The sequence below is a fragment of the Spinactinospora alkalitolerans genome, assembly GCF_013408795.1.
Lineage (GTDB): Bacteria > Actinomycetota > Actinomycetes > Streptosporangiales > Streptosporangiaceae > Spinactinospora > Spinactinospora alkalitolerans.
This window is the reverse complement of record NZ_JACCCC010000001.1, coordinates 1022489-1080159: the sequence shown is the minus strand read 5'-3', so window position 1 is coordinate 1080159 and position 57671 is coordinate 1022489. Positions and strand designations below refer to the sequence as shown.

Sequence of the window (57671 nt, the reverse complement as noted above, 5' to 3'; positions counted from 1 at the left end):
GGTCTTCACCGCCGTCTACGGCGTGCTGGCGGTCGTCGAAGCCGGGCTGCTGTGGCGCTACGTCAAGGCCGGGCCGTCGCACCTGGTCCCGCCGAAGGACGAGGACGCGCCCGATGACAGCGACGCCCCCGTCCCCGCGTTCGTCTACTAGGAGCGGCGATCATGGATCTCGTCACCGTCTGGTTCATCGCCATCGCGGTCCTCTGGATCGGCTACTTCGTCCTGGAGGGGTTCGACTTCGGGGTCGGCACGTTACTTCCGGTCCTGAGCAGGGACGACACCGACCGCAGGGTCATGATCAATTCGATCGGGCCGGTCTGGGACGGCAACGAGGTGTGGCTGATCACCGCCGTCGGCGCGATGTTCGCCGCCTTCCCCGCCTGGTACGCGTCGCTGCTGAGCGGCTTCTACCTGCCGCTGCTGGTGATCCTGCTCGCCCTGATCGCGCGCGGCGTGGCCTTCGAGTACCGGGCCAAGGTCGACACCGACCGGTGGCGGGCCGCCTGGGACCTGGCGATCTTCTGGGGCAGCACGCTGCCGGCGCTGCTGTGGGGCGTCGTGTTCGCCAACGTCGTGCGCGGCGTGGCCATGGGCCCCGACCAGGTCGTCACCGCGGGCCTGGCCGACCTGCTCAACCCCTATGCCCTGCTCGGCGGGCTCACCACGCTGTCGCTGTTCACCCTGCACGGCGCGGTGTTCCTCGGCCTCAAGACCGACGGCGAGGTGCGGGCGCGCGCCCGCCGGGCCGTTCCGGCGATCGCCCTCGTCGCGGCGCCGGCCGCGTCGACGTTCCTGGGCTGGACCCAACTCGCCCATGGCAACGCGTGGACGCTGCCGCTGGTCGCCGTCGCCGCAGCGGCGCTGGTCCTCGGCGTGGTCCTGGCCGTGCGGGGACGCGAGGGCTGGTCGTTCACCGCGACGGCGGTGACGGTCTGCGCGACCACGGTGGTAATGTTCGGGGCGCTGTTCCCCGACGTCCTGCCCTCCACGACCGATCCGGCCTTCAGCCTGACGGTCCACAACGCCGCCTCGGCCGAGTACACGCTTACGGTGGTGTCGTGGGTCGCGGCGGTGTTTCTGCCCGTGGTGATCGGCTACCAGGCGTGGAGCTACTGGGTGTTCCGCAAGCGGGTCACCCGGGCCCACATCGAGCCGGCGGCCGCGCTCGGCGTCCCCGCGGCCCGATCCGGCGCGGCCGAAGCCGAGCAGTAAGCAGTAGAGGACGTGAATCCGTGAAGCCCCTCGACCCGAGACTGGTGCGCACCACGCGGGCGGTACGGGTGCACCTGGCGGTGACCGCGGTCTGCGGCGCGGCCGTGACCTGCCTGGTGCTCGCCCAGGCGTGGCTGCTGGCCCACACCATCGCCGGGGCCGGTACGGGCGCGGGGCTCGATGAGCTCTCCTGGGCGATCGCGGCCGTGGCCGGGGTCGCGGTCGCCCGGGCGGCGCTGTCCTACGGCGCCGAGACGGCCGCCCTGCGGTCGGCGGCGCACGCGAAGTCCCAGCTTCGCCGCAGGCTGGTCGCGCACGTGACGGGCGGGGAGCAGGGAGCGGTCTGGCTGTCCGGGCAGGGCGCCCCCGGCGCCCCCGAGTTCGGCGACAAGCAGGAGGCGGACACTCCCCGCGCCGGTGAGCTGGTCACGCTCGCCACTCGCGGCCTTGATGCGCTGGACGACTACTTCGCCCGGTATCTCCCGCAACTGGTGCTGGCGGTGCTCGTCCCCGTGGCCGTCCTCGTCGTCGTCGCCGGGGCCGACTGGATCTCGGCCCTCGTCATCGCGGTGACGCTGCCGCTGATCCCGGTCTTCATGGCCCTGGTCGGCTGGCACACCCAGGCACGCACGCAGCGGCGGTGGCTGCTGCTGAACCGCCTGGGCGGGCACTTCCTCGACGTCGTCGAAGGACTGCCCACGCTCGCGATCTTCCGCAGGGCCAAGGCGCAGGCGGCGATCATCCGGCGCATCACCGACGAGCACCGGCGCGCCACCATGTCGACGCTGCGGGTGGCGTTCCTCTCGGCGTTCGTGCTGGAACTGCTGTCCACGCTCGCGGTCGCGCTGGTCGCGGTGGAGATCGGGCTGCGGCTGATGTACGGGCGGCTGGACTTCGAGACCGCGCTGCTGGTGCTGATCCTCGCCCCCGAGGCCTACCTGCCGCTGCGCGAGGTCGGCGCGCGGTTCCACGCGAGCATGGAGGGGGTGGCGGCGGCGGAGCAGACCTTCGACACACTGGACCGGGGTCCGTCCGCGCGGCGGGAGCCCGCTGCGGAGCCGGGCGGCGCGGCCGTGCCGCTGCTGCCGTGCGGCGACGGCCGGCCCGCACCGCGGGTGCGCCTGGACAAGGTCGGCCTCACCTACCCCGGGCGGGAGACGCCCGCGCTGCGCGATGTGGACCTGACCGTCGAACCCGGGCGCACCATCCTGCTGACCGGACCGAGCGGCTCGGGCAAAAGCTCGCTGCTGTCGCTGCTGCTGCGGTTCGCCGAACCGACGTCGGGGACGATCTGGGTCGAGCGGCCGAGCCCGCGGACGGGCGGAGCCGGCGGCGGCCCCGGCGATCCGGGCCGGGTCCGGCTGGAGCAGGTGCCCGCCGACGCCTGGCGCCGGATGATCGCCTGGGTGCCGCAGCACCCCTACCTCTTCGACGACACGGTCATCGGCAACATCCGGCTGGGTGCGCCGGAGGCGAGCGTCGCCGAGGTCCGGCGCGCCGCCGAGCTCGCCGAGGCCCACGACTTCATCTGCGCGCTGCCCGAGGGCTACGGCACCCGGCTGGGCGAGCGCAGCACCCGGCTGTCGGCCGGGCAGCGCCAGCGCATCGCCCTGGCCAGGGCGTTCCTGCGCGACGCACCGATCGTGCTGCTGGACGAGCCGACCGCCCACCTCGATCCGGACAACGCCGCCGCCGTGCGCACCGCCGTCACCAGGCTGCTTCAGGACCGGACGGGCGTCATCGTCGCGCACGACACCGGATGGTCCGACACCGTGGACGACACCGTGCGCGTCCGGGGCGGCCGCATCGGCGAGATCAGCGAAGGAGCCCCGTCGTGAGCGCGCGCGAACCGCTGTGGCGGATGATCGCACTGGCCCGGCCGCGCGGGACGAGGTTCGCGCTCGGAGTGCTGCTGGGCGCGGTGGCGACCGGCTCGGGCGTCGCCCTGCTGGGCGTGGCCGCCTGGCTGATCGCCACGGCCGCGCAGCACCCGCCCATCACCGCGCTGAGCGTCGCCGTGGTCGCCACGCGGGCGCTCGGCGTCACCAGGGGCGTGGCTCGCTACCTGGAGCGGCTGGTCACCCACGACGCCGCGTTCCGCACGCTCGCCGACGTACGGGTCCGGGTCTACGAACGGCTCGCCCGCACCGAGCCGATCCGCCGCTTCCGTTCGGGCGACCTGGTGTCGCGCCTGGTCAGCGACACCGACGCGACGCAGGACCTGCTCATCCGGGGGCTCACCCCGCCGCTGGTCGCCGTCGTCACCGGTGCCGCGACGGTCGCTGTGTGCACGGCCCTGCTGGTTCCCGGCGGGCTGCTGCTGGCCGCCGGGCTGCTGCTGGCCGGCCTGGCCGTGCCGCTGTGCGCGGCCGCTCTGGGCAAGGGGCCGGGCCGGCGCCAGGCCGCCGCCCGCGGGGAGCTGTCCACCTCGCTGGTCGACGCCCTTCACGGCGCACCCGACCTGATCGCCTACGGCGCCATGGATCAGGCCGTTCGGCGGGTCGAGAGGGCTGACGGGGAGCTCACCCGGGTCGCGCGCCGCGACGCCGCGCTGCTCGGCTTCGGCGCCGGAGCGACCACGCTGATCACCGGCCTGACCGTGTGGGGGACGCTGCTGCTGGGGGTCGCCGCCGTCGAGGACGCGACGCTGGGCGCGGTCCCGTTCGCGGTGCTGGTGCTGACCGCGCTCGCAGCGTTCGAGATCGTCGCCCCGCTGCCCGCGGTCGCCGCACGCCTGGGCGCGGTGCGGGCGAGCGGGGAGCGGCTGTTCGACGTGCTGGACCAGCCGAGCGCGCTGGCGAAGGAGCCGGAGACGCCCGGCGAGCCGCTCAGGGACGAGACCGCGCTGCGCGTGCGCGGTCTGCGGGTGCGCTACGGCCCCGACGAGCCGTGGGCCCTGGACGGCGTGGACATCGATGTGCCGCCGGGGCGCAAGGTGGCGGTGCTCGGCCCCAGCGGAGCGGGCAAGAGCACGCTCGCGGCGGTGCTGCTGCGGTTCCGCGACCCCGACTCGGGGACGGTCGAACTGGGCGGCGCCGACATCACCGACCGCCCGGCCGATGAGGTGCGGCGGATCGTCACCGGTGTGCCGCAGGACCCGCACGTCTTCGCCAGCACGCTGCGGGAGAACCTGCGCCTGGCCCGGCCGGAGGCCGACGGGACGGAACTGTGGGAGGCGCTGCGGCGGGCCCGGCTGGCCGAGGACGTCGAGGCGATGCCGCACGGGCTGGACACCGAGGTCGGCTCGCACGGCGCCCGGTTGAGCGGCGGCATGCGCCAGCGCCTGGCGCTGGCCCGGGCGCTGCTGGCGGCGCCGCGCGTCCTCGTGCTCGACGAGCCGACGGCCCACCTGGACCCCGACACCCGCGACGCGGTCGTCGCCGACCTGCTCGCGGCGGCCGAGGGGTACTCGACGCTGTTCATCACCCACGACCTCACCGGCATGGACCGGATGGACGAGATCTACGTGGTCGCCGACGGCAGGGTCCTCCAGCACGGCGGGCACGAGGAGCTGCTGGCGCGGGACGGCTGGTACCGCGAGGCCCACACCCGCAACGGCCCCGCGGCCCCGTCCGCGTCCGGCGCACGGTAGCCGGAAGATCCTGGAAGCTCACCTCAGGGGGTTTTGAAGGCCCGTCCAGGAGGGGGAGGTCTCCCTCACCCGAAGGGGTCTGTCACCTCAGCCCCAGGAGGAGGCTCGTACGGGTGCGGTTCTCTTGCGTGGCCGAAGGCCCATTGAGGTGGACCGCGCACCCGTGCGCGAAGCAGACCCGCCGCCTCGGGTACGGAGCGACACCATGGTTCCGGCCTGAACCGCACAGTGACCGGTGTACTTCGCGCGGAGCCGGGCACCCGAGGAAACGGGCCTCCGGCCACACGACGGGCCGCCCGTTCACCGCGAACCCCTATGGCCGAGGTTCAGAACCCCAGTGGCCGGGGCTGCGAACCTCCCTGCGGCCGGAGGAGGGAGCGCGAAATCCCCGACCGTTATAGGACCGGTTCGCGCACCGGATAGGGTCACGTCGTGACCAATCCCCTTCGAGAGATCTTCACCGGCATCGGCGTGCTGCTGCGCGGATTCGGCATGATCCTGCGCAGGCCCAGACTGTTCGTCCTCGGTGCGATCCCGCCCCTGTTCACCTCGATACTGTTCCTGGTCGCGCTCGTGGCACTGATCATGAGCGTCGACGACCTGGTCGCCTGGATGACGCCGTTCGCCGACGGCTGGGACGAGGTCTGGCGCACCACCGTGCGGATCGCGCTCGGGATCGCGCTGGTCGCCGGGACGGTCCTCGTCATGGTCATCGGGTTCAGCACGATCACGCTGGCCCTGGGTTTCCCCCTCTACGACAAGATCGCCGAGGAGGTCGAGCACGAACTCGGCGACGCGCCCGCGGAGGTCGACGAGCCGATCATGGGGTCGGTCGCCCGGTCCCTGCGGCAGTCGGTGGTCCTCATCGTCATCTCGATCGCGGTGGCGATCCCGCTGTTCGCCGCCGGATTCGTCCCCGTGGTGGGGCAGACGGTGGTGCCGGTGGTCTCGGCGCTGTTCGGCGGCTGGATGCTCTGCGTCGAACTGATCGGCGCCGCGTTCGACCGCCGCGGCCTGCGCCGGCTGGGCGACCGGCGGCGCGCCATGCAGCGGTACCGGCTGCGGGCGCTCGGGTTCTCGGTGCCGGCGTTCCTGCTGCTGTCGATCCCGTTCGTGGCCATCGTGGTCTTCCCCGCCGCGACGGCGGGCGGCACGATCCTGGCCCGGCAGCTGCTCCCTCCCGCTCCCCCGCCTTCTCCCGGCTTCCCTCCGCCCGGACCGGGACGGTCCACGCCGCACCCGCCGCAGGCGCCTCCCGGTCGGCCGACGGGATGATCACATAGCTTTGTACCCGGGGAAACGGTGACGGAGGTCGGTGGCGCAATGGCCGAGCCGACGGGCGAGCGGGACCGCGACGCGCAGGCCGCGGCATCGGCGGCCGGCTCCGGCACGAGTGAGCGCCCGGAGCTGTTCGGAGCCATCGAGACCGGTGGCCGCCGGACGAGCGTGGGGCTCATCCGGCTGGTGCACGCCATGGCGGGCAGGTTCGGAATGAACCCGACCGACATGCAGTGTTGGTCGCTGCTCCAGATCAGCGGCCCCATGACCCCCGGCCGGCTGGCCCGGCTCACCGGTCTGACCTCGGGCGCGATCACCGCGGTCATCGACCGCCTGGAGCGCGACGGCTACGTGCGCAGGGAGCGCCACCCCGAGGACCGCCGCAAGGTCATGGTCGCGGTGCGCCCTCGGGAGGACTCCGACATCTCCCGCTCCTTCCTCGGACTGCGAGAGGCGATGATCGACCTGCACGAGGGGTACTCCGACGACGAGCTGCGGCTGATCACGCGCTGGCTCGACGGCGTCAACGAGGTGCTGGAGCGGCTCGCCGAGCAGAACCGGCGGACCAGATGAGCGCCCCGGCTCAGCGCAGCCCCGTGCCGCGCCGCAGCGCGGTCTGGATCAGGCGGTCCACCAGGGCGGCGTAGTCCAGGCCGGTCGCGGCCCACATCTGCGGGAACGCCGAGGCCGGGGTGAAGCCGGGCAGGGTGTTGATCTCGTTGACGTAGACCTCGCCGTCGTCGCCGTAGAAGAAGTCGACCCTGGCCAGGCCCTCGCATCCCATGGCCTCGAAGGTCTCGGCGGCCAGCAGCCGGATCCGCTCGGTGACGTCGGTGGGCAGGTCGGCCGGGATGGTGAGGCTGCTGCTGGACAGGTACTTGGCCTCGAAGTCGTAGAAGTCGAACCCCTCGGCGACGTGGATCTCCGCCGGAAGCGAGACGTCGGGGGCCCCGCCGTCCAGCGACTCCAGCACGCCGCATTCGACCTCGCGGCCGCTGATGCCGGCCTCGACGATGACCTTCGGGTCGTGCTCGCGCGCCGCCTCGATCGCGGCGGTCACGGCGTCGGTGTCGGCCGCGTCGCGCACCTTGGTGATGCCGATGCTGGACCCGGCGCGAGCGGGCTTGACGAAGACGGCGCCGCCGAGTTCGGCGACGTCGTCGAGGATCCGCTTGCGCTCCCGCTGCCAGGCACGGTCACCGACCGCGACGTAGCGGCCGGTCTTCAGTCCCTGGCCGGCGAGCAGCGCCTTCATGAAGACCTTGTCCATCGACGCGGCGCTGGCGAAGACCCCCGCGCCGGCGTAGCGGGCGCCCATCATCTCGAACAGGCCCTGAATGGTGCCGTCCTCACCGAACGGGCCGTGCAGCAGCGGCAGGACGACGTCGACCCGGCCGAGCGCCTGCGGCGCCGCGCCCGGGTGGACCTCCAGGAAGGTGGAGTCGGTGTCGAAGGGCAGCGCGAGCGCCGAACCGGCCTCCTCCACCGCCGGCAGCCGGCCGTCGGTGATGGCGAGGCGCTCCGGCTCCGCCGAGGTCAGCATCCAGTTGCCAGCGCGGGTGATGCCGATGGGCACGATCTCGTAGCGGTCGGTGTCGATCACCGACAGCACGCTGCCCGCGGTGACGCAGGAGATCTCGTGCTCGGAGCTGCGCCCGCCGAATACGACGGCGACCCGTGTCTTCTGCTGCTCGGCCATGGTGCCTGACCCTATATCCCCATGGCGGGGAACCGGAAACAGGCGACGCCGACCCAAACCCGGTTGATCCTCACATCGGGGATGCCGACCCGTCCAGCGCATCCAGGGCGGCCAGCGCGTCGGCGACCAGGTCCTCGGGCTCCTCCAGACCGATGGAGAAGCGCACCGCGGCCGGGCCGATTCCCGCGGCCCGCAGGGCCTCATCCGACATCTGCCGGTGCGTGGTGGAGCCGACATGGCCGACCAGGGTGTGCGTGCCGCCCAGGGACGCGGCGATGGTGGCCACCCGGAGGCGGTCGGCGAAGGCCATGCCGGTCCCGCGGTCGCCGTGCGGGGTGACCGTGACGACGGCGCCGCAGCGCGCCCCCTCCGGACCGGAGTCGAACAGCTCGCGCGCGAGCCGGTGCCCCTGGTGCCCGGGCAGGCCGGGGTGGTCGACCCTGGCGACGGCCGGGTGGCGCTGAACGGCCGCGGCGAACTCCGCGGCCGTCGCGCACTGGCGGGCCACCCGCAGCGGCAGCGTCTCGAGGCCGCGGTGCAGCAGGAACGCCTCGTCGGCCGCCAGGCAGGGCCCCAGATCGATCCGGGCCGAGCGGATGGCCGCGATGAGCTCGGGCCGCCCGACGGCCACGCCCCCGGTCGCGTCGCTGTGGCCGCCGAGGTACTTGGTGGCCGAGTGCAGGACGAGGTCGGCGCCGTGCTCCAGCGGGCGGCACACGGCCGGGGAGGCGAACGTCGAGTCCACCGCGAGCAGAGCACCGGCCTCGTGGGCGATGGCGGCCAGGCCCGGGAGGTCGGACACCGTCATCGTCGGGTTGGACAGGGTCTCGGTGAAGACGATCCGGGTCTGCGGGCGGATCGCCGCGCGGACCGCGTCGAGGTCGGTGATGTCGACGAAGTCGGTGCTCACCCCGAAGCGGCGGAACAGCCCGTCCAGGAGGGAGTAGGTGTTGCCGTAGATCGACCGGGCGGCGACCACGTGCGCCCCGGCCTCGGTCAGCGCCAGGAGGGCGGTGCTGACGGCGGCCATGCCGGAGGCGAACGCCTGGCCGCGCACCTCGCGGTCGAGGCCGGCGCCCTCCAGCGCGGCGACGGCGTGCGCGAAGGCCTCGGTGGTGGGGTTGTCGATCCGCGCGTAGGAGTAGCCCTCCTGGACGCCGTCGAGGACGTCGGCGTACTCCTGGGAGCTGCCGAAGGCATAGGTGGTGCTGCGGTGGACGGGACCCCGCACCGACCGCCCGACCGGCGCGGACGGCGCGGGCAGCCGCACGGCACGGGTGTTCTCACCCGGGTGGTTTGTCATGGTTCCTCCCCGAACATCGTATGAGAACCGTGCCGATTTCCGAACGACCGGGGTTCACTGCGCGGCCTTGGCGGATTCCGCACGCGACCCGGCCGGACGGCGCTACATCCCGTAGCGCTCGGGCTTGGCGCTGCGGGACATGAAGGCCAGCAGCGCCTGCGCCGGGGGCAGGTCGTGGTGCATCATCGCCACCACGGCCTCGGTGATCGGCATGTCCACCCCGTTGGCCCTGGCCAGTGCCAGGATCGACTCCGAGGACTTCACCCCTTCGGCCGTCTGCCGGGTCTCGGCGATGACCTCCTCCAGCGTCATGCCAGAGCCCAGCTTCTCGCCGAACGTGCGGTTGCGCGACAGCGGCGAGCTGCACGTCGCCACCAGATCGCCCATCCCGGCCAGTCCGGCGAGCGTGTGCTCGTCGGCCCCCAGGCTCACGGCGAGCCGGACCGTCTCGGCCAGTCCGCGCGTGATCAGCGAGGCCTTGGCGTTGTCGCCGAACCCCATCCCGACGGCCACGCCCACGGCCAGCGCGATGACGTTCTTCACCGCGCCGCCCAGTTCGGCGCCCACGACGTCGGTGTTGGTGTAGGGCCGGAAGTAGGCGGACTTGCAGATGTGCTGCAGCCGCACCGCCGTCGGTTCGTGTGCGCACGCCACCACCGCCGTCGCCGGCTGGCGCTCGGCGATCTCGCGCGCCAGATTCGGCCCGGAGACCACAGCGACCTGCTCGGCGGGCAGCTCCAGCGCCTCGGCGATGACCTCGCTCATCCGGCGGGACGTGCCCAGCTCGATGCCCTTCATCAGGCTCACGATGACCGCGTCGCGGGGAACGGCGGCCCGCCACGCCTCGAGGTTGGCGCGCAGCGTCTGCGACGGCACCGCGATCACCACGAACTCCGCGGAGTCCAGCGCCTTGTCCGCGTCGGTCGTGGCCGAGAGCGCGGGGTTCAACCCGACGTCGGGGAAGTAGTCGGGGTTCTCGTGCCGCCGGCCGATCGCGTCGACCACCTCGGCGCGCCTGCCCCACAGCACCACCTCGGCGACACCGGCGTCGGCCACCACGTTCGCGAACGCGGTCCCCCATGAGCCGCTGCCCAGCACCGCCACCTTGGTCATGTCATTCCTCTCTGCCGCCGGCGGGAGGTCCGGGGCCGGCCGCGGCCGGACGCGCCCCGTTCCCGCCCGGCTGTCGTCGGTCGGGATCCGTTCAGGTCCGGGGGGCGCCGTCGTCGCCGTTGTTCGCGCCCTCCGCGGCGGCCGACTTCTGCTGCCGCGCCTTCTTGGGGTCGAAGGGCTGAGCGGGCGGCTCCTCCCCGCGCAGCTCGGCCTGGAGGCCGGTGACGGAGCGCATGATGTCGGCGGTGGCCTCGCGCAGCGTGGTCGCGGTCAGCGGCCGGTCGCGGTACTTGCTCAGGTCCACCGGCGGCCCCGCCAGGATCTGGACCCGCTTGCGCGGGAAGACGCGCAGCCTGGCCGTGCCGTAGGGCAGGAGGTGCTGCTCCCCCCAGTGCGCCAGCGGGATGACCGGGACGCCGGTGGTCAGCGCGATCCGGGCGACCCCGGTCTTGGCGACCATCGGCCACAGCTCGGGATCGCGGGTGCAGGTGCCCTCGGGGTAGAAGATGACCGAGGCCCCGTCCTCGGCCAGCGCCTTCTCCGCCTCCTTCAGCGCCTTCACCGCGTCGCTGCTGCCCCGGTACACGGGGATCTGGCCGGTCGAGCGGGCCACGCCGCCGACGACGGGGATGCGGAAAACCCCCTCCTTCGCGGTGAACGTGGGCCAGCGGCGGCCGGCGACGTAGAGGTAGTGCGCGATCGTCAGCGGATCCGACATCGACAGGTGGTTGGCGGCGATGATCACGCCGCCCTCGCGCGGGATGTTCTCCTGGCCCCGCCACTCGCGCTTGGTGACGGCCGACATGATCGGGCGGACGACGGCGACGACGATCGCCTTCACCCATCGTGATTCCCGGCGTTTCACGGCGGACTCCTTCGTTCGGCCCCGGCAGCGCGGCCCCGCGTGCCGATGGCGTGCAGCATAACCGCGCGGGAATACCCGGCCGCGCGCAACCGCTCCAGTTTAGGCAGTCCCCGCGGTGCGGGACCGAGGCCGGTCGGTGGTCCGGAAGGTGCGGTGCGACGGAGCCGCCGGGACGTACTCTCTCTTCTACCGGCCGGTGGAGTCGAGTCGAGGGGTGTCAGTGACCACAGCCGAGGCGGACCCGCGGTGGTCGCTGGTGATCCCGGTGAAGCGGCTGACCGCGGCGAAGTCCCGGCTCGCCGAGTTCGCCGGGGTCCACCGGGAGGAACTCGCCCTGGCCGTCGCCGCCGACACCGTGATGGCCGCGGTGAGCTGCCCGGGCGCGGCCGAGGTGATCGTCGTCACCGATGACCCCCTCGCCGCCTCGGCACTGCGCGACCTGGGCGCGCACGTCGTCACCGACGAACCGGGCGCCGGCCTCAACCCCGCCCTGGTGCACGGCGCGGCCGAGGCGCTGACCCTGCGGCCCGGGACGGGCGTGTGCGCGCTGTCCGCGGACCTCCCGGCGCTGCGGCCCGGTGAGCTGAACCGGGTGCTGGCGGCCGCGCGGCCGCACGGGCAGGCGTTCCTCTCCGACACCCCGGGCATCGGCACCACCGCGTACGCAGCGGGCCCCGGTGCGGCGTTCACCCCGGCGTTCGAGGGGGCCTCGCGCCGCCGGCACCGCGCGGGTGGAGCGGCGGAGATCGGGCTCGACGACGTCCCCACGGTCCGGCGCGACGTCGACACCCCGGCCGACCTGCGCGAGGCCGCGGCCCTCGGGGTCGGCCCGCACACCGCCAAGGTGGTCGCCAAGCTGGGGCTGTGACCCGCGTGCGCGTGCGCCGCTGCCCGGACCCCCATGAGAGGACCCGGGCAGCGTGTGCGGTTGTGCGTGGTCGAAAGCGGTCGGGCGCTACTTCGTCTTCTCGCCGTTCACCAGGGCCTTGAAGTCCGAACCGGGCCGGAACTTCGGTACGAAGCTGGCCGGGACGTCGATCGCCGCCCCGGTGGCGGGGTTGCGAGCCGTGCGGGGCGCGCGCTCGGACTTCTCGAAGACACCGAATCCGGTGATGGCCACCTTGTCGCCCTTGGCAACGGTCTGCTGAATGGTCTCCAACACGGCGTTCACTGCCTCGGTGGCGGTTTTCTTGTCCCCCAACCGGTCGGAGATCGCGTCAATCAGGTCACGCTTGTTCATTGGTTCCTCCGGTTCCCCCTTGCTCGCTCGAAATTAGGGGACACCAGGGGCCCTACACAAATACAAACGCCTGGAAATTCAGCGTGTCGGAGGGGGATCGACCTGCGGAGGAAGCTCTGCGAGCATCTTGTCGAGCCGCTCCGACGCGCGCACGGGATCCCTTTTGACCCCTTCTGTAACCGTCAAAAGCCTACGAATTACCGGAATCCGGACACCTTCGGGGAGGGCGTTGGCACGGCGATGCGCGTCCCGCAACCGCCGTGCCAAATCAAGGTAAAATTCCGCGTCGGCGTTGGATTTCGCGCTCACGCTCCTCGCTTCCTCCGCCGCCGACGCGGTCCGGCCTCCGGCCATCGGCACCGCCGACTCCGCGCACTCGCTCGCGTTCGCGTCGGCGTTGGATTTCGCGCTCACGCTCCTCGCTTCCTCCGCCGCCGACGCGGTCCGGCCTCCGGCCATCGGCACCGCCGACTCCGCGCACTCGCTCGCGTTCGCGTCGGCGTTGGATTCCAGCTCGGTCTCCCCGCACATCTCCGCGTCCGGCCCTCCGTCCGCGCGGCCGCTCCCCGGCTCTACTGGGTCACCGGGAGCCACGGCTTGCGGCGCGTTTCGTAGTCGGAAATGGCGTCGGTGTGGCGCAGCGTCAGGTCGATGTCGTCCAACCCCTCCATCAGCCGCCAGCGGGTGTAGTCGTCCAGTTCGAACGGCTCGGCGACGCCGGGGGCCCGCACCTCGCGCGCCTCGAGGTCGACCGTGACCTCCGTCGCGGGGTCGGCCTCGACCGCCTCCCAGAGCCGCTCGATGACCTCCGGCGGCAGCACGACCGTCAGCAGGCCGCCCTTGAGCGAGTTGCCGCGGAAGATGTCGGCGAAGCGCGGCGCCAGCACGGCCTTGAAGCCGTAATTCTGCAGGGCCCACACCGCGTGCTCGCGCGAGGAGCCGGTGCCGAAGTCGGTACCGGCGATCAGCACGCTGCCGTCCTTGAACTCCGGCTTGTTCAGCACGAACTCGGGGTCGTTGGCCCGCCACGCGGCGAACAGCCCGTCCTCGAAACCGGTGCGGCTGACCCGCTTGAGGTAGACGGCGGGGATGATCTGGTCGGTGTCCACGTTGCTGTAGCGCAGCGGCACGGCGCGGCCGGTGTGGACGGTGAACTTCTCCATGTCGGCTATTCCCTAGATACGTCGGCTGGCTTCTCGGCTACAGGTCCGCGGGTGAGGACAGGGTGCCCCGGACGGCCGTCGCGGCGGCGACCAGCGGCGACACCAGGTGGGTCCGGCCGCCCTTGCCCTGCCGGCCCTCGAAGTTGCGGTTGGAGGTCGAGGCGCTGCGCTCACCCGGCTCGAGCTGGTCGGGGTTCATGCCCAGGCACATCGAGCAGCCGGCCTCGCGCCACTCGGCACCGGCGGCCTTGAAGAGCTCGTCCAGCCCTTCGGCCGCGGCCTGCTCCTTGACCCGCATGGAGCCGGGCACCACCAGCATGCGGACGCCGTCGGCGACCCTCCTGCCCCTGATGATCTCGGCGGCGGCGCGCAGGTCCTCCATGCGGCCGTTGGTGCAGGAACCCAGGAACACGGTGTCGACCCTGACCTCGCGCAGCGGCGTGCCGGGGCGGAGGTCCATGTAGGCCAGCGCCTTCTCGGCCGCGGCGCGGGCACCGGGGTCGGCGAAGTCGGCCGGGTCGGGCACGGCGGTGTCCAGCGGCGCGCCCTGGCCGGGGTTGGTGCCCCAGGTGACGAACGGGCTGATCTCGTCGGCCTCGAGCACGACCTCGGTGTCGAAGACGGCGCCGTCGTCGGTGCGCAGGCTCCTCCAGTGCTCCACGGCGGCGTCCCATTCGGCGCCGGCGGGAGCGTGCGGGCGCCCCTTGATGTAGTCGAACGTGGTCTCGTCCGGGGCGATCATCCCGGCCCTGGCGCCCGCCTCGATCGACATGTTGCAGATCGTCATCCGGGCCTCCATCGACAGCGACCGGACGGCCTCGCCGCGGTACTCGATGACGTAGCCCTGACCGCCGCCGGTGCCGATCTTGGCGATGACGGCAAGGATGATGTCCTTGGAGGTCACCCCCTCCTTCAGGGTCCCGTTGACGGTGACCGCCATGGTCTTGAACGGCGACATGGGCAGCGTCTGCGTGGCCAGGACGTGCTCGACCTGGCTGGTGCCGATGCCGAACGCCAGGGCGCCGAACGCGCCGTGGGTGCTGGTGTGGCTGTCGCCGCAGACGACGGTCATGCCGGGCTGGGTGAGGCCCAGTTGCGGGCCGACCACGTGCACGATGCCCTGCTCGATGTCGCCCATCGGGTGCAGGCGGACACCGAAGTCCGAGGCGTTCTTGCGCAGCGTGTCGATCTGGGTGCGCGACACCGGGTCGGCGATCGGCAGCAGGATGTTCTCGGTGGGGACGTTGTGGTCCTCGGTCGCGATCGTGAGGTCGGGGCGGCGCACGCTCCGGTCGGCGAGCCGCAGTCCCTCGAACGCCTGGGGACTGGTCACCTCGTGCACGAGGTGCAGGTCGATGTAGAGCAGGTCGGGCTCTCCCTCGGCACGTCGGACGACGTGCTCCTCCCAGACCTTCTCGGCCATCGTGCGAGCCATGTGCGACGCCTCCTCGCGTCTCGACGGTTTCCTCGGAGCTTCTCGCCACCGCGCTCCGCCGCTGGTGGCGGTGCGCGAACGTTCCTCCGGCGCGAGTCGCGCCCGTGCGTGCGGGCGAACTTGCTTTCCAAATAGCGAGACGGCAATATCAAGCCATGGACAACTCTAGCCCATCCAGCGGCGTAGGTGTGCTGGACAAGACAATGTCCGTGCTCGACGCGCTGGAATCCGGGCCCGCTTCACTGGCTCAGCTCGTACAGATCACCGGCCTGGCACGGCCCACGGCGCACCGATTGGCGGTCGCGCTCGAACGGCACCGCATGGTCACCCGGGACAGCCAGGGACGCTTCGTCCTCGGTCCCCGGCTCGGAGAGCTGTCCATCGCCACCGGAGAGGACCGGCTGCTGGCGGCCGCCAACCCCGTCCTCATCCAACTGCGCGACCTGACCGGCGAGAGCGCCCAGCTCTACCGCCGCCAGGGCGACGCGCGGGTGTGCGTGGCCGCGGCCGAGCGCACCAGCGGACTGCGCGACACCGTTCCCGTGGGCAGCGAACTGCCGATGAACGCCGGCTCGGCCGCGCAGGTCCTCGTGGCCTGGGAGGACTCCGACCGCATCCGCAAGGCCCTGCGTGGCGCCCACTTCACCGCCGCCACGCTGGCCCAGGTCCGGCGGCGGCGCTGGTCGCAGAGCGTCGGCGAACGCGAGCAGGGCGTCGCCTCGGTCTCGGCCCCGATCTCCGGACCGGGCGGACGCGTGATCGCCGCGGTCTCGGTGTCCGGGCCGATCGAACGCCTGACCCGCTCCCCCGGCCGCCTGCACGCCCAGGCCGTGACCTCGGCGGCGGAGAAGATCAGCGAGGCCCTGCACAACCACGAGCCGAACGGGCGATAGCCCCCCGTCAGGGAGTGCCGCTCGCGCCCGGCCTCACCCCTCCAGGGGGATGCTCAGGATGCGGTCGTCACCCTCCCCGGGCGAGCCGCGGCCGTCGCGGTTGCTGGTGCTCACCCAGATCTCCTCGCCGTCCGGCGTGGCGGCGACGGCGCGCAGCCGGCCGTACTCCCCGACGTAGAGCTGCTCCGGCTCCAGCACCGGATCGTCGTCGCCGCTCAGCGGCACCCGCCACAGGCGCTCGCCGCGCAGCGCGGCCACCCACAGGGACCCGCCCGCGACGGCCGCCCCGCTGGGCGAGGCCTCCTCCGGGGTCCAGGTGACCACGGGGTCGATGTACTCCTCCCGGTCGCCGACCCCCTCGACCTCGGGCCAGCCGTAGTTGCCGCCCGGCTCGATCACGTTGACCTCGTCATAGGTGTTCTGGCCGAACTCGACGCCGAACATCATGCCGTCCTCGTCCCAGGCCAGACCCTGGACGTTGCGGTGGCCGTAGCTGAGGACCAGGTTTCCGAACGGGTTGCCCTCCGCGGGCTCGCCCTCCGGCGTCATCCGCAGGATCTTGCCGGCGAGCGAATCGGTGTCCTGCGCCAGGGAGCCGTCGCCGGCGTCGCCGGTGCCGGCGTAGAGCATCCCGTCGGGGCCGAACCTGATCCGGCCGCCGTTGTGGAACTGCGCGACCGGGATGCCGTCGACCAGGACCTCCTGCTCACCAAGGCCGTCCTCGGCGTCGTAGGTCATGCGGGCGATCCGGTTGCCGGAGTCGGAGGTGTAGTAGACGTAGACGTGGGAGTCCTCGGCGAACTCCGGCGACACCGCCAGCCCCAGCAGCCCGCCCTCACTGCCCGGCGAGACGCCCTCGACCTCTCCGGCCTCGCTGGTCGTGCCGTCGGGCCGCACCCGCAGCACGCGGGCAGAGTCGCGCTCGGTCACCAGCGCCGAGCCGTCGGGCAGGAAGCCGATCGCCCAGGGGACCTCCAGGCCGGTGGCGACGTCGGCGGGTTCGCCGGGCGGGACCATGCGCGCGGTCTCCTCCCCCGTCCCGTTCCGCGATGCGGGCCCGCCGGTCCCCTCCGGCGCTCCCGAACACGCCGCCGTGAGCACCACGATCACCCCGGCGGCGGCGATCCCTGCACGGCGTCCCATGTGCGCTCCCGATGTCGGCGACCCTGAACCACCCCATCCCCACCGGGAGACGCTCCGACACCCGTCAGGGGTTTCGCCCAGTGAAGACAAGCGTTCCCGAGCAGGTCCCGCCTTTCTCAGCGAACGCCACTTCGCGGCCTGACTGATGTTCGACGGTCGGGTTCGCACAGGGGGTCGGCTGTCGCAGTGCGCGCAGCGCCGGCGGCACAGCAGGTCCGAGCCCTGGAAATCCCAGCCCGACCCGCGAACCAGCGGTCAAGGCTCGATGAGTGTGCTCCAATGGCACGGCGCCGAGGCGGTCACATCGCGGCTCCGCGCCGCAGCCGGTCGGCCGCCGAACGGGTGTGCCGGGTGACCGGGCGGACGCCGAGGGCGGCGCCGTCGTCATCCGCTCACCGTGGATCTCCGCCATGTCAGGCATCCGCCGTGTCCGCCCCGAGGGGCCGGTAGATGGGCACGCCCGCGGCGGTCAGCTCGTCGCGGAGCGCGAAGTAGGCCTCGCCGAACGGATCCTCGCCGAGCAGGCCCATCAGGCCGCGGCGGATCGCCACGTCGCGCGGAGCGAGCTCGGCGGCCCGCCGGCGGTGGTGGGCCGCGCGGTCGGCGTCGCCGCGCTCGGCCAGCGCCACGGCGAGCCGGGCGTGGGCGCGGGCCCGCTGCTCCCGGTCCGTGGGGACGCGCAGGCCCCGGCGCTCGTCGCCGATCCCGGTGTCCCCTCGGGTCACCCAGCGGCGCAGCGCGGCCAGGGAGGCGTCGGCGCTGAGCCCGTTCAAGGATTGGAACAGGTCGGTGGCCACCTGGGTGTCCTGCGGGCGGGCGACGCGCCCGTCCTCGTCGATCCAGACCGCCGTGGGCACGTTGACGACGTCGTAGCGGGCGGCGACCACGCCGTCGAGGTCCACCAGCGCCGGATGGGCGGGGGCGGCCTCCTCGATCCACGGCCGGGCGTCGTCGAGGGCGTGGTCGAGCGCGACGCTGACCACCGTGAACCCGTGCCCGGCGAGCTCGCGGTGCCGGGCCTCCCAGGCCGGGAGGTCGTAGCGGCAGCCGCACCACGACGCCCAAATGACCAGCGCGACCTTGCGGCCCCGGAAGTCGGACAGGCGGTACGGGACCCCGTCGAGGCCGGTGAGGGTGAAATCAGGGGCCTCGCCGGTCCCCGATCCGGGGGGCGGTGTCGGCACGGTCGCGACCAGCCCGGCACCGATGTCGACGGCGACCGCGTCACCCAGCATCTCCGCGAACGCGACCACGTCGATCCGGCCGTCCTCCTCCAACTGCGCCGCCCTGGCGGAGGGGACGCAGGCGTCGCCCCGGCACCAGCCGTGCGCCCGGCGGCGCCAGCCCAGGACGGGCGCCTCCACCGCGGCCATCAGGCGTCCGGACGCGTCCGGCTCGGCCTCCAGGCTCTCCCCCACTCCCTCGGTGAGGACCTCGAATCTCATGCCCGCCTCCGTCGAAGCGCTCTCGCCCCATATTGGATAGTTCCACTCTCTAGTTTTGGAGAGTATAACTATCCAATACGGATGGGAAGGGGAGCCGGGTGAAAATCTCGGAGCTGAGCCGGCGCAGCGGCGTATCCGTCGCGACGATCAAGTACTACCTGCGGGAGGGGCTGCTCCCGAAGGGCGAGGCCACGGCGGCCACCCAGGCCGGCTACTCCGAGGCGCACGTCCGCAGGCTCAGGCTCATCCGGGCGCTGGCCGAAGCCGCCGACCTCCCCCTCGCGCGCGTCAAGGGCGTCCTCGACGCCGTGGACGATCCGGAGATCGGCCTGCACCGGCTCCTGGGCACTGCGCTGTACGAGCTCGGTCCGCGGATCACCCCGCCCGCCGACGACCCCGAGTGGCGGCGGGCCGAGGAGGCCACCGACCGGCTCCTGGACGAGCTCGGCTGGAAGGTGACCTCCCGGGCCCCCGCCCGCCTCCACCTGGCCCGGACCGTCGCCACGATGGCGCGGCTGGGCCGGCCCGTCGGCCCCGAGCTGCTGCGCTCCTACGCCGAGACCGCGCACAGCACGGCCCGCCGCGACCTGGAGCAGATCGACCCCGACCGGCCCAGGGAGGACAACGTGGAGCACGCGATCGCGATGACCCTGCTGCTGGAGCAGGCGTTCGTCGCGATGCGCCGCCTCGCCCAGGAGGACCTCTCGGCCCGCCGGTTCACGGCCGATCCGCCGGAGGAGTGCTGACCGGCCTAATGACCGGCCTAACGCAGGGGCGGCACCTCGGCGCGCCGGGCGATGCCGATCCGGTTGTAGGCGTTGATCGTCGCCGTCGCCACGATCAGCGCCGCGAGCTCCCGCTCGGTGTGGTGCTCGGCAGCGGCGTCGTAGACCTCATCGGGCACGCCGTGCTCTCCGAGCCGCGTCACGGCGTCCACCAGCCCGAACGCCGCGCGCTCGGCCTCGGTGAACAGTCCGGGCGCCTCGTGCCAGGCCGCCAGCGCGAACAGCCGCCGGCTCTCCTCGCCCCGCCGCAGCGCGTCGCGGGCGTGCATGTCGATGCAGAACGCGCAGCCGTTGATGTAGGACGCGCGCAGCTTCACCAGTTCCATGAGCGCGCCGCCGAGGACGTCCTTGGTGAGCGCGTCGATCGCCACCAGGTGCTTGTAGACGTCGGGCAGGTGCTCGGCCACGTCGGCCCTGCGCCGCGTCCGGGTGTTCGCGGACATGCGTCCGCTCCTTTCTCATCGCCGTCCCGCAAGGGGCTTCGCGATGAGGACCCGCCGCGGCCCGCGTTTCGTGACGGGATCACGGTGTGCGCTGCGTCACCTTGCGGTCCGGCCGGAGACGACGAAAGCCCCCACGCGGTGCGTGGGGGCTTCCCGCTGGTACTCCCGAGCGGATTCGAACCGCCGTTACCGCCTTGAGAGGGCGGCGTCCTAGGCCACTAGACGACGGGAGCCTGCCTGATCCTGCGGCACCAAGGCTACCGGACCGCGCCGGGTGCCCCGTCCCGCTTCGGACCGGAGCCGACGCCCCGATCCCAGAAAAAAGCCCCCACCGAAGTGGGAGCGTCTCCCTGTTGGTACCCCCGAGCGGATTCGAACCGCCGTTACCGCCTTGAGAGGGCGGCGTCCTAGGCCACTAGACGACGGGGGCCTTGGACCGCGTACTGCGGACGAGCTGAGACCAGCTCCGCGGCGAAGTCAGGGACTCCACCCGCTGGGGTACCAGGACTCGAACCTAGACTAACTGAACCAGAATCAGTCGTGCTGCCGATTACACCATACCCCAGTGCTCTATCGGGGGCGCTTCCGTTCGGCCGCGCTCCCCTCGGCGCAGGCATTACTTTAGCGGACATCCGGAGTGCTCGCGAACTCAATACCGGGGCGGCCGGCCGTGAAGCGGGCCACCCCGTCGCGGTCACTCCCCCGCGCCTCCGGCGGCCTCGGCGGCCTCCAGCCGGGCCAGCGCGGCGCGCAGGCGCTCCTGGACGCGCTCACGGCCGAGCAGCTCCAGCGACTCGAACAGCGGCAGGCCCACTGTGCGGCCGGTGACGGCCACGCGCACCGGCGCCTGCGCCTTGCCCAGCTTCAGGCCCAGCCGCGCACCGGTCTCCTCGAGGGCGGTCTTGAGCTCGGCCGCCTCCCAGGCGAGGTCCCGGTCGTCGAACCGGTCCAGGGCCGCGGTGAGCATCTCCTTGCCGACGCCCGGCTTCATCGCCTTGTTCCAGCTCCGCTCGTCCTCGACCGGCCGGTCCAGGAAGAGGAAGTCCACGTTCGGGACGATCTCACCGAGCAGCGCGACCCGGCTCTGCGCGAGCGGCGCGATGGTGGCGAAGGCCTTGGTGTCGAAGTTCTCCGCCGGCCAGGGGGCCTCCTCGGGCCGCAGCCACGGCAGGCAGCGCTCGACGAACTCCGGCTCCGGGAGCATCCGGATGTACTCGCCGTTGAACGCGCGCAGCTTCTTCTCGTCGAAGAACGCGCTGGAGCTGTTGACGTCGGAGATATCGAACAGCGGCTCCATCTCCTCCCACGGCATGATCTCGCGGTCCCCGCCGGGCGCCCAGCCGAGCAGCATCAGGTAGTTGACCATCGCCTCGGGGAGGTAGCCCTCGTCCTGGTAGGACTCCAGGGCGACCTTGTCGCGGCGCTTGGACAGCTTCTGCCGCTTCTCGTTCACGATGACCGGCAGGTGCGCCCACACCGGCGGCGTGTGCCCCAGCGCCTCCCACAGCAACTGCTGCTTGGGGGTGTTGGACAGGTGCTCCTCGCCGCGGACCACCTGGGTGATGCGCATCTCCACGTCGTCGACCACGTTGGCCAGCACGAACAGCGGGGAGCCGTCGGCGCGAGCGATCACGAAGTCCTCGATGGCGCTGTGCTCGAACTCCACCCGGCCGCGGATCCGGTCGTCGACGACGGTGGGACCGCCCTCGGGCACCCGGAACCGCAGCGCCCGGCCAGGGCCGGGCTCCAGGCCGCGGTCGCGGCAGAAGCCGTCGTAGCCCAGGTGCGGGTTGTCCCGGCGCTCCTGCACCTGCTCGCGGGTGCAGTCGCAGTAGTAGGCGCGGCCGTCCTTGAACATCTGCTCGGCCGCCTCGCGGTGCTTGCCGGCGTAGGTCGACTGGAAGTAGGGCCCCTCGAAGTGCGGGTCGCCCTCCTTGATGCCGAGCCAGCCCAGCGCCCGGATGATGCCCTCGGTCCACTCCGGCTTGTTGCGCGCGGCGTCGGTGTCCTCGATGCGCAGCACGAACCTGCCGTCGGGCCGCTGCCGGGCCAGCGCCCAGTTGAACAGCGCCGAGCGCGCGCCGCCGACGTGGAACATGCCGGTGGGGGAGGGCGCGAAGCGCACCCGGACGGAATTGCTGTCAGTCACTCGAATCGTCCTCTTAGTCCCGGGTGACGACCCGGTTGGTCAGGTCGCCGATCTTCTCGATGGAGACGGTCATCTGCTGGCCGACCTCGACCGGGCCGACACCCGCCGGGGTGCCGGTGAGGATGACGTCTCCGGGCAGCAGGGTCATGAACGAGGTGATGTAGGAGATCATCGTCGGAATGTCGTGGATGAACTGCGACGTGCGGCCGTCCTGGCGGACCTCGCCGTCCACGGTGGTGGTCACCCGCAGGTCCCCGGCCTCCTCCAGGCTCAGCCCGGTCTCGATCCACGGGCCGATCGGGCAGAAGGAGTCGAAGCCCTTCCCCCGCGTCCACTGCTTGTCCTTCTTCTGCAGGTCCCTGGCCGTCACGTCGTTGCCGGCGGTGTAGCCGAAGACGACGTCCTTCGCGCGCTCCACGGGCACCTCGCGGCACACCCGGCCGATGACGACGGCCAGCTCGCCCTCGTAGTCCACGCGTTCGGAGAGCGCCGGATAGAAGACCGGGTCGTTCGGACCGGCCACGGAGGTGGAGGGCTTGAGGAAGACCACCGGCTCCTCGGTGGACTCGCCGGTGACGTCCTTCATCTCGGCGACGTGGTCGGCGTAGTTCTTGCCGATGCACACGACCTTGCTGGGCAGCACCGGGGAGAGCAGCCGCACGTCCTCCAGCCTGGCCCGCTCACCGGCGAGCTGGATCTGCCCCAGCAGCGGATGCCCGCTGATCCGGGAAACGAACTGCTCGCCGGTGTCGTCGGTGTCGATCAGGCCGAAGCCGACGTCTTCCCCGGACGAAAATCTCGCGATGCGCAAAGAGCTGCCCTGCCTTTGGAGATCCGCTTTTCTACGTCAGTTGTCAAGGCTATCCAGCGCGACCCTCTCACCTGGCCACGCGGGCATGGGCGACACTGAGTTCCATGAGTATCGTGAAATTCAACGTGTTGACCGTCCCCGAGGACGCCGGCACGACGCTGGAGGAGCGGTTCGCCAAGCGCGCGGGCCTGGTGGAGAACGCCGAGGGCTTCGAGGAGTTCCAGTTGCTCCGCCCGGTCGAGGGCACCGACAAGTACCTGGTCTACACCCGCTGGCGCTCCGAAGCGGACTTCCAGAACTGGCTGCAGAGCCGGGCGTTCCAGCAGGGCCACGCCGAGGCCGCCAGGGACAGCGCCCAGGCCGGGCACGGCCACGGGCACGGGCAGGGCGGCCCGGCCGCGACCGGCAGCGAGATCTGGGGCTTCGAGGTCATCCAGCACGTCAAGGCCGGGGAGTAGCCGAAACCGGCACGGAGCCCGACATCGCGGGCGGGGCGTCCGACCCCGCCCGCTCCCCGCCCGCGGAAACCGGCCACGACGCTCCGCCGATCTGCGATCCTGGGAGGACCCACCCCGCCGCAGAAAGGTCCCCGTCCGCCCATGCCCGAATCGGAGACCCCGCGAGGCCACAGGCCGGCGCACCGCCGACGTCGGCGCAGGCTCCCGCTGGTGATCCTGCTCGGTCTCGTGCTGGTCGGCGCGGGCACCGGCGCACTGGCCACGGGCGTGCTCTCACCGGAGAGCCAGGTCCAGGCGGTGCCGCCCACACCCGAAGGGTCCCCGGAGCTGCAGCGCGCGCCGACCCCCACCGCGGCCCCGCCCTCCCCGTCCGAGACGCCGCCGCTGCTGCGCTCGGTCGAGGAGGAGGTCGCCACGGGCAGCGGCGACCTGGAGGTGGTGCCGGGCGAGAGCGAGGTCGCGGGGGACGGTCCCCTGAAGCGCTACCTGGTCGAGGTCGAGGGGGACCTGCCGGGCGACCCGCAGGACTTCGCCGCGGCCGTCGAGGAGATCCTCGGCGACCCGCGCAGTTGGGGCGGTGACGGCGAGATGTCGACGCGGCGCGTCGACGAGGGCCCCGTGGACTTCCGCGTCGCGCTCACCGCACCCGGCACGGTCGACTTCATGTGCGCCCCGCTGCAGACGAACGGCTACGTCTCCTGCACCCAGGGCGGCCGCGCGGTCATCAACCAGAACCGCTGGGTCTCCGGCGTCGACCACTTCGACGGCGACCTGGAGACCTACCGGATCTACGTGATCAACCACGAGGTGGGGCACGCGCTGGGCCACGGCCACGTCGGCTGCCCCGGCACCGGCGAGCCGGCCCCCGTCATGCAGCAGCAGACGTTCGGCCTGCAGGGCTGCGAGAAGAACGGCTGGGTGCATCCCTAGTGTGCCGGGTCGTCGATTCGATGTTTGTTCCACGGAGGTAGAGCGCTCATCGGGCTTTGACCGCCGCGTTCGCGGGGCGGGGCAGGTTTCCGGGATCCGGATCCGCTGTGCCGCCGGCGCTACGCACACTGCGACAGCCGACCCCCTGTGCGGACCCGATCGCCAGACACCGGCCATGCCGTCAGGACCACAGCGGCGATGGCCCGACGGCCCCGTGGCCGGCGGCCCCGCCGGATCGCCCCTGCCCCCGGTCGAGGTCAGCGTCGAGGGCGGCGCGGTCACGCTGGTCTAGGCGCCCCATCCCGGGAGGAGGGCGGGGCCGCCGGCGCCCCTCGCGTCGGCGGCCCCGCTGTCTTCACTGCTCGTACCCCTGGCGCAGCAGGCCGTAGGTGACCGCCTGCTCCAGCGCGATCCAGGAGGCGTCGATGACGTTCTCGCCGACGCCGACCGTGGTCCACCCGCCGTGGCCGTCGGTGGAGCCGACCAGGACACGGGTGACGGCGTCGGTTCCGGAGGTGCCTTCGAGGATGCGCACCTTGTAGTCGGAGAGCTCCACATCGGCCAGGGCGGTGTAGACGCCCTCCATCGCCGAGCGCAGCGCGCGGTCCAGCGCGTTGACGGGGCCGTTGCCCTCGCCCGTGGCGATCACCCGCTCGCCCTTGACGTGCAGCTTGACGGTGGCCTCGCTCATCGTGGTGCCGTCGGCGCGCCGCTCGACCAGCGTCCGCCACGACTCCACCTCGAAGTAGCGCACGGGCCGCCCCAGCTCCTCGCGCAGCAGCAGCTCCAGCGACGCGTCGGCGGCCTCGAAGCTGTAGCCGGCGAGCTCCATGGACTTGACCCGGTCCACGACCCTGCCGAGGAGTTCGCGGTCGCCGCCCAGGTCGAAACCCAGCTCCTTGGCCTTGAGCTCGATGGAGGCCCGCCCGGCCATGTCCGAGACCAGCATCCGCATGTCGTTGCCGACCAGGGCCGGGTCGGTGTGCTGGTAGAGGTCCGGGTCGACCTTGATCGCCGACGCGTGCAGCCCGGCCTTGTGCGCGAAGGCCGAGGTGCCGACATAGGGCTGGTGGGTGGCCGGGGCGATGTTGACGATTTCGGCGATGGCCTGGGAGACGCGGGTCATCTCCCGCAGCCGCCCCTCGGGCAGCACCTCGCGTCCGTGCTTGAGCACCAGCGCCGGAACGACGGAGAACAGGTTGGCGTTGCCGACGCGCTCGCCGTAGCCGTTGGCGGTGCACTGCACGTGGGTGGCGCCGGCCTCGACGGCGGCCAGCGTGTTGGCGACGGCGCAGCCGGTGTCGTCCTGGGCGTGGATACCGAGGCGGGCGCCGGTGCGCTCGCCGACCTCGGTGACGACGCGGGCGATGTCGGCGGGCAGCATGCCGCCGTTGGTGTCGCACAGGACGACCGCCGCGGCGCCGGCCTCGGCGGCGGTGCGCACGACGCTCAGCGCGTAGTCGGGGTTGTGCCGGTAGCCGTCGAAGAAGTGCTCGCAGTCCAGGAACACCCGCCGGCCGCTGTCGCGCAGGTGGGACACGGTGTCGGCGATCATCTCCAGGTTCTCCTGGAGCGTGGTTCGCAGGGCCAGTTCGACGTGCCGGTCGTCACTCTTGGCGACAAGGGTGACGACCGGCGCACCGGATTCGCGCAGGGCGGCCACCTGAGGGTCGTCGGCGGCCCGCACACCGGCCCGGCGGGTCGCGCCGAACGCGGTGAGCTGCGCGTGTTCCAGCGTCAGCTCTGTTTGAGCCCGCTGGAAGAATTCCGTGTCCTTGGGGTTGGCTCCTGGCCAACCGCCCTCGATGAAGCCCACGCCGAACTCGTCGAGCAGCTTCGCGATCGCCAGCTTGTCGGCGACGGTGAGGTTGACGCCCTCGCGCTGAGCGCCATCGCGCAGGGTCGTGTCGAAAACGTGGAAACTGTCGTCCAGCATGCGTGGAACTCCCGGGAGTGGTTTTTCCTGCTCGTCATCTGGTTCGGCCAACAAAAAAGACCCCTCGTGGACACGAGAGGTCGGCGCGCCGGCAAGGTCCGATCGTCAGCCGGCACGCCTCACGATAATGATCATCTGAGACGGCACGAAACCAAGTGTGCCACACACTCCGCGAAAAGCATGAGCTCACACGCCATTTGTCTCACTTAGTGGGACCACGGGTTCTCATCCCGGACGGCCGGGCGCGGTCGCCGACGCTTGGCCGTCCGGGATGTCGGCGGCCCCGCCGCCGTGCGGGAGCGGTTCGCCGCCGCTCCCGCACGGGCCGCTAGCCCAACCTGCGGACCCAGCCGTGGCTGTCGGAGCGGTGGCCGTACTGGAGGCCGACGAGCTCGTCGCGCAGCAGCATCGTCACCGGGCCCGGCGTGCCGTCGCCGATCTGGAACTCGCCCTGGGAGCCCTTGACGTGGGCGACCGGAGTGATGACGGCGGCGGTGCCGCAGGCGAACACCTCGGTGAGCTCGCCACTGGCCGCGGCCTCGCGCCACTGCTCGGTGGAGATGCGGCCCTCTTCGGCGGGGATGCCCAGCTCGGGTGCGAGCTTGAGCAGCGAGTCGCGGGTGATGCCCGGCAGCAGGGTGCCGGTGAGGCCAGGCGTGAGGATGCGCGCGTTCTCACCGGAGCCGAAGACGAAGCACAGGTTCATGCCGCCCATCTCCTCGACCCAGCGGTGCTCCACCGCGTCGAGCCAGACGACCTGGTCGCACCCCTTCTCGACCGCCTGCGCCTGGGCCAGGAAGCTCGCGGCGTAGTTGCCGGCGAACTTGGCCTCACCGGTGCCGCCCGGCGCGGCGCGGGTGTAGTCCTCGCTCAGCCAGACCGTCACCGGCTTGACGCCGCCGGAGAAGTAGGAGCCGGAGGGCGAGGCGATGAGGATGAACAGGTAGTTGCGCGAAGGGTGGTTGACGCCGAGGCCGACGTCGGTGGCGAACATGAAGGGACGGAGGTAGAGGCTGTTGTCGGCCTTGGTCGGCACCCAGTCGCCGTCGTGTTCGAGCAGCGTCTCGATGGCGCCGGTGAACAGCTCCTCCGGCAGCTCCGGCATTGCCATGCGGCGGGCGCTGCGGTTGAGCCGCGCGGCGTTGGCCTCGGGGCGGAAGCAGGCGATCGAGCCGTCGGGGTGCCGGTAGGCCTTCAACCCCTCGAAGATCTCCTGGGCGTAGTGCAGGGCGGCCGTGGCCGGGTCGAGCGGGATGGGGCCGTAGGGCTCCAGCCGTGCGTCGTACCAGCCCTTGTCCTCGCTGTAGCGGATGGTGACCATGTGGTCGGTGAACACGTTGCCGAACCCGGGGCTCTCCAGCAGTGCCGCTCGCTCCTGCGGGGTCTTCCGCTGGGCCGAGGGCTGGATGTCGAACGTCAACCCGCTTGTGGTGGTGCTGCTGTTCATTGGCAAGTAGGTCCTCTCGGGTACATCGGGTCGGCAGCACTGCCGACCCGAGATCTAGTGTGACGGAAACGACGTGCCCTGGGCCATAGCGGGGTTTCTCCCCGGACATGACGACGGGCGCGCCGTGGGGCGCGCCCGTCGCAGCATGGGGATGTCCGTGTGCCTCGGCGCGCCGCTGAACCGGCAGGGCCGAGGCGTGCCTCAGCCCTGCGTGGCTACTCGCGCGGCGATGTCGTCGCCGATCTGGGCGGTGGAGCGCACGGTGGCGTCCTTCGCCCGGGCCTGCAGGTCCTCGCCGACCGCCTGCTCGACCTGGCGGGCGGCGTCGGCGTAGCCGAGGTGGTCCAGCATGATGGCCGCGGACAGGACGGTCGCGGTGGGGTCGGCCTTGCTCTGGCCGGCGATGTCGGGGGCCGAGCCGTGCACCGGCTCGAACATGCTGGGGAACTCGGGCTCGGGGTTGATGTTGCCGCTGGCGGCCAGGCCGATGCCGCCGGCGATGGCCGCGCCGAGGTCGGTGATGATGTCGCCGAAGAGGTTGTCGGTGACGACGACGTCGAAGCGCCGCGGCTGGGTCACGAAGAACATGGAGGCGGCGTCGACGTGCAGGTAGTCGACGGAGACGTCCGAGTACTCCGCGCCGACCTCGCGCACGACGCGCTGCCACAGCTCGCCGGCGAAGGTCAGCACGTTGTCCTTGTGGACCAGGGTGAGCTTCTTGCGCGGGCGCGCGGCGGCCTTGCCGAAGGCGTAGCGGACGACGCGCTCGACGCCGAAGCGGGTGTTGACGCTGTCCTGTGTGGCGATCTCGCCGGGGGTGCCCTTGCGCAGCACGCCGCCCATGCCGGCGTAGGGGCCCTCGGTGCCCTCGCGCACGACCAGCATGTCGACGTCCTCGGGGGCCGCGTCGGCCAGCGGGGTGCTCACGCCGGGGTAGAGCCGCACGGGACGCAGGTTGACGTAGTGCGAGAGGTTGAAGCGCAGGCGCAGCAGCAGGCCGCGCTCCAGCACACCGCTGGGCACCGAGGGATCGCCCACGGCGCCGAGGAAGATGGCCTCGTGCCCGCGCAGCTCCTCCTCCACCGAGTCGGGGAGCGTCTCGCCGGTGGCGTGCCACCGCTTGGCGCCGAGTTCGTACTCGGTGGCGTCGAGGGCGAGATCGTGCCGGGGGGCGACGGCCGAGAGGACCTTGAGTCCTTCGGCGACGACCTCGGGGCCGATGCCGTCACCGGGGATGACGGCCAACTTCACGGTGCGAGCAGCCATAAGAGCCTTGCCTCTACTCGGGCGGTGTCTGGGTCTGGCCAATGCCGGCGCCGGCGGCGGGCGCGGGCGCCGGGAGCTCCCTCTCACATGGTGAGACGAGCGGAAACATGGTGAGACAAGACTACCCAGCTCGGAGCCTGACGGAGTCAGTGACCCGTGGAACCACCGTTGTCGCGGCGGTCCAGCGCGGCCTGCAGGGCGCGGGTGGCTTCGTCGTCGTCGTCGGACGTGGTGGGCGACGGCGCGGTGTCGTACATGGCGATCCTCCTCGAAACGAGGCGAGTGGGTTCGGACGGAACCGATGGAGTGAACGTCCGTGCCGACACGCCGACGGGGTCCTCCCGATCACGGGGCGTGAACACACACGGAGGAAGAGGGCCGCGCGGGTTCCGGTGGGATCGCCTGACCGGGACGTTCGCCGCTCTCTCCAGATCGATGCGGGGGCGGCGCGGTGCGCGGGTCTCAGCGTCATCACTGAGAGCCCATCTCCTAGGAAGACAGAATATCGGACGGCAAAGTAAATCGCCAGCCGTCCTCCCCGGTGAAACGCGCAGGGGTCCCCGCGGTGCCGCGGGGACCCCTGCGCTCGGCGATGCGAGCCGGAGGTCAGTCGAGGTCCACCCGGCGGGTGGTCCCGGCGCCGATCTCGGTGGAGATGGCGGCCAGGGTCTCCTCGGGGATGGCGGAGTCGACGGTCAGGGTGATGAGCGCCCTGCCGCCCTCCTGGTCCCGGCTGACCTGCATGCCGGCGATGTTGACGGCGGCCTCGCCGAGCAGCGCGCCGACCGTGCCGACGATGCCCGGCCGGTCGTCGTAGGAGAAGAACGCCATGTGCTCGCTGAGCGAGATCTCCATGCTGTAGCCGTTGAGCTCGACGAGCTTCTCGGCCTGGCGCGGGCCGGTGAGCGTGCCGGACACCGACACCCGCTGGCCGTCGGCCATGGTGCCGTGCACCCGGATGACGTTGCGCCAGTCGGGGCTGTCCTCGCTGGTCACCAGGTTCACCTCGACGCCGCGCTCCTTGGCCAGCAGCGGCGCGTTGACGTAGGTGACGGCCTCCTCGACGACGTCGCCGAAGACGCCCTTGAGGGCGGCGAGCTCCACGACCTTGACGTCGTGCGCGGCGATCTCACCGCGGATCTCCACGTCGATGCGGCTGGCGACGCCCGCGGCGAGCGCGGTGAAGATGCGGCCCAGCTTCTCGGCCAGCGGCAGGCCCGGCTTGACGTCCTCGGCCACGGCGCCGCCCTGCACGTTCACCGCGTCGGGTACGAACTCACCCGACAGCGCGAGCTTCACCGAACGGGCGACCTGCGTGCCGGCCTTCTCCTGCGCCTCGTGGGTGCTCGCGCCCAGGTGCGGGGCGACCACGACGTTCTCGAATTCGAACAGCGGGCTGTCGGTGCACGGCTCCTTGCTGAAGACGTCGATGCCGGCGCCGCCGACCCGGCCCTCCTTGAGGGCCTGGTAGAGGGCGTCCTCGTCGACGATCCCGCCGCGGGCGGCGTTGATGACGCGCACGTCGGGCTTGACCTTGCGCAGCGCCTCCTCGCCGATCAGCCCCAGGGTGTCCTTGTTCTTGGGCAGGTGCACCGTGATGAAGTCGCTGCGCTCCAGCAGCTCGTCCAGGGTGACGACCTCGACGCCGATCTGCGCGGCGCGCGCGGGCTGTACGAACGGGTCGTAGGCGATCAGCTTGGTGCCGAAGGCCGACAGCCGCTGGGCGACGAGCACGCCGATCCGGCCCAGGCCGACGACGCCGACCGTCTTGTCGTAGAGCTCCACACCGGTGTACTTGGAGCGCTTCCACTCCCCGTTGATCAGCGCGTTGTGCGCCGGAGCGGTGTTGCGGGCCGAGGCGAGCAACAGGTTGATGGCCTGCTCGGCGGCGCTGACGATGTTGGAGGTGGGCGCGTTCACGACGAGCACGCCGACCTTGGTGGCGGCCTCGACGTCAACGTTGTCCAGCCCCACGCCCGCGCGCGCGACCACCTTGAGCTTGGGGGCGGCGGCCAGCGCCTCGGCGTCCACCTTGGTCGCGCTGCGCACGATCAGGGCGTCGACGTCGGCGAGCGCCGGGAGAAGCTGTGAGCGGTCGGCGCCGTCGGTGGAGCGGACGTCGAAGTCCTCCTCCAACAGTGCGATTCCAGCGGGCGAGAGTTCTTCCGCGACCAGGACGACTGGCTTGGGCACAGCGAGATCCTTATGGGGAGTGCGTGTGGTCGCTGCGGCGCGCCGCAGCGTCTTGACGTACGCGGCACCGGCTCCGGGCGGCGCCGCGGCCGGGGAAGAGTCTAGTGCCGGACCCCCCGGCGATTCCGCGAAGCCCCAGCTTAATCGAGCCGATGTCCCGGCGATTGGTATGGACCGGTCGGCGGGGGCCGAACGCGCCGAGCCCCGGGACGACGGGTCCCGGGGCTCGGCGCGCGACGGCTCGACTAGCCCTTGAGCCAGCTCATCAGCGGACGCAGTTCGGCGCCCACCTTCTCGATCTGCTCGTTCTGCTCGGAGTCGCGGCGCTTGAGGAAGTTCGGGCGGCCGGCGTCGAACTCCTCGACGAGCTCGCGCGCGTAGCTGCCGTCCTGGATCTCGCCCAGGATCCTGCGCATCTCCTCGCGGGTGGCCTCGGTGATGACGCGCGGGCCGCGGGTGTAGCCGCCGTACTCGGCGTTGTCGGAGACCGACCAGTTCATCTTGGAGATGCCGCCCTCGTACATGAGGTCGACGATGAGCTTCACCTCGTGCAGGCACTCGAAGTAGGCGACCTCGGGCTGGTAGCCGGCCTCGGTGAGGGTGGCGAACCCGGCCTTGATCAGCTCCGACAGGCCACCGCAGAGGACGGCCTGCTCGCCGAACAGGTCGGTCTCGGTCTCCTCGGTGAAGGTGGTCTTCAGCGCGCCGGCGCGGGTGCCGCCGATGCCCTTGGCGTAGGAGAGCGCGAGGTCCCAGGCGCCGCCCGAGGCGTCCTTCTCCACGGCCACGAGCACCGGGACGCCCCGGCCGGCCTCGAACTGGCGGCGGACCAGGTGGCCCGGGCCCTTCGGGGCGACCATGGCGACGTCGACGCCGGCCGGCGGCTGGATGAGGTCGTAGCGGATGCTGAAGCCGTGGCCGAAGAACAGCGCGTCGCCCTCGTTGAGGTGCGGGGCGATCTCGTCGGCGTAGAGGTCACGGTGGATGTGGTCGGGGACCAGGATCATGATGAGGTCGGCCTCCTGGGCCGCCTCGGCCGGCGTGACGACCCGCAGGCCCTCCTCTTCGGCCTTCGCGCGGCTCTTGGAGCCCTCGGCGAGGCCGACCCGGACGTCGACGCCGGAATCCCGCAGCGACAGCGCGTGCGCGTGCCCCTGGCTGCCGTAACCGATGACGGCGACCTTGCGCCCCTGGATGATGCTCAGGTCGGCGGTGTCGTCGTAGTACATCTGTGCTGCCACTTCGGCTTGCTCCTTGACGAAGAGTTCTCCGGCGCCCGTGCGGCGGCCGCGGCCCGGCATCCGCCGCGCGGGCGCATGAGTGATCGGTTGGGTGGTCGGCGCCCGGTCAGGCGCTGCGTTCGACGGCGCGCAGCGAGCGATCGGCGATCGATCTGGGCCCGCGGCCGAGCGCGACCAGTCCGGACTTCACCAGCTCCTTGATACCGAACGGCTCGAGGTTGCGGATCAGCGCTTCGAGCTTCTCGGGTTTGCCGGTGGCCTCGATGACGACCACGTCCGGGCTGACGTCGACGACGTTGGCGCGGAACAGTTCGGCCGTCTCCAGCACGTGGCTGCGGCTGTTGGCGTCGGCTTTGACCTTGACCAGCAGCAGTTCCCTGCGCACGGAGGCGTCGGAGTCCATCTCGACGATCTTGATGACGTTCACCAGCTTGTTGAGCTGCTTGGTCACCTGCTCCAAGGGGTGGCGGTCGCAGTTGACCACGATCGTCATCCGGGACATGCCCTCGTACTCGGTGGGGCCCACCGTGAGGGAGTTGATGTTGAACCCACGACGGGAGAACAGCGCCGAGGCCCGGGCCAGCACGCCCGGCGTGTCCTCCACCAGGACGGACAGCGTGTGCAGACTCATCGAAACTGTTCCTTATTCCTCGTCGTCCCAGTTCGGCGCCATGTCGCGCGCGTACTGGATGTTGTCGTTGCTGACGCCGGCGGCGACCATCGGCCAGACCATCGCGTCGTGGTTGACGGTGAAGTCGATGACCACCGGTGCGTCGTCGATCGCCATGGCCTTCTCGATGGTGGCGTCGACGTCCTCGACCCGCTCGCAGCGGAGCCCGACACAACCGTACGCCTCCGCGAGCCGGACGAAGTCGGGGATGCGGACCTTCTCGGTGTCGGGTTTCGGGGAGGTCTGCAGGTCGGTGTTGGAGTAGCGGCCCTCGTAGAACAGGGTCTGCCACTGCCGGACCATGCCCAGGTTGCCGTTGTTGATGACGGCGACCTTGATCGGGATGCCCTCGACCGCGCAGGTCGCGAGCTCCTGGTTGGTCATCTGGAAGCAGCCGTCGCCGTCGATCGCCCACACCGCGCGGTCGGGGGCGCCGGCCTTGGCGCCGAGCGCGGCCGGGACGGAGAAGCCCATGGTGCCGAGGCCGCCGGAGTTCATCCAGGTTCCGGGCTTCTCGTAGTCGATGAACTGCGAGGCCCACATCTGGTGCTGGCCGACGCCGGCGACGTAGGCGGCGTCCGGGCCGACGAGCTCGCCGATCCGCTTGATGACGTGCTGCGGTGCGAGGCTGCCGTCGCCCGGCTCCTCGTAGCCGCGCGGGTAGACGGTGCGCAGCCGGTCCAACTGGGCCCACCAGGCGGCGTAGTCGCCCCGGCGGTCGGCGGCCTGGTCGTTGCGCACGGCCACGACCAGGTCGGCGATGACCTCGCGGCAGTCGCCGACGATCGGGACGTCGGCGTGCCGGTTCTTGGAGATCTCGGCCGGATCGATGTCGGCGTGCACGATCTTGGCGTCGGGGGCGAAGCTGTCCAGCTTGCCGGTGACCCGGTCGTCGAAGCGTGCGCCGAGCGCGACGATCAGGTCGGCGCGCTGCAGCGCGCCCACGGCGGCGACGGTGCCGTGCATGCCCGGCATGCCCAGGTGCTGGGGGTGGCTGTCAGGGAAGGCGCCCCGCGCCATCAGCGTGGTGACGACCGGCAGCCCGGTCAGCTCGGCCAGGACCCGCAGCTCCTGCGAGGCGCCGGCCCTGATCACGCCGCCGCCGACGTAGAGGACGGGGCGCTTGGCCTCGGCAATCATCCGCGCGGCCTCGCGGACCTGCTTGCCGTGCGGCTTGGTGACCGGGCGGTAGCCGGGCAGGTCGAGCCGCTGCGGCCAGGCGAACCGGGTGTCGGCCTGCAGCGCGTTCTTGGCGATGTCGACCAGGACCGGGCCCGGGCGGCCGGTGGAGGCGATGTGGAACGCCTCGGCGATCGTGCGCGGGATGTCGGCGGCGTCGCGGACCAGGAAGTTGTGCTTGGTGATCGGCATGGTGATGCCGCAGATGTCGGCCTCTTGGAAGGCGTCGGTGCCGATCGCGGGCGCCGCCACCTGGCCGGTGATCGCGACCATGGGCACGGAGTCCATGTGCGCGTCGGCGAGCGGCGTGACCAGGTTGGTGGCGCCGGGACCGCTGGTGGCTATGCAGACGCCGGGGCGGCCGGTCGCGTAGGCGTAGCCTTCCGCGGCGTGGCCGGCGCCCTGCTCGTGCCGCATGAGGATGTGGCGCACCTTGGCGGAGTCGTAGAGGGGGTCGTAGGCGGGGAGGATGGCCCCGCCGGGAATTCCGAACACCACGTCGACGCCGACATGCTCCAGCGACCTGATGAGCGATTGGGCTCCGGTCATCTGCTCGGTCATCACTAGATCCTTCGGAGGGCTCGAGGTTTCGCGTGTCTGGCAACAAAAAACCCCCCACCGGCCAGGAGGCGGTTGAGGGGAGCGCGCAACGTTAGCTTGGTCAGCCTGCTGCGCGCCGACCAAGTACGAGAATCAGGAAGTTGCTCTGCACGTTGTCAACAATGACCGAGGCGGCGGTACCGCGTCAAATGAAACGCCGTTTTGTCTCACGATCCGAGATACCTGGATCACCATGCGGTTGCATCGCAGGTGGCGGACATAAGGGGCAAAAGAGTTGCGGCCGCGCCCTGGGATGGATTTGGCCAGGGCCCCGGTTTCCCTACGCCATGGAGATGTCGGCCTCTCCCCCGACCAGGGCCTCGACGCCGTCGGACGCCATCGGCTTGGCGACCAGGAAGCCCTGCCCGTAGGCGCAGCCCATCGCGCGCAGCCGCTCCAGCTGCTCGGGGCGCTCGATGCCCTCGGCCACGACCTGCATGCCGAGGTCCTGGCCGAGCCGGATGATGGTGTGGGTCAGCAGCGTGACCGTGCCGTCGGTGCCGAGGTCGCGGATGAACGACGGGTCGATCTTGATCTCGTCCACCTGGAGCTGGCGCAGATGGGCCAGTGACGCGTATCCCATGCCGAAGTCGTCGATGGCCAGGCGGACCCCGAGCTCGCGGAGCTCCGACAGCCGCGCGACGGCCTCGCCCGGGTTCTCCAGCAGGACCTCCTCGTCGACCTCCATCGTCAGCACGTCGGCGGCCAGGCCGCTCTCGGCGAGCACGCCGGCGACCGTCTCGACGAAGCGCGACGACAGGGCCTGCTTGACCGAGATGTTCACCGACAGCCCGATGTCCCAGTCGGAGGTCGCCCGCCACACCGCGACCTTCTGGCAGGCCTCCCGCAGGATCCACTCGCCCAGCGGGACGATGAGCCCGGACTCCTCGGCGGGACCGATGAACTCGTCCGGCGGCACGACGGAGCCGTCGTGCCGCCACCGCACGAGCGCCTCCACGGCCGTGACGCGCGAGCTCTCCAGGTCGACCACGGGCTGGTACTCCAGCAGGAACTCGCCTTCGGCCAGCGCCTGGCGCAGCTTCGTCTGCAGCTCCAGGCGGTGCACCACCTTGGCGTGCATGTGGGCGGCGTAGATCTCCAGCCTGCCGCCGCCCCCGAGCTCCTTCGCCCTGGCCATCGCCATGTCGGCGTTGCGCAGCAGTTCACCGCTGTCGATGCCGGGCTCGGCGAAGGCCACGCCGACGCTGGCCGAGAGCACCACCTCGCGGTCGGCGACCTGGAACGGTTCGCCGCTGATGACCCGGACGAGCCGCTCCGCGAGGTCGACGACGTGCCCGGCCTGGGCGCTCTCCTCGATGAGCACGGAGAACTCGTCGCCGCCCCAGCGCGCGAGCGTGTGGCCGGCGTTCACCGTGGACCGCAGCCGCCGCGCCGCCTGGGCGAGCAGGTAGTCGCCGAACGTGTGGCCGGCGGAGTCGTTGACCGCCGTGAAGCCGTCGAGGTCCAAAAAGATCGCGGCCACCCCGCTGCGCCGCCCCTCGGCCCGGCCGCTGCGACCGAGCACCTCGCGGGCGCGCTCCTCCAGGTAGGCCCGGTTGGGCAGCCCGGTGATGCCGTCGTGGAAGGTCAGGTGGTTGACCTGCTCCTGCAGCGCCACCTGGGCGCTGATGTCGCGGGCGGTGACCAGCAGCCGGTTCGGTTCGCCGGGGCGCTCGTACAACGACGCCGTGGACTCGGTGTGCCGCCAGGTGCCGTCGGCCGCCCGGACCCGGACGCGCAGGTGGACGCCCTCGGTCGCGCCGCGCTTGAACGCCGACACGGCGGCGCCCAGCCGGGGGACGTCCTCGGGGTGCACGATCGCGGTGATCGGGTCGGCGAGGATGTCGTCGAGCCGGTAGCCGAACGCCTCGGCCGTGCCCGGGCTCACGTAGAAGATGGTGCCGTCCTCCTCCAGGATGAGGATGACGTCACCGCTGTTCTTGGCCAGCTCGTGGAAGTGCCGTTCGCGCGTGTGCACCATGCGCGCCAGCGTCGCGTTCTCCTCCAGCAGACCGGCCACGCGCACCAGCAGGACGAGCACGGCCGAGCCCGCCACCAGCGGCAGCACCGGCGCCACGCCGTCGATCCGCAGCGCGGCCACGGTGAGGACGACGGCGGCCAGGGCCAGCGCGGCCGTGGCGGCGATCTCCGGCGCGAACCGGTACAGGCCCCGCCCGGTGATGCGCCGCGGGGCGACGCCGGCGTTGTCCCGGATCAGCCACGGCAGGCCGGCCAGCAGCGCGAACCCGAGCAACCGGACCGGGTACTCGATCCCGCCGGCCAGCGGCTCCCCGGTCAGTCGAGTGATCGTACCGATGAGGTCGGCGCCGCAGATGATGATGAACGCGCCCATCGTCAGCACGACCGCGCGGCGGGTGCGGTGCGGCGAGGTGAACACCAGAGGCGCCAGCAGGCACAGGACGACGATGTCGGCGACCGGGTAGACCAGGGCGAACCCGATGAAACCCGAGTTCTCCAGCTCGCTGTAGAGCGGGGCGAACAGCAGCAGCCACACCACGGCGAACACCGCGGCGGCGCAGACGTAGCTGTCGGTGAAGTGCCGCAGGGACGGGCGCACGCCCTGGGGCAGCGGCGCGAAGCGGGTGAAACCTATGGCGAAGAGGGGCAGCGCGACCAGGGAGAACAGATCGGCGAACGTCAGCGACAGCGCGGCGTTCGCGCTGAACAGGCCGGTGACCGGATAGGTGACGGCGCCGGCGCACCAGGCCAGGGCGGAGAAGCCGAGGAAGCGCAGCGCGGCGGCGCCGTCGACGCCGGAGTCCTCCGCCTCCTCGGTCCGTCCGGCGTCCGGCCGCGCCTCGACGGCCTCGGTGCCGCCGAGCGCGCGCGTGCGCGCCGCGTACAGCAGGGACAGCGCCGCCAGACCGGCCGCGACGGCCGTCGGCCAGGTGCCGGCCCGCACGGTGAGCGGCAGGCCGCCGGAGTCGACGAGCGTGCCCAGCGCGTAGACGAGGGTGATCGCCATGATGCCGCCGAACCAGATGCGTGAGTCGCTCTTCATCGCGACGCCCCGGAATCGGTCGCGCGCTCCCGTCCGCCGGCGCCGCGGTGGGAACCGGCCGGACGCGAACGGCCGACGGCTCCCCGGAGGGCGGGCACCGCGGTGGCCCGGCGGGAGGCCCGTCCCGCGATATCGGCCGTGAACATGGGCACCCTTCCAGTCGATGGCGTTCGCGCTCGAGAACCCCGTGTCCGGGGACGCGCGGCCGTGCCTCGGCACGGTGGGGGCCGGAAGGCGGACGCCGCCGCTGACGACGCGTTCGGTGCCGGCGTCACGCCATGACCGGTGACCCGTCAATGTGCGCGGAGACCGGACGCCCGTCCCTGCGTGATCGCCTTCACGGCCGAACCCCTCAAGACCAAGCGCGGACCGACTCGGGGAGCCCTGGCGGTCCGCACTGACTCACCGGGGGGCCGCCGAGCGGGCGAGCGCGCCATCCAGCGGTTTTTTCACTGCTCCTGACACGCGTCTTCTACTCGTCTGCTTCTCCCGAGCCAGGCTATTTGGTCAAGGTCACGGCCAGATTGAGGAGAAGCTGAGACCCGGCGACAACGTGGTCACCCAAGGTGACCACCCTCCGCCGATCCCCATGGGTCGGCGGCCAAAGACGGTCGGCCGCACTCGGGCATCAGGCCTGAACACCGAGTTCGGCCAGGATGAGCTCCCGGGCGCGTCCCGCGTCGGCCTGCCCGCGCGTGGCCTTCATCACGGCCCCGACCAGCGCTCCGGCCGCGGCCACCTTGCCGCCCCGGATCTTCTCCGCCACATCGGGGTTGTCGGCGATGGCCTGCCGGACGGCCGCGCCGAGCGCGGAGTCGTCGCTGACGACCTTCAGTCCGCGGGCCTCGACGACGGCGTCGGGCTCACCCTCGCCCGCGAGGACGCCCTCGACGACCTGGCGCGCCAGCTTGTTGGTGAGCGTCCCCTCCGCGACCAGCTCGACGACCCGGGCGACCTGGGCCGGGGTGACCGGCAGCGCGGCCAGCTCGACCTCGGTCTCGGTCGCGCGGCGGGACAGCTCGTTCAGCCACCACTTGCGGGCGTCCGCGGGCGGCGCACCGGCGTCCACCGTGGCGGCGACCAGGTCGATGGCCTCGGCGTTGACGAGGTCGCGCAGCTCCTCGTCGGACAGCTCCCACTCGGCCTTGATCCGGCGGCGCTTGGCCGCGGGCAGCTCGGGCAGGCCGGCCCGCAGCTCCTCGATCCACTCCGCGCTCGGCGCGACCGGTACGAGGTCGGGGTCGGGGAAGTAGCGGTAGTCCTGGGCCTCTTCCTTGCTGCGGCCGGACACGGTGGTGCCGCTGTTCTCCTGGAAGTGCCGGGTCTCCTGGACGACGCGCCCGCCGGCGTCCAGGACCGCGGCCTGGCGCTGGATCTCGAAGCGCATGGCCCGCTCGACCGAGCGCAGCGAGTTGACGTTCTTGGTCTCGCTGCGGGTCCCCCACTTGGTCGCGCCGCGCGGCATGAGCGACACGTTGACGTCGCAGCGCAGCGACCCCTCCTCCATGCGGACGTCGGAGACGCCGAGGGAGCGGACGAGGTCGCGCAGCTCGCTGACATAGGCACGGGCGACGAGCGGGGCGAGGTCGCCGGTGTGCTCGATCGGCTTGGTGACGATCTCCAGCAGCGGGATGCCGGCCCGGTTGTAGTCGACGATGGAGTACTCGGCGCCGTGGATGCGGCCCGTGGTGCCGCCGACGTGCGAGGTCTTGCCGGTGTCCTCCTCCATGTGGACGCGCTCGATCTCGACGCGGAACTCGCGCGGACCCTCCGGCGTGTCGACCACGACGTCGAGGTGGCCGTCGGAGCACAGCGGCTCGTCGTACTGCGAGATCTGGTAGTTCTTCGGCATGTCCGGGTAGAAGTAGTTCTTCCGGGCGAAGCGGCACCAGGAGGCGATGGAGCAGTTCAGCGCCAGGCCGAGGCGGACCGCGCTCTCCACGGCCGTGCCGTTGACCACGGGGAGCGAGCCGGGCAGCGCGAGGCAGACCGGGCAGACCTGGGTGTTGGGCTCGGCCCCGAACGCCGTGGCGCAGGAGCAGAACATCTTCGAACGGGTGCCCAGTTCGACGTGGGTCTCCAGCCCGAGAACGGGCTCGTACCTGGCCAAGGCGTCGTCGTACGCCATCAGCGCCGGACCGCCACTCGTGGCGGGGCTACTCGTCACCGCGCTCCCCATCGCCGCACAACCCGTTTCCGTGTCCGAGAAGAACCCCGCTGCGCACTGCCCGCGGCGGGACGTCCGTGTCGTCTTCGTCCGTGCGGCCCCGCCGTCGGCAGCCGGGCGGAGGGCACGGGGACCTCGTGCGGGGCGCCGCCGGGCGGTCCCGTCCGCGTGGTCCACCACCGAGCCTACCGATTTCGGGGCGCGGCGGTGACGTCCTCGCCGGGCTGGTGAGCGGCGGTGCCGGATGCGCGGAGTGCGGCGCAGCCCAATGTCACAGGAAGCGCACGATTGGGCCGCGCCCCACAGGTTCGCCCGCCCTCTCGAAGGCCCGGCGGATACGCTGTGGAGGCGGTCGCCCATCACGGGCCCGCATCTCTTCGCCCCGCGCTCGGGCATCCCCCTTCACCCGTTTCTTCGTTTTTTCGCCTTTTTGTCCGATCCTGCCCAATTTGTCCAAGGGACCCACTGTGGCCTGCCTTCCTTCCATCGTGCGGCGCGGCCTCGCCGCGCTCGCCGCGGTCGCCGTCCTCGGCTGGAGCGCCGCTCCGGCCGCAGCGGGCAACGGCGGCATCGCGAGGGTCGACCGCAACGGCACGGCCGGCGAGACGGTCCACTTCGCCGGCGACGGCGATGCCGCCGCCTCCACCACGCTGTTCAACCTCCGGCTGGACGACCGCTCCGCGGTCGGGACCTACTGCGTGGACCTGAGCACGAGCGTCGACCACCGGGCCGCCTACGTCGAGGCGGACTGGGCCGACTACCCCGAGCAGCGGGACTTCGTCCACCACGCCGACAGCGTCCACTGGATCCTGCGCAACTCCTACCCCGGCGTCGCGCTGGAGCGGTTGCGCGAGGACGCGGAGATCCCCGGGCTGGACCGCGCCCAGGCGATCGGCGCGACCCAGGCCGCGATCTGGCACTACAGCAACGGGGTGGACCTGGAGACCGGCGACTCGGCCGGGCGGAACTCAGCCGGGGTGCGGGCGCTGTACGACCACCTGGTCGCGGGGGCCGAGCAGGGGGAACCCGAGCCCGCCCCCGCCCTGGCGATCAACCCGGACCGGCTCCGCGGCGCGGCCACCGGTCCCATAGGACCGCTGAGCCTGCACACCACCAGCGGGCTCCCGGTGCAGGTGAGCGTCAGGGGGGCCGAGGAGGCGCGACTGGTCGACCTCGACGGCGACCCCGTCACCGAACTGGCGGGCGGCGAGCAGGCCCTGCTGAGCGTCGACCCGGGCATGCCGGAGGGCACCGCGACCGTGTACGCGCACGCCGAGGAGGCCGTCGTGGACACCGGTCGGCTGTTCGTGGGCAAGGACGGGGTGCAGACGCAGGCGCTGATCGCCGCGGAGTCCAGCGAGGTGTCGCTCACCGTCTCGACCACGGTGAGCTGGGATGCGGAGCCGGGGCCGGAGGAGGAGCCGGAGCCGGAGGCCGCATCGGGGCCGACCGCACCGCCCTCCCCGTCGGCGAGCGCCCGCCCGAGCGCCGAAGCCGAGGAGAGTCCGGCCCCGAGCGCGCCGGTCGTCGTCGCCGATGACCGGCGGGTCGAACGCGATCTGGCCTCCACCGGCACCTGGGCCGGAACCCTCGTGGCCGCGGGGGTGCTGCTGCTGATCGGCGGCGGAATTGCGATGTGGGTCACCCGCAGAAGGCGCTGAGCGCGCCCGTGCCCTTCCCGCCCACGCGGGGCTCCTGTCGCTGTTCTCCCTGGTGAACCCTTGTGGGGACCGCTGCGGGTACCGCGCCGAATGCACCATGGCCGATTCCGGCCAGGCCGGGAGACTTGCTCTTCCATGGGGAAAACGTGAAACGTTTTCGAGCACAGCAGATTTAGCCGATTACGAAGAGTAGGATATTACGGGCGGCAGAAAATAGATTCGTGCGATTTTGGCGAACTGTCTTGGAAGCCCGAAACCGGATCGCTAGTATCTGGCGGTGCGGTAGCCGACTCCCCGCCGACACGGCCGATCCGGCCCTCGGCGATCGATTCCGAGTTCAACGAAGCGACTCGCTTCCCAAGCGATGTGCCACCGCGCTGCGACACCGGGCATTCGGCCTGCTTGACGGATATTCGCGGCGTTGCCCGCTGACCCGCGGTCCGTCTCTTTCCGCAGGAGAACACCAATATCCGGTCCCCCCTACGTCATCAGGACACAATTTGATCAAGACATCTCCCTCCCCCAAGGGGCGCCTCCGCGCCCTGAGCACCATCGGTGCGACCAGCACGGCCGCCCTCCTCGCGTTCGGCATGACCGCAGCCCCGGCGATGGCCGACGACGAGACCTACGACGGCGGCGCCGAGGGCAGCTACACCGGCAACGTCGAAGACGGTTACCAGTTGGGCTTCCGCGGTGGCGGCTTCATCGGCACCTCGCTGTTCGAGCTCACCCTGAAGGACGGCAGCACGCTCCCCGCCTACTGCATCGACTTCGAGACCGACATCGTTCCCGAAGCCGACTACGCCGAAGGCGACTGGAGCGAGTACCCCGGCGAGGGCGAGTTCGCCGACTCCGAGCCCGGCAAGGTGCTGTGGATCCTGCAGAACGCCTACCCGACCCTCTCCGCCGATGAGCTGGGTGCCGCGGCCAGGGTCGAGGACCTCGACGCCCATGAGGCCCTGTCCGCCACCCAGGCCGCCATCTGGCACTACAGCAACGGCGTCAGGTTCAACGGCCAGGTGAAGGAGTACGACGAGGAGAAGGAGAAGTACGTCAACGCCGACCCGCAGACGATGCGGGACATCGATGAGGCCTACAAGCACCTCGTCAAGAAGGCCACGGAGGTCGAGTCCAACCCGGCGTCGCTGACCATCTCGCCGCAGGAGGCCTCCGGCGAGGCCGGTGAGAACATCGGCGAGTTCGCGGTCGAGACGAGCGTCGACAGCGTTCCGCTCGCCCTCGACGGCCCCGACGGCGTGAAGCTGGTCGACGCCGAGGGCAACGAGATCTCCGAGGTCGGCAACGGCGGCACGTTCAGCGTCCAGGTCCCGGGCGACGCCGCGGCCGGCGAGGCCACCGTCTCCGGTTCCGTCACGGCCACCGTGCAGCTCGGCCGGCTGTTCAAGGGCGTGCATCCGGAGAAGCCCACCCAGACGCTGATCACCGCAGGTGAGGGCGAGACCGAGGCCTCAGCTCAGGCCAGGGCCACCTGGACCGAGGGCGTGCCGGAGGAGAGCCCGTCTCCCTCCCCGTCCCCGAGCGACACCCCGAGCCCCTCGCCGAGCGACACCCCGGCCCCGACCCCGTCGGAGACCCCCGACGACAAGCCGACCCCGCCCGCTGACAAGCCGGAGGACGAGGGCGGCCTGCCCGTCACCGGTGCCGCGCTGGGCGGCCTGGTCGCCGCGGCCGTCGTCGCCATCGGTGGTGGCGGTGCCGCGATGTACCTCTCCCGCAAGCGCAAGAGCGGCAACATCGCGGAGTAACCCGGTCTGGCCGGTAGCCCGCAAAAGAAGCGCCCCCGCCGTGCCGATACGGCGGGGGCGCTTCTTCGCTCTCTCCGTCGATCTTGATCTTGTAGGGCCTAAACCGGCGGTGACCCCGACAAGGTCGAGATCGGCGAGGAACGGGGACTACTGGACGGCGTAGGCGTTCTTGGCCAGCAGGTCGCCGCCCCACCTCTCCTTCAGGGCCGCCTCGACCGCCGCACCCACCTGGTAGGTGCGGTCGTCGGCCAGCGCCGGCGCCATGATCTGCAGGCCCACCGGCAGGCCGTCCTCCGGCGCGAGTCCGCACGGAACCGACAGCGCGGCGTTGCCCGCCAGGTTCGTGGGGATGGTGCACAGGTCGGCCAGGTACATCGCCATCGGGTCGTCGGCGCGCTCGCCGATCGGGAACGCCGTGGTCGGCGTGGTCGGCGAGAGCAGCACGTCCACATGCTCGAACGCGGCGTCGAAGTCGCGCTTGATGAGCGTGCGGACCTGCTGGGCCGAGCCGTAGTAGGCGTCGTAGTAGCCGCTGGACAGCGCGTAGGTGCCCAGGATGATCCGGCGCTTGACCTCCGGACCGAAGCCTTCGGCCCGGGTCAGCGACATGACCTCCTCGGCGCTGCGGGTGCCGTCGTCGCCCACGCGCAGGCCGTAGCGCATCGCGTCGAAGCGGGCCAGGTTGGACGAGCACTCGCTGGGCGCGATGAGGTAGTAGGCCGGCAGCGCGGTCGCGAAGCTCGGGCAGGAGAGCTCCACGACCTTGGCGCCCAGCGACTCCAGCAGCTCCACGGACTCGTTGAACCGCTGCAGCACGCCGGGCTGGTAGCCCTCGCCGGAGAACTCGCGGACGATGCCGACCCGCAGCCCGTTGACGTCGGCGCGCCTGGCGGCCTCCACGACCGGGGGGATCGGCGCGTCGATCGAGGTGGAGTCGTTCGGGTCGTGGCCGGAGAACGCCTCGTGCAGCAGCGCGGCGTCCAGCACGTTGCGCGCGAACGGTCCGGGCGTGTCCAGCGAGGACGCGAAGGCGATCAGGCCGTAGCGCGACGAGCCGCCGTAGGTGGGCTTGGCGCCCACCAGGCCGCACACCGCGGCCGGCTGCCGGATGGACCCGCCGGTGTCGGTGCCGGTGGCCAGGGGCGCCTCGAACGCGGCGACCGCGGCGGAGGAACCGCCGGAGGAGCCGCCGGGGATGCGGGAGAGGTCCCAGGGATTGCGCGTCGGGCCGTAGGCGGAGTTCTCGGTGGAGGAGCCCATCGCGAACTCGTCCATGTTGGTCTTGCCGAGGATGACCATGCCCGCGTCGCGCAGCCGCCGGGTGACGGTGGCGTCGTAGGGCGGCCGCCAGTTCTCCAGGATCTTCGACGCCGCGGTGGTGGGCATGTCCCGGGTGGTGAACACGTCCTTGTGCGCGATGGGGACGCCGGCCAGCGGGCCGGGCTCCTCACCGTCGGCGCGCCGCGCGTCGACCGCCCGGGCCTGGGCCAGCGAGGTGTCCTCTTCGACGTGCAGGAACGCGTTGACGTCGCCGTCGACGGCCGCGATCCGGTCGAGATAGGCCCGCGTCGCCTCGACCGCGGAGGTCTCACCGGAGCGGATGGCCGCGCCGAGCTCGGCCGCGCTCATCCTGAGCAGGTCGGTACTCATCGCTCGCTCACCACTCCTCGCTCGCTCCGCGGCCCCCGGGGAAGGAGTGCTCCGCGCGATCGCCGACGACCACTACGCTCACTGCGTCGTTCTCGCTCGCAACTCATTCCTCCTCCCCCAGGATCTGCGGCACGCGGAACCGACCGTCCTCCACCGCGGGGGCTTCCGCCAGCGCCTGGTCGGGGGTGAGCCCCTGGCGGGACTCGTCGGGGCGGTACACGTTGGTCAGCGGCAGGGCGTGCGAGGTCGGCGGGATATCGCCCTTGGCGACCTCCTGCACCTTCGCCACAGCGGAGATGATCTCATCGAGCTGGGCGGCGAGCCGGTCGAGCTCGTCCTCGTGCAGCGCCAGCCGCGACAACCGGGCGAGGTGCGCGACCTCATCGCGGGTGATGGCGGACATGAATGGCAAACCGTTTCTTCGGCGGGTTCGGACAGCTCAATCCTATTGCGGTTCGGGAGGCCGACGGGGTGGCCGCGCGCCGGAGCCGCGGCGCGCGGCTAACCGGCCGAGCCGGTCCGCTGCTCCGAGGGCAGTTCGATGCCGCCGTGCTCCAGCAGCCAGCCCGTGACGGCCGCGGCCTCCAGCGGAGGGGTGAAGTACCGGCCCTGCGCGGCGTAGCAGCCCATCGCGCGCACCGTCTCGGCGACCCTGGCGGTCTCGACGCCCTCGGCCACCGCGCGCATCCGCAGCGTGCCCACCAGGTCGATGGCCGAGCCCACGATGACCCGGCCGTCGGGGTTGTCGACGACCCCGCGGACGAACGACTCGTGGATCTTGATCTCCTGGACCGGGAGCCCGTTGAGGCGGGCCAGCGTGAAGTAGCCGGTGCCGAAGTCGTCCAGGGAGAGCGAGACGCCCAGATCGGACAGGGCCAGGATCGTGGGTGTGATCGCGTCGACCTCGGTGACCATGACGCGTTCGCTGATCTCCAACTGCAGGGCGTGCGGCGGCACCCCGTGGCGGCGCAGGCCGGCGGCGACGATCTCGGGCAGGGTGGGGTCGAGCAGCTCGCGCGCCGAGAGGTTGATGGCCACCGGCAGCTCGATGCCCTCGGCCCACCAGCGCGCGATCTGCGGCAGCGTCTGCTCGATGACCTCGTGGGTGAAGCTGCGCATCAGGTAGGACTGCTCGACCAGCGGGACGAACTCCTCCGGCGGCAGGATGCCCCGCTGCGGGTGCCGCCACCGCACCAGCGCCTCCAGCCCCACCGCGCGGTGCTCGTTCAGTGAGACCTTGGGCTGGTAGAACATCTCCAGCTCGTTCTCGATGAGCGCGCGGCGCAGCTCGCTGAAGAGGCTGAGCCGGGCCGTGGAGTTGCGGTCCTTGTGCGGCGCGTAGAGCTCGACACCGGTGCGGCGCTCCTTGGCCACGTACATCGCGACGTCGGCCCGCTGCATGAGCAGTTCGAAGTCGGGGGCGTGGTTGGGGTAGAGCGCGATGCCGACGCTGGCCTCCAGGTCGAAGTCCATGCCGTCGAGCCGCATCGGCTCGGCCAGGGCCACCCGCAGCCGCGCCGCCACCTCGCGGGCGGAGGCGGCGTCGCGCACCTGCGGCAGCAGCACGGCGAACTCGTCGCCGCCGAGCCGGGCGACCAGGTCGCCGGGGCGCACGCTGTGGGTGAGCCGGTGCGCGACGTTCTGCAGCAGCCGGTCGCCGGTGGGGTGGCCGAGGGTGTCGTTGACCTCCTTGAACCGGTCGAGGTCGAGCAGCAGCAGCCCCACCCGCTGCTTGCGCGGCTGGGCGTCGCTGAGCGCCTCCTGGGTGCGCAGGATGAGCAGTTTGCGGTTGGCCAGGCCGGTGAGCTCGTCGTGGTTGGCCTGGTGCTCCCGCTTCATCGACAGTGAGGCGCTGCTGTACAGCGCGACCAGCGGGAAGATGAACAGCGGCACCAGCCACACCGAGTGGTTCATCGCGACCACCACCAGCGGCGCCAGGCTGAGCAGCACGGCGGCCACGAACAGGCGCTGGCCGATGTCCTTCATCAGCATCGTGGACAGCGACGCCCGCTCGTGCATGGCGATCGCGCACTCCACCAGGACCAGGTTGACCAGGAAGTAGGCTGCACCGGCCAGCGCGACGACGAGGAGCTCGGCGCCCTCGGGCACCCAGGGCATCCGGGCGGTGCCGGGGAACAGCAGCCGGATGATGGCGTCGGCGACGCCGAAGCTCAGCGTGTACTGGGCGACGTTGAAGGCCGTGCGGTGCGGTGCGTTCCCCCGTGCGATCCCGGCGATGACCGTGGCGATGGCCTGGACCGGGCCGGCGACGGACAGGCCGTAGAAGACCACCAGCGCGAACGAGAACGGCAGCGACGTGGGCGCGCCGTTGTCGGAGGGCGCGTTGGGCGTCGCGATCGGGCGCAGCTCGCCGATGACCACCATGCAGAGGATGACCCAGACGAGCGGCTGCGCGGCGAGGGACTGCAGCCGGTCGAGGCCGACCCCGAACAAGGACACGCCAAGGAGGACGCAGCCGGCCACCGTGGTGCTGACGAGATACAACCACAGTGGCGTCCCGACCCGGGGTCCGACGTCCCGGGTGTTGTTGGGATCCTTCATAACGTCCTCGGGGTGATTCACGGGGCGTGTGCGGCGGACCGGCGTCCCTCTCCCGTTGCCGACGCCCCTCGCGAGATCTGCTTCGACCATTTCGGTCACCCCCATGACCGATACGGCCGTCGTGTGGCATGTGCTCTTAGCCGGCTACGACCAGCTTACGCCGCTTCGTCACCACGTGTCGCCAAACGGAGACTTTAGGTAAACCATTGATCACCTGAAACAATCGCCCGATTCGCTTCAGAATACTGCGACAGGTAGCCTAGTGATCGCGGATCGTAGAGACCACCGGCGAGCGCCGCGGAGACCGGTGCGCCGACCGGCGCGGACGGCGGGCCGGTCCGCGATCACCCGCGCGGTCGGCTCCCCGCCCGCCTTTCAGTGCCGATCACCGGCCCCGCCCCGCGGAATCCTCGCTCCCCGCACGGCAATGCGCAGGTGGCGACTGTGGCGCCTCCTCCACGAGCGCCGGTCGAGAACATCAGGGCCACCACGCGTCCTGATGATCACGCTGCCCACCCCCATCACCGAAGTCCTTGAAGAGGAAGTACCCGGATTGGCCGGGACCTCACTCCTCATTGATCATTCGATTACCCTTCGTGTTCTTCGGTCTGCTCCTCGTCTGCGGTCACCCGGTGCGCCATGGCCGCATCCGGCCCCTCCTCCAGCAGCGCCCGGAAGCCGTCCTCCTCCAGAACCGGCACTCCCAGCTTCACCGCCTTGTCGTACTTGGATCCGGGGCTGTCGCCGACCACCACGAAGCCGGTCTTCTTCGACACCGACCCGGTGACCCTGCCCCCCAGGTTCTGCACGGCCTCCTTGGCGCCGTCGCGGCTGAAGTCGGCCAGCGACCCGGTGACGACGACGGTGACCCCCTCCAGGGGGCGCGGACCGCTGTCGGCGCCCTCCTCCTCCATGCGCACCCCTGCGGCGCGCCACTTCGCCACGATCTCGCGGTGCCAGTCGACGGCGAACCACTCGACGATCGAGCGGGCGATCGTCGGGCCGACGCCGTCGACCGAGGCGAGCTCCTCCTCGCTCGCCCGCGCGATCGCGTCGATCGACCGGAAGTGCCGGGCCAGGTCCTCCGCGGCCCGCGGACCGACGTGCCGGATCGACAGCGCCACCAGCACCAGCCGCAGCGGGCGCCGCTTCGCCTCTTCCAGTTGCTCGAACAGCTTCTCGACGGTCTTCTTGGGCTCGCCCTTCTGGTTGGCGAAGAACGTGACGACCTTCGGCTCGCCGGTCTTGGGGTCGAGCTTGGGTTCGGTGGTCTCGGGGTCGAGGACCAGCGTCTTGATCGGCAGCAACTGCTCGACGGTGAGGCCGAAGAGGTCGCCCTCGTGGTCGACCGGCGGCTCGGCCGGCTCCAGCGGCTGGGTCAGCGCGGTGGCCGCGACGTAGCCCAGCGCCTCGATGTCCAGCGCCTTGCGCCCGGCGATGTAGTACAGCCGCTCGCGGCGCTGGCCCTTGCAGTGGCGGGCGTTGGGGCAGCGCAGGTCGACGTCGCCCTCCTTCTGCTGCCCCAGCGGCGTGCCGCACTCGGGACAGGTCTCGGGCATCACGAACGGCCGCTCGGAGCCGTCCCTGCGGTCCAGCACCGGGCCCACGATCTCCGGGATGACGTCGCCGGCCTTGCGCAGCACGACGGTGTCGCCGATCAGGACGCTCTTGCGCTCGACCTCCTGGGCGTTGTGCAGCGTGGCGAACTCGACCTCCGACCCGGCCACGCGCACGGGCTCCATGACGCCGTAGGGCGTGACCCGACCGGTGCGGCCCACGTTGACCCGGATGTCGAGGAGCCGGGTGGTGACCTCCTCCGGCGGGTACTTGTAGGCGATCGCCCAGCGCGGCCAGCGGCTGGTGGAGCCGAGCCGGCGCTGGGTGGCGACGTCGTCGACCTTGACGACGACGCCGTCGATCTCGTAGGCGGGATCGTGGCGGTGCTCGGCGTAGTGGTCGATGTAGTGACGGACCTCGTCGAGGGTGCCGACCACCCTGGTGCGGTCGCTCACCGGCAGGCCCCACGCCTTGAGCAGGTCGTAGGCGTGGGACTGGTGGGTGAACCGCACGCCCTCGTGCGCGCCCACGCCGTGGCAGAGCATGCTCAGCGGGCGGGTGGCGGTGATCCGCGGGTCCTTCTGCCGCAGCGAGCCCGCCGCGGCGTTGCGCGGGTTGGCGAAGGGAGGCTTGCCCTCGTCGGCCAGCCGGGCGTTGAGCTCCTCGAACTCCTTGCCCGGCAGGAACACCTCGCCGCGCACCTCCAGCAGTTCGGGGACGGACTCGACCGAGCCGTCCAGGTGCACCGGGATGGCGTCGATGGTGCGGACGTTGAGCGTGATGTCCTCGCCCACGCGGCCGTCGCCGCGCGTGGCCGCGCGGACCAGCCGGCCCTTCTCGTAGACGAGGTCCACGGCGAGGCCGTCGATCTTCAACTCGCACAGGTAGGCGTCGACGGCGATCTCGTTCTCCACGCGCTGCGCCCACGCCGACAGCTCCTCGGTGCTGAAGGCGTTGTCGAGGCTCTGCATCCGCTCCAGGTGCTCGACGGCCTCGAAGAGGTTGCTGATCGGGGCGCCGACCTTCTGCGTGGGCGAGTCGGGGGTGCGCAGCGTGGGATAGCGCTCCTCCAGCCCGCGCAGCTCGATCATCATCCCGTCGTACTCGGCGTCGGCGATGATAGGGCTGCCCATGTAGTACCGGTAGCTGTGGTCGTCGAGGTCCTGACTCAGCTCGGCGTGGCGCTCGCGCACCTTGGCGGGGACTCCATCGACGACGGCCGACTCTTCCGCGCTCACCCGGGTACGTCCTTTCCTGTTCTACCGCCGTGGTTCCTCGCGCAGCACCCGGGCCGCCTTGCGGCAGAGCTCCAGGGCCGCGCGAGCGTGACGAGGGGAGGCTCCGGCCAGTCCGCAGGTGGGCGTGGTGACCACCGCTTCGGCCGCCAGCTCGGGGTCGAAGCCGATCCGGTGCCACAGCTCCCGTACCGGATCGACGGTAACCGCCGGTGCCGACAGAACGGCGTCGGCGCCGGGCACGACGCCGAGGAGGAGTCCGATCCCGTCCTCCACGGCCGTGCCGATCGCCTCGTCGGCGTCGCGCGTCAGCAGGGTGGCGTCCAGGCCGAGCGCGCGGGCGCCGGAGCGGCGCAGCAGGTCCACGGGGACGCCCGGGGCGCAGCAGTGGGCCATGGGGAAGGCGCCGGCGTCGGCGACGGCGGCGAACACCGCGCGCAGCCGCTCCTCGACCGTGACACGCTCGACGGCGCGCAACCGGCCGTAACCGCTGGCCGTGGGCACGGCGCCCAGCAGCGCGGCGGGCAGCGACGGCTCGTCGATCTGCACCAGGGGCGCACCACCCGGTACGCGTTTGCGCACGTCGGCGATGTGGGCGCGCAGGCCCTCGATGAACGATTCGCACAGGTCGTCGACCGCACCGAGGTCGGCCAGCAGCTTCTCGCCGTTGCGCAGCTCGACCGCCGCCGCCAGCGTCCACGGGCCGGCGATCTGGATCTTCAGCGGGCCGGAGTAGGCGCCTGCGTGCTCTTCGAGCGCGTCGAGGTCGTAGGAGAGGAAACCGCGCGCCCGGCCGAGGTCGCGACCGGGCCGCTGCGCGACCCGCCAGCCCGACGGCTGCACCTCGACGGGGAACTCCACCAGGGCCGCCGCCGCGCGCCCGATGATGTCGGCGCCCGCTCCGCGGTCGGGAAGCTCCGGCAGGTGCGGGAGCTCCGGCAGCTCCCCCAGGACGGTGCGGACCGCCTCGCCGGGGTCCGTTCCGGGCAGGGAGCCGACACCGGTGGCACTCGCCAGGGGCCAGGGGTAGTGCTGCTGATCACTCACGATGCTCCAGGTTAGGGCACCCCCGGTCGCGATGGCGCCGCGCGCGCCGGTGTCCTCGGCCGCCGAAGGTCTTTCACCTCGGCCACGAGGGCTCGCGGAGAACGGGAGGCCCGTGCGAGGAAGCCGGAACCACAGGAAGGCTTGCAACCCCGGCCACAAGGGCTCGCGGTGAACGGGCGGCCCGTCGTGTGGCCGCAGGCCCGTGTGCGGGGTGCCCGGCTCCGCGCGAAGCACACCGTGGGCGTGTACTCCAGACCGAAACCCCGGTGTCGGCCCGCACCCAAGACAATCAGGTCTGCTTCGCGCACGGGTGCGGCGTTCACCTCAGCGGACCTGCTGCCACACGAGAGAACCGCACGCGCACGAACCCCTCCTGGGGCGGGCCGTGAAGACTTCCTGGAGCCGAGGTTGAGACTCAGGTTCAGGAGCTGAGCGAGTCCTCGGGGGCCGGGCGCTCCGACCGCCGCCGCCCGCGCGAGCGGCGCGACCAGGCGTAGCAGAGGACACCGGTCGCGGCGAGCGCGCCAACCGCGATCGCGAGCAGCGGAGAGTGGAGGAAGAGGCTCCACCAGGCCGCGATGACGGCCAGGCCGCCGAGGCTGTAGATCGCCGCCCAGATCAGGCAACCGATGACCATCGCGGTGAGGTAGCGGCCGAACCGCATCCGCATGGCGCCGGCGGCGAGGTTGACGGCGGTCTGGATGCCGACCGTCATGAACGAGAGCGTGACCGCGGGCGGGCCGAAGCGGTTGATGAGGTGCTGCGCCCTGGTCAGCCGGTCGCCGACGCGCCGGGCGAACCGGGACCGGTGCAGGCCTGCGTCGAGTCCGCGGCCGATCCAGTAGGTGGCCTGCGCACGGCAGAAGACGATGCCGAAGAGCGCGGAGTAGACGACCCAGAAGGGGCGCCCCTCCAGGAACTCATACGGCATCGCGACCCCCACACGCACCCGTCGTCACGGCAACTATGTTATGCCTAACCTAACTCCGGATGGCAGAACGGCCCCCGGGCCGGACGCACGGGCCCCGCCCCCCTTCCCGGCCGCCCCCGACGGGCAGCGGCGCGGGTCAGCCCGCTTGGGCCGGCTCGGCGCCGCGCCGAGCGCCCTCGGTCCTCCCCGTCGCCGAGATCGTGGCGGAGCCCAGGACGACGTCATCGGCGTAGAGCACGGCGGCCTGCCCCTTGGCGACGCCGGTGGCCGGCTCGTCCAGCACGACGACCAGTTCCCCGTCGCGCTGCCGGGCGCGGCAGGGGTGCACCTCGCCGTGCGCGCGCAGCTGCACCGTGCAGGCGAACGGCTCCTCCGGGGGCTCGCAGCCGCTCCAGACCGGGCGCTCCCCGATGATCTCGTCGACCGCCAGCGCGTCCCGCGATCCGACCGTGACCGTGTTGTTCACCGGCTCGATGGACAGCACGTACCGGCGGTCGACCGAGCCCCCCAGGTTCAGGCCCTTGCGCTGGCCGACGGTGAAGGCGTGCGCGCCGCTGTGGGTGCCCAGGACCTCGCCGGACTCGTCCACGATCGGCCCGGGTTCACTGCCCAGGCGCCGGTTGAGGAAGCCGGCGGTGTCGCCGTCGGCGATGAAGCAGATGTCGTGGCTGTCGGGCTTGTCGGCCACGGCCAGCCCGCGCCGCTCGGCCTCCGCGCGGACCTCGGCCTTGGTGCAGTCGCCCAGCGGGAACATCGAGTGCGCGATCTGCTCCCTGGTCAGCACCGCCAGCACGTAGGACTGGTCCTTGGCCTCGTCCACACTGCGCCGCAGCCTCCCGTCGAGCAGCCGGACGTGGTGGCCGGTGCACACGGCGTCGAAGCCCAGCGCCACGGCGCGGTCCAGCACCGCGGCGAACTTGATCTTCTCGTTGCAGCGCAGGCACGGGTTGGGGGTGCGGCCCGCGGCGTACTCGGCGACGAAGTCCTGCACGACATCGCGGTCGAACTCCTCGGCCATGTCCCACACGTAGAACGGGATGCCGATCACGTCGGCGGCCCGGCGGGCGTCGCGGGAGTCCTCGACGGTGCAGCAGCCCCGCGCGCCCGTGCGGTAGGACTGCGGATTCTTGGACAGGGCGAGATGGACACCGGTGACGTCGTGGCCGGCCTCGGCGGCGCGGGCCGCGGCAACGGCGGAGTCGACGCCGCCCGACATGGCGGCGAGTACGCGCAGAGTCATAGTGCCTTCCAGGCTACGCGCCGGAACGTCCGGTCCCTACCACGTCTCTCTCCGGCGGGGAGGCGTGGCCGGGCGCCCCCCGGACTCTGCGAAAATCGGATACATGGCTCTGTTCCGTCGCCGCCGTTCCGCAGAATCCGACTCCGCCGTGGCCGTTGGCGAGTTCTGGTCCCATTGGGCCGATCTCCGCGACGAGCTCGCGGCGTCGGTCGACGCCGACATGCCCGTCCCCGAGGAGACCGCCCAGCGGCTCACCGAGCGCGTGCGGCGCATCCACCAGAGCCTGACCTGGGAGGTGGCCCCCGCTCCGAGTCCGACCCCGCACGACCTGGACGAATTGGGGCTCTCCCTCGACGACGAGGCGCGCGACATCCTCGCTCGGATGGAGGACCCGGAGGGCGATCCCGGATCCTTCCGCGCCGGGGAGGGTCCCAGGTACGCCCTGACGCTGAGCGCCGGCCCCGACGACGCCGCGCGGGTGCTCGCCGAGCGCTGGCGGCGGGCGGCCCCCGAGGAGGCCGGCTGGCGGTTCTTCCCCGCTCACCCGGCCGACCACGACAAACTCGGCAAGCCGGTGACCTGGGACGGCCACGAGCTCGACCTCGGCCACGCTTCGGTGGCCCTGCGCGTCGACCAGAAGATCGGCAGGATCGAGGCGGGCGTCTACCACCCCGACTTCATGTTCCTGCCCGAGGAGACCCGGACCGCTGTGGCCGAGCACGTGGTGCTGCTCTCACTCGGCGAGGACGACTACGTGCGCTGGATCGGCTCGGTCGCGGCGCTGGTGGAGAAGCCGCTCGACCCGCTGCCGCCGACGTCCATCCCCTCGGTCGTCGAGCAGCTCTCCGGGGCGCTGGGCAGCGGCGGCTGGGTGACACTGCAGGGGCGCGTCCCGCTGCGCGGCGCGATCCAGATCGCCGTACGGCACCCGCTGCACCGCCGCGACTTCCCGGCGTTCACCCTGTACGTGCAGGTCACCGTGGCCTACGCCAGCGCCGACGGCGAGAAGCTGCCCACCGGTGCCTCGGCGACGGCGCTGGAGGACTTCGCCCTCGGCCTGCGCGACCTGCTCGGCGACAACGGAGCATTGCTGGCCCAGCAGACGGTGGGCGGTCAGCGCCAGTTCCACTTCTACCTCGACCCCGAGTCCGGTGTGCTGCCCGAGCTGGAGAGGAGCGTGCGCGAGTGGCCCGAGGGCCGCACCCAGGTGCACAGCGCCCTCGACCCCGACTGGGAGACGATCGAGCAGATCACCAAGCCGGTGCGGCGCCAACTGGGGCAGTGAGGCGAGCGGCGGTCCGGGAGGATGTGAGCCGTAGGGCTGCGGGCGGGACGCGCGGTCAAAGGTGCGGACGCGCGCGTGCCGCCGGCGCTGCGCGCGCTGCGACGGCCCGCCCCGGTCCCTCTACCGCCGCTTGGCGCGGGCCTTGCGGGCGCGTTCCACCGCGGGGCCGATCGCCTCGCCCAGGGCCTTGACGTCGGCGCTGCCTGAGCCGCGGCCCAGGCTGAAGCGCAGCGAGCCGCGGGCGGTCTCGGGGTCGGCGCCCATCGCGAGCAGCACGTGGCTGGCCTGCGCGACACCGGCGGAGCAGGCCGAGCCGGTGGAGCACTCGATGCCGCGGGCGTCCAGCAGCATCAGCAGCGCGTCGCCCTCGCACCCGGGGAACGAGATGTGGGCGTTGCCCGGCAGCCGATCCGTGGGATGGCCGTTGAGCCGGGCGTCGGGGACCACGGCGCGCACCGCGGCCACCAGCTCGTCGCGCAGCCCGGCCAGCTCGGCGGCGTGCGCCTCGCGTTCGGCGACCGCCAGCCGCAGCGCCGTGGCGAATCCCTGCAGCAGCGGGGTCATCAGCGTGCCCGAGCGCACCTCGCGCTCCTGACCGCCGCCGTGCAGCAGCGGGACCGGGTCGACCCCCCTGGCCAGCAGGAGGGCGCCCGCGCCGACCGGGCCGCCGAGCTTGTGCCCGGTGACGGTGAGCGCCGAGACCCCGCTCGACGCGAAGTCCACCGCCTCGGTGCCGACGGCCTGCACGGCGTCGGTGTGCAGCGGTATGCCGTGGTCGCGGGCGATCGCGGCGAGTTCGCGGATCGGCTGGCGCGTGCCCACCTCGTTGTTGGCCCACATCACCGACACGAGCGCGACGTCGCCGGGGTCGCGCTCGATCGCGGCCCGCAGCGCCTCCGGGCGGACCCGGCCGTGGCCGTCGACGGGGAGCTCCTCGTAGACCGCGCCCTGGTGGTCGGCCATCCAGCGGGCCGGGTCGAGGACCGCGTGGTGCTCCACGGCGCTGACCAGGATGCGCCGACGCGCGGGATCGGCCTGGTTGCGCGCCCAGTACAGCCCTTTGACCGCGAGGTTGTCGGCCTCGGTGCCGCCGCCGGTGAACACCACCTCGTTGGGGGTGGCGCCCAGGGCCTCGGCGACGGTCTCGCGCGCCTCCTCCACCGTCCGGCGGGCGCGCCGGCCCGTCGCGTGCAGTGACGAGGCGTTCCCGAGTTCGCCGAACCGCGCCGTCATGTCGGCGATGACCTCGGGCCGGACGGGGGTCGTTGCGGCATGATCCAGATACACCATGGCACTCATCAGAATACGACCGCGAACCCCCTGAAACGCATCGCGGTACCCGAACGTGCGTGAGGTGAGGGGCGGCGCACCGTCCGGCACAGGAGCGGCCCGAAGGGAGACGCGGTGCCGTGTGACGCTCCCCAGGCGGGACCGAGCGGTCCCGATGAGGCGCAGGCGCTGGAGATCTCCGAGCAGGACGGCATGAATCGTCGCGGAGGTCGCAGCCCCCGGAACCGATCCGGCGGACTACGCGGCCGCCCCCGGAAGCCGACCGCGTGAAAGCGGGGCGGGTCTTCCCCACCCGCCCTGCTCCCCGATACGGCCGCGGCCCCGGGCACTCGTCCGGGGCCGCGGCCGCGTCAGCGCGCAGGATCACTTGCGCTTGTTGATCTCCTCGGTGAGCTGCGGGGCGACCTTGTGGAGGTCGCCGATGACCGCGAAATCCGAGATCTCCAGGATCGGGGCCTCGGGGTCCTTGTTGACCGCCACGATCGTCTTGGCGGTCTGCATGCCGGCCCGGTGCTGGATCGCGCCGGAGATGCCCAGGGCCACGTACAGGTTCGGGCTGACCGTCTTGCCGGTCTGGCCGACCTGGAACTGGTTGGGGTACCACCCGGAGTCCACGGCGGCGCGCGAGGCGCCCACGGCCGCGCCGAGCGAGTCGGCCAGCGCCTCGACCGTGGAGAAGTCGTCGCTGCCGACGCCGCGCCCGCCCGAGACCACGATGCCGGCCTCGGTGAGCTCGGGGCGGTCGCCCTGCTCCTGCTTGACCCGCTCGACCACCTTGGCGGTCTTGGCGGCGTCGGAGACCTCCACCGACACCTGCTCCTCGGCTGCGGCGCCCTGGGCGGCCTCGGCCGCGACGGCGTTGGGGCGCACGGCGATGACCGGGGTGCCGGTGCGGACCTTGGCGTGGGTGAGGGTGGCGCCACCGAAAACGGAGTGCTCGGCGACGAGGTCGGCGCTGACGTCGACCACATCGGTCAGCACGCCGGAGCCGAGCTTGACGGCGGTCCGCCCGGCCACCTCCTTGCCTTCGGTGGTCGCCGACACCAGCACCGCCGCGGCGGACTTCTCCCCGGCCAGGTGGGCCAGCAGCTCGGCCTTGGGCGCCACCACGTAGTCGTTGAGCTCCGCCGGCGCCACGTAGACCTTCTCGGCGCCGAACTCGGCCAGTTTGGCCTTGCCCTGCTCGGTGGCGTCGCCGACCCACACCGCGGCGGGCTCGCCGATGCGGCGGGCGGCGGTGAGCAGTTCGGTCGTGACCTTCTTGACCTCTCCGTCGACGTGGTCGACGAGGACGAGGACCTCAGCCATGTTTCTCTTCCCTCTTTCGCGTCTTCGCCGGACCTAGATGAACTTCTTCGAGGCGAGGAAGTCCGCGATCTGCGCGCCGCCGTTGCCCTCGTCCTTGACGACGGTGCCCGCGGCGCGCGGCGGGGCTGCGGCGAAGTCCACGGTCTCGGTGGCGGCGTTGGCCAGCCCGACCTTGGCCGCGTCGATCTCGGCCGCCGCCAGGTCGAACTTCTCCACCGGCTTCTTCTTGGCGGCCATGATCAGCTTGAACGACGGGTAACGCGGCTCGTTGATCTTCTCGACGACCGAGACGACCGCGGGCAGCTGGGCCTCGACGACGTCGTAGCCCTCGTCGGTCTGGCGCTGGATCCGCACGGTCCGGCCGTCGACGTCGACCTTGTTGGCCAGCGTGAGCTGCGGCAGGCCGAGGTACTCCGCCAGGGCCGCGCCCATCACGCCGGTGCGGGCGTCGGTGGACTCCG

46 protein-coding genes and 3 tRNA genes (2 of these 49 running past the window's edge) are annotated in these 57671 nt (G+C 71.6%); 14 read left to right on the top strand and 35 right to left on the bottom strand.

Annotated elements, in window-relative coordinates:
- From HDA32_RS04985 to HDA32_RS31315, 6 genes are all read left to right on the top strand, one after another.
- Positions 1-151, top strand: the 3' end of a protein-coding gene (locus HDA32_RS04985; RefSeq protein WP_179642068.1) for a cytochrome ubiquinol oxidase subunit I. 1301 nt of this gene lie to the left of the window's left edge; the window shows 151 of its 1452 coding nt (coding positions 1302-1452); its start codon lies off the left edge, out of view; its stop codon occupies positions 149-151.
- Positions 152-162: 11 nt separating this feature from the next.
- The gene (cydB, locus tag HDA32_RS04980; protein WP_179642067.1) at positions 163-1212 is read left to right on the top strand and encodes a cytochrome d ubiquinol oxidase subunit II; all 1050 of its coding nucleotides are present in this window, start codon (positions 163-165) and stop codon (positions 1210-1212) included.
- A 20-nt stretch (positions 1213-1232) separates the two neighbouring features.
- Positions 1233-3050, top strand: coding sequence for a thiol reductant ABC exporter subunit CydD (gene cydD / locus HDA32_RS04975; RefSeq protein ID WP_179642066.1), 1818 nt, complete (start codon positions 1233-1235; stop codon positions 3048-3050).
- Between the two features lie 23 nt (positions 3051-3073).
- On the top strand, positions 3074-4804 hold the full coding sequence (cydC, locus tag HDA32_RS04970) for a thiol reductant ABC exporter subunit CydC (RefSeq protein ID WP_246334683.1): 1731 nt from the start codon (positions 3074-3076) through the stop codon (positions 4802-4804).
- A 432-nt stretch (positions 4805-5236) separates the two neighbouring features.
- On the top strand, positions 5237-6079 hold the full coding sequence (locus tag HDA32_RS04965) for an EI24 domain-containing protein (RefSeq protein WP_179642064.1): 843 nt from the start codon (positions 5237-5239) through the stop codon (positions 6077-6079).
- A 48-nt stretch (positions 6080-6127) separates the two neighbouring features.
- On the top strand, positions 6128-6655 hold the full coding sequence (locus tag HDA32_RS31315; RefSeq protein ID WP_179642063.1) for a MarR family winged helix-turn-helix transcriptional regulator: 528 nt from the start codon (positions 6128-6130) through the stop codon (positions 6653-6655).
- A 10-nt stretch (positions 6656-6665) separates the two neighbouring features.
- Here the strand turns inward: HDA32_RS31315 and HDA32_RS04955 are convergent, their stop codons facing one another.
- The 4 genes from HDA32_RS04955 to HDA32_RS04940 all read right to left on the bottom strand — a co-directional run bounded on the left by HDA32_RS04955 (position 6666) and on the right by HDA32_RS04940 (position 11062).
- On the bottom strand, positions 6666-7781 hold the full coding sequence (locus HDA32_RS04955) for a D-alanine--D-alanine ligase family protein (protein WP_179642062.1): 1116 nt from the start codon (positions 7779-7781) through the stop codon (positions 6666-6668).
- 70 nt (positions 7782-7851) lie between these two features.
- Positions 7852-9084, bottom strand: coding sequence for a trans-sulfuration enzyme family protein (locus HDA32_RS04950; protein ID WP_179642061.1), 1233 nt, complete (start codon positions 9082-9084; stop codon positions 7852-7854).
- 102 nt (positions 9085-9186) lie between these two features.
- Positions 9187-10197 (bottom strand): NAD(P)H-dependent glycerol-3-phosphate dehydrogenase, encoded by a 1011-nt coding sequence (locus tag HDA32_RS04945; RefSeq protein ID WP_179642060.1) that lies wholly within the window; start codon positions 10195-10197, stop codon positions 9187-9189.
- 91 nt (positions 10198-10288) lie between these two features.
- On the bottom strand, positions 10289-11062 hold the full coding sequence (locus HDA32_RS04940; protein ID WP_376766936.1) for a lysophospholipid acyltransferase family protein: 774 nt from the start codon (positions 11060-11062) through the stop codon (positions 10289-10291).
- Between the two features lie 220 nt (positions 11063-11282).
- Between HDA32_RS04940 and cofC the strand changes: the two genes are divergently transcribed.
- Entirely contained in the window at positions 11283-11930 is a 648-nt protein-coding gene (cofC, locus tag HDA32_RS04935) for a 2-phospho-L-lactate guanylyltransferase (RefSeq protein WP_376766935.1), read from the top strand.
- Between the two features lie 87 nt (positions 11931-12017).
- Here the strand turns inward: cofC and HDA32_RS04930 are convergent, their stop codons facing one another.
- The 4 genes from HDA32_RS04930 to leuC all read right to left on the bottom strand — a co-directional run bounded on the left by HDA32_RS04930 (position 12018) and on the right by leuC (position 14900).
- The gene (locus tag HDA32_RS04930; protein ID WP_179642058.1) at positions 12018-12302 is read right to left on the bottom strand and encodes an HU family DNA-binding protein; all 285 of its coding nucleotides are present in this window, start codon (positions 12300-12302) and stop codon (positions 12018-12020) included.
- A gap of 78 nt (positions 12303-12380) precedes the next feature.
- A complete protein-coding gene (locus HDA32_RS04925; RefSeq protein WP_312863045.1) occupies positions 12381-12716 on the bottom strand; it encodes an SCO5555 family protein in 336 nt (111 codons plus the stop codon).
- 158 nt (positions 12717-12874) lie between these two features.
- Positions 12875-13465: a 3-isopropylmalate dehydratase small subunit gene (gene leuD / locus HDA32_RS04920; protein WP_179642057.1), complete on the bottom strand. Its 591-nt coding sequence runs from the start codon at positions 13463-13465 to the stop codon at positions 12875-12877.
- Positions 13466-13502: 37 nt separating this feature from the next.
- Positions 13503-14900: a 3-isopropylmalate dehydratase large subunit gene (leuC, locus tag HDA32_RS04915; protein WP_179642056.1), complete on the bottom strand. Its 1398-nt coding sequence runs from the start codon at positions 14898-14900 to the stop codon at positions 13503-13505.
- A 203-nt stretch (positions 14901-15103) separates the two neighbouring features.
- On the opposite strand from leuC, the gene HDA32_RS04910 reads away from it, so the two are divergent.
- Positions 15104-15793 (top strand): IclR family transcriptional regulator, encoded by a 690-nt coding sequence (locus tag HDA32_RS04910; RefSeq protein WP_281370445.1) that lies wholly within the window; start codon positions 15104-15106, stop codon positions 15791-15793.
- A 33-nt stretch (positions 15794-15826) separates the two neighbouring features.
- On the opposite strand, the gene HDA32_RS04905 is transcribed toward HDA32_RS04910, so the two are convergent.
- Both HDA32_RS04905 and HDA32_RS04900 read right to left on the bottom strand, forming a co-directional pair.
- On the bottom strand, positions 15827-16936 hold the full coding sequence (locus HDA32_RS04905) for a PQQ-dependent sugar dehydrogenase (protein WP_179642054.1): 1110 nt from the start codon (positions 16934-16936) through the stop codon (positions 15827-15829).
- A gap of 413 nt (positions 16937-17349) precedes the next feature.
- Positions 17350-18381, bottom strand: coding sequence for a TlpA disulfide reductase family protein (locus HDA32_RS04900; protein ID WP_246334241.1), 1032 nt, complete (start codon positions 18379-18381; stop codon positions 17350-17352).
- Between the two features lie 98 nt (positions 18382-18479).
- Here HDA32_RS04900 and HDA32_RS04895 point away from each other — a divergent pair, with 98 nt between their 5' ends.
- Positions 18480-19127: a MerR family transcriptional regulator gene (locus HDA32_RS04895; protein ID WP_179642053.1), complete on the top strand. Its 648-nt coding sequence runs from the start codon at positions 18480-18482 to the stop codon at positions 19125-19127.
- Between the two features lie 17 nt (positions 19128-19144).
- On the opposite strand, the gene HDA32_RS04890 is transcribed toward HDA32_RS04895, so the two are convergent.
- The 6 genes from HDA32_RS04890 to HDA32_RS04865 all read right to left on the bottom strand — a co-directional run bounded on the left by HDA32_RS04890 (position 19145) and on the right by HDA32_RS04865 (position 22569).
- Complete coding sequence (locus tag HDA32_RS04890; protein ID WP_179642052.1) at positions 19145-19609, bottom strand: carboxymuconolactone decarboxylase family protein; 465 nt, start codon at positions 19607-19609, stop codon at positions 19145-19147.
- 157 nt (positions 19610-19766) lie between these two features.
- Positions 19767-19842: transfer RNA gene (locus HDA32_RS04885), tRNA-Glu, on the bottom strand.
- Between the two features lie 121 nt (positions 19843-19963).
- Positions 19964-20039, bottom strand: a tRNA-Glu gene (locus HDA32_RS04880).
- 63 nt (positions 20040-20102) lie between these two features.
- A tRNA-Gln gene (locus HDA32_RS04875) sits at positions 20103-20174 on the bottom strand.
- A gap of 129 nt (positions 20175-20303) precedes the next feature.
- On the bottom strand, positions 20304-21734 hold the full coding sequence (gene gltX / locus HDA32_RS04870; RefSeq protein ID WP_179646476.1) for a glutamate--tRNA ligase: 1431 nt from the start codon (positions 21732-21734) through the stop codon (positions 20304-20306).
- Between the two features lie 37 nt (positions 21735-21771).
- Complete coding sequence (locus HDA32_RS04865) at positions 21772-22569, bottom strand: fumarylacetoacetate hydrolase family protein (RefSeq protein WP_179642051.1); 798 nt, start codon at positions 22567-22569, stop codon at positions 21772-21774.
- A gap of 104 nt (positions 22570-22673) precedes the next feature.
- On the opposite strand from HDA32_RS04865, the gene HDA32_RS04860 reads away from it, so the two are divergent.
- Positions 22674-23027: an antibiotic biosynthesis monooxygenase family protein gene (locus HDA32_RS04860; protein ID WP_179642050.1), complete on the top strand. Its 354-nt coding sequence runs from the start codon at positions 22674-22676 to the stop codon at positions 23025-23027.
- A gap of 207 nt (positions 23028-23234) precedes the next feature.
- Positions 23235-23957 (top strand): DUF3152 domain-containing protein, encoded by a 723-nt coding sequence (locus tag HDA32_RS04855; RefSeq protein ID WP_246334677.1) that lies wholly within the window; start codon positions 23235-23237, stop codon positions 23955-23957.
- Between the two features lie 355 nt (positions 23958-24312).
- Here HDA32_RS04855 and cimA read toward each other — a convergent pair whose 3' ends face one another.
- The 9 genes from cimA to gatB all read right to left on the bottom strand — a co-directional run bounded on the left by cimA (position 24313) and on the right by gatB (position 39690).
- On the bottom strand, positions 24313-25893 hold the full coding sequence (gene cimA / locus HDA32_RS04850) for a citramalate synthase (RefSeq protein ID WP_179642048.1): 1581 nt from the start codon (positions 25891-25893) through the stop codon (positions 24313-24315).
- Between the two features lie 328 nt (positions 25894-26221).
- Positions 26222-27340 (bottom strand): branched-chain amino acid aminotransferase, encoded by a 1119-nt coding sequence (locus tag HDA32_RS04845; protein ID WP_179642047.1) that lies wholly within the window; start codon positions 27338-27340, stop codon positions 26222-26224.
- A gap of 201 nt (positions 27341-27541) precedes the next feature.
- Complete coding sequence (locus HDA32_RS04840) at positions 27542-28606, bottom strand: 3-isopropylmalate dehydrogenase (protein WP_179642046.1); 1065 nt, start codon at positions 28604-28606, stop codon at positions 27542-27544.
- A gap of 606 nt (positions 28607-29212) precedes the next feature.
- Complete coding sequence (gene serA, locus HDA32_RS04835; protein WP_179642045.1) at positions 29213-30799, bottom strand: phosphoglycerate dehydrogenase; 1587 nt, start codon at positions 30797-30799, stop codon at positions 29213-29215.
- Positions 30800-31044: 245 nt separating this feature from the next.
- Entirely contained in the window at positions 31045-32040 is a 996-nt protein-coding gene (ilvC, locus tag HDA32_RS04830) for a ketol-acid reductoisomerase (protein ID WP_179642044.1), read from the bottom strand.
- Between the two features lie 106 nt (positions 32041-32146).
- On the bottom strand, positions 32147-32671 hold the full coding sequence (gene ilvN / locus HDA32_RS04825) for an acetolactate synthase small subunit (RefSeq protein WP_179642043.1): 525 nt from the start codon (positions 32669-32671) through the stop codon (positions 32147-32149).
- Between the two features lie 12 nt (positions 32672-32683).
- Positions 32684-34573: an acetolactate synthase large subunit gene (locus tag HDA32_RS04820; RefSeq protein ID WP_281370369.1), complete on the bottom strand. Its 1890-nt coding sequence runs from the start codon at positions 34571-34573 to the stop codon at positions 32684-32686.
- A 196-nt stretch (positions 34574-34769) separates the two neighbouring features.
- Complete coding sequence (locus tag HDA32_RS04815; protein ID WP_179642041.1) at positions 34770-37511, bottom strand: putative bifunctional diguanylate cyclase/phosphodiesterase; 2742 nt, start codon at positions 37509-37511, stop codon at positions 34770-34772.
- A 628-nt stretch (positions 37512-38139) separates the two neighbouring features.
- Entirely contained in the window at positions 38140-39690 is a 1551-nt protein-coding gene (gatB, locus tag HDA32_RS04810) for an Asp-tRNA(Asn)/Glu-tRNA(Gln) amidotransferase subunit GatB (RefSeq protein ID WP_179642040.1), read from the bottom strand.
- Positions 39691-40145: 455 nt separating this feature from the next.
- Here gatB and HDA32_RS04805 point away from each other — a divergent pair, with 455 nt between their 5' ends.
- On the top strand, positions 40146-41339 hold the full coding sequence (locus HDA32_RS04805) for a thioester domain-containing protein (protein WP_179642039.1): 1194 nt from the start codon (positions 40146-40148) through the stop codon (positions 41337-41339).
- 500 nt (positions 41340-41839) lie between these two features.
- Positions 41840-43105, top strand: coding sequence for a Cys-Gln thioester bond-forming surface protein (locus HDA32_RS04800; protein ID WP_246334239.1), 1266 nt, complete (start codon positions 41840-41842; stop codon positions 43103-43105).
- A gap of 147 nt (positions 43106-43252) precedes the next feature.
- Here the strand turns inward: HDA32_RS04800 and gatA are convergent, their stop codons facing one another.
- The 7 genes from gatA to mnmA all read right to left on the bottom strand — a co-directional run bounded on the left by gatA (position 43253) and on the right by mnmA (position 53327).
- Positions 43253-44755 carry an Asp-tRNA(Asn)/Glu-tRNA(Gln) amidotransferase subunit GatA gene (gatA, locus tag HDA32_RS04795; RefSeq protein ID WP_179642038.1) on the bottom strand — a complete coding sequence of 501 codons (1503 nt, stop codon included), beginning with the start codon at positions 44753-44755 and terminating at the stop codon, positions 43253-43255.
- 103 nt (positions 44756-44858) lie between these two features.
- The gene (gatC, locus tag HDA32_RS04790) at positions 44859-45158 is read right to left on the bottom strand and encodes an Asp-tRNA(Asn)/Glu-tRNA(Gln) amidotransferase subunit GatC (RefSeq protein WP_179642037.1); all 300 of its coding nucleotides are present in this window, start codon (positions 45156-45158) and stop codon (positions 44859-44861) included.
- Positions 45159-45256: 98 nt separating this feature from the next.
- Positions 45257-47317 (bottom strand): putative bifunctional diguanylate cyclase/phosphodiesterase, encoded by a 2061-nt coding sequence (locus HDA32_RS04785; protein ID WP_179642036.1) that lies wholly within the window; start codon positions 47315-47317, stop codon positions 45257-45259.
- Positions 47318-47904: 587 nt separating this feature from the next.
- Positions 47905-50112 carry an NAD-dependent DNA ligase LigA gene (gene ligA, locus HDA32_RS04780; protein ID WP_179642035.1) on the bottom strand — a complete coding sequence of 736 codons (2208 nt, stop codon included), beginning with the start codon at positions 50110-50112 and terminating at the stop codon, positions 47905-47907.
- A 21-nt stretch (positions 50113-50133) separates the two neighbouring features.
- On the bottom strand, positions 50134-51156 hold the full coding sequence (locus HDA32_RS04775; protein WP_179642034.1) for a methionine synthase: 1023 nt from the start codon (positions 51154-51156) through the stop codon (positions 50134-50136).
- Between the two features lie 421 nt (positions 51157-51577).
- Positions 51578-52087: a DedA family protein gene (locus tag HDA32_RS04770; protein ID WP_179642033.1), complete on the bottom strand. Its 510-nt coding sequence runs from the start codon at positions 52085-52087 to the stop codon at positions 51578-51580.
- A 136-nt stretch (positions 52088-52223) separates the two neighbouring features.
- Positions 52224-53327, bottom strand: a complete 1104-nt coding sequence (gene mnmA, locus HDA32_RS04765; protein WP_179642032.1) for a tRNA 2-thiouridine(34) synthase MnmA — start codon at positions 53325-53327, stop codon at positions 52224-52226.
- Between the two features lie 103 nt (positions 53328-53430).
- On the opposite strand from mnmA, the gene HDA32_RS04760 reads away from it, so the two are divergent.
- Positions 53431-54612, top strand: a complete 1182-nt coding sequence (locus HDA32_RS04760) for a DUF695 domain-containing protein (RefSeq protein ID WP_179642031.1) — start codon at positions 53431-53433, stop codon at positions 54610-54612.
- 120 nt (positions 54613-54732) lie between these two features.
- Here HDA32_RS04760 and HDA32_RS04755 read toward each other — a convergent pair whose 3' ends face one another.
- The 3 genes from HDA32_RS04755 to HDA32_RS04745 all read right to left on the bottom strand — a co-directional run.
- Complete coding sequence (locus tag HDA32_RS04755; RefSeq protein WP_179642030.1) at positions 54733-55902, bottom strand: cysteine desulfurase family protein; 1170 nt, start codon at positions 55900-55902, stop codon at positions 54733-54735.
- A gap of 363 nt (positions 55903-56265) precedes the next feature.
- The gene (locus HDA32_RS04750; RefSeq protein WP_179642029.1) at positions 56266-57210 is read right to left on the bottom strand and encodes an electron transfer flavoprotein subunit alpha/FixB family protein; all 945 of its coding nucleotides are present in this window, start codon (positions 57208-57210) and stop codon (positions 56266-56268) included.
- A gap of 33 nt (positions 57211-57243) precedes the next feature.
- Positions 57244-57671, bottom strand: the 3' portion of a protein-coding gene (locus tag HDA32_RS04745; protein ID WP_179642028.1) for an electron transfer flavoprotein subunit beta/FixA family protein. 352 nt of this gene lie beyond the right edge of the window; 428 of the gene's 780 nt are visible here — the last part of the coding sequence; its start codon lies off the right edge, out of view; its stop codon occupies positions 57244-57246.

Bases quoted from the DNA above. Each gene is read 5' to 3' on its own strand.
- gatC (WP_179642037.1), bottom strand. From the start codon at position 45,158: ATGTCCGCCATCACCCGCGATGAGGTCGCGCACCTCGCCCGGTTGTCG.
- cydB (WP_179642067.1), top strand. From the start codon at position 163: ATGGATCTCGTCACCGTCTGGTTCATCGCCATCGCGGTCCTCTGGATC.
- HDA32_RS04770 (WP_179642033.1), bottom strand. From the start codon at position 52,087: ATGCCGTATGAGTTCCTGGAGGGGCGCCCCTTCTGGGTCGTCTACTCC.
- HDA32_RS04890 (WP_179642052.1), bottom strand. From the start codon at position 19,609: ATGTCCGCGAACACCCGGACGCGGCGCAGGGCCGACGTGGCCGAGCAC.
- HDA32_RS04945 (WP_179642060.1), bottom strand. From the start codon at position 10,197: ATGACCAAGGTGGCGGTGCTGGGCAGCGGCTCATGGGGGACCGCGTTC.
- leuC (WP_179642056.1), bottom strand. From the start codon at position 14,900: ATGGCTCGCACGATGGCCGAGAAGGTCTGGGAGGAGCACGTCGTCCGA.
- HDA32_RS04760 (WP_179642031.1), top strand. From the start codon at position 53,431: ATGGCTCTGTTCCGTCGCCGCCGTTCCGCAGAATCCGACTCCGCCGTG.
- gatA (WP_179642038.1), bottom strand. From the start codon at position 44,755: ATGAGTACCGACCTGCTCAGGATGAGCGCGGCCGAGCTCGGCGCGGCC.
- HDA32_RS04955 (WP_179642062.1), bottom strand. From the start codon at position 7,781: ATGGCCGAGCAGCAGAAGACACGGGTCGCCGTCGTATTCGGCGGGCGC.
- cydC (WP_246334683.1), top strand. From the start codon at position 3,074: ATGATCGCACTGGCCCGGCCGCGCGGGACGAGGTTCGCGCTCGGAGTG.
- HDA32_RS04910 (WP_281370445.1), top strand. From the start codon at position 15,104: ATGTCCGTGCTCGACGCGCTGGAATCCGGGCCCGCTTCACTGGCTCAG.
- HDA32_RS04755 (WP_179642030.1), bottom strand. From the start codon at position 55,902: ATGGTGTATCTGGATCATGCCGCAACGACCCCCGTCCGGCCCGAGGTC.
- HDA32_RS04860 (WP_179642050.1), top strand. From the start codon at position 22,674: ATGAGTATCGTGAAATTCAACGTGTTGACCGTCCCCGAGGACGCCGGC.
- gatB (WP_179642040.1), bottom strand. From the start codon at position 39,690: ATGGGGAGCGCGGTGACGAGTAGCCCCGCCACGAGTGGCGGTCCGGCG.
- HDA32_RS04930 (WP_179642058.1), bottom strand. From the start codon at position 12,302: ATGAACAAGCGTGACCTGATTGACGCGATCTCCGACCGGTTGGGGGAC.
- cimA (WP_179642048.1), bottom strand. From the start codon at position 25,893: ATGCTGGACGACAGTTTCCACGTTTTCGACACGACCCTGCGCGATGGC.
- HDA32_RS04840 (WP_179642046.1), bottom strand. From the start codon at position 28,606: ATGGCTGCTCGCACCGTGAAGTTGGCCGTCATCCCCGGTGACGGCATC.
- leuD (WP_179642057.1), bottom strand. From the start codon at position 13,465: ATGGAGAAGTTCACCGTCCACACCGGCCGCGCCGTGCCGCTGCGCTAC.
- HDA32_RS04900 (WP_246334241.1), bottom strand. From the start codon at position 18,381: ATGAGATTCGAGGTCCTCACCGAGGGAGTGGGGGAGAGCCTGGAGGCC.
- HDA32_RS04845 (WP_179642047.1), bottom strand. From the start codon at position 27,340: ATGAACAGCAGCACCACCACAAGCGGGTTGACGTTCGACATCCAGCCC.
- ilvN (WP_179642043.1), bottom strand. From the start codon at position 32,671: ATGAGTCTGCACACGCTGTCCGTCCTGGTGGAGGACACGCCGGGCGTG.
- HDA32_RS04905 (WP_179642054.1), bottom strand. From the start codon at position 16,936: ATGGGACGCCGTGCAGGGATCGCCGCCGCCGGGGTGATCGTGGTGCTC.
- HDA32_RS04950 (WP_179642061.1), bottom strand. From the start codon at position 9,084: ATGACAAACCACCCGGGTGAGAACACCCGTGCCGTGCGGCTGCCCGCG.
- mnmA (WP_179642032.1), bottom strand. From the start codon at position 53,327: ATGACTCTGCGCGTACTCGCCGCCATGTCGGGCGGCGTCGACTCCGCC.
- HDA32_RS04750 (WP_179642029.1), bottom strand. From the start codon at position 57,210: ATGGCTGAGGTCCTCGTCCTCGTCGACCACGTCGACGGAGAGGTCAAG.
- HDA32_RS04815 (WP_179642041.1), bottom strand. From the start codon at position 37,511: ATGAAGAGCGACTCACGCATCTGGTTCGGCGGCATCATGGCGATCACC.
- HDA32_RS31315 (WP_179642063.1), top strand. From the start codon at position 6,128: ATGGCCGAGCCGACGGGCGAGCGGGACCGCGACGCGCAGGCCGCGGCA.
- HDA32_RS04785 (WP_179642036.1), bottom strand. From the start codon at position 47,317: ATGAAGGATCCCAACAACACCCGGGACGTCGGACCCCGGGTCGGGACG.